General features: G+C 69.1%; 46 protein-coding genes, 3 tRNA genes and 1 pseudogene (1 of these 50 only partly in view). 34 read left to right on the top strand and 16 right to left on the bottom strand.

The window, feature by feature from the left end; genetic code table 11:
* Positions 1-376 precede the first annotated feature (376 nt).
* Positions 377-3,148, top strand: a complete 2,772-nt coding sequence (locus tag AC0NZN_RS17205; RefSeq protein ID WP_474593541.1) for an AAA family ATPase — start codon at positions 377-379, stop codon at positions 3,146-3,148.
* A gap of 66 nt (positions 3,149-3,214) precedes the next feature.
* Here AC0NZN_RS17205 and AC0NZN_RS17200 read toward each other — a convergent pair whose 3' ends face one another.
* Positions 3,215-3,394, bottom strand: a complete 180-nt coding sequence (locus AC0NZN_RS17200) for a helix-turn-helix transcriptional regulator (RefSeq protein ID WP_320941825.1) — start codon at positions 3,392-3,394, stop codon at positions 3,215-3,217.
* A 96-nt stretch (positions 3,395-3,490) separates the two neighbouring features.
* On the opposite strand from AC0NZN_RS17200, the gene AC0NZN_RS17195 reads away from it, so the two are divergent.
* Together AC0NZN_RS17195 and AC0NZN_RS17190 are read left to right on the top strand one after the other, a co-directional pair.
* Positions 3,491-4,093, top strand: coding sequence for a helix-turn-helix domain-containing protein (locus AC0NZN_RS17195; RefSeq protein WP_474593540.1), 603 nt, complete (start codon positions 3,491-3,493; stop codon positions 4,091-4,093).
* A complete protein-coding gene (locus AC0NZN_RS17190) occupies positions 4,068-5,195 on the top strand; it encodes a site-specific integrase (protein WP_474593539.1) in 1,128 nt (375 codons plus the stop codon). The genes AC0NZN_RS17195 and AC0NZN_RS17190 overlap by 26 nt, the downstream gene beginning before the upstream one ends.
* Here the strand turns inward: AC0NZN_RS17190 and AC0NZN_RS17185 are convergent.
* A complete protein-coding gene (locus tag AC0NZN_RS17185) occupies positions 5,192-5,680 on the bottom strand; it encodes a YajQ family cyclic di-GMP-binding protein (protein ID WP_474593538.1) in 489 nt (162 codons plus the stop codon). The genes AC0NZN_RS17190 and AC0NZN_RS17185 overlap by 4 nt on opposite strands.
* Positions 5,681-5,938: 258 nt before the next feature.
* Between AC0NZN_RS17185 and AC0NZN_RS17180 the strand changes: the two genes are divergently transcribed.
* The 11 genes and pseudogenes from AC0NZN_RS17180 (at position 5,939) to AC0NZN_RS17130 (ending at position 16,946) form a co-directional block, all read left to right on the top strand.
* On the top strand, positions 5,939-7,171 hold the full coding sequence (locus AC0NZN_RS17180; RefSeq protein WP_474593537.1) for a sugar ABC transporter substrate-binding protein: 1,233 nt from the start codon (positions 5,939-5,941) through the stop codon (positions 7,169-7,171).
* A gap of 85 nt (positions 7,172-7,256) precedes the next feature.
* Entirely contained in the window at positions 7,257-8,885 is a 1,629-nt protein-coding gene (locus AC0NZN_RS17175) for an ABC transporter permease subunit (RefSeq protein ID WP_474593536.1), read from the top strand.
* A 1-nt stretch (position 8,886) separates the two neighbouring features.
* The gene (locus AC0NZN_RS17170; RefSeq protein ID WP_474593535.1) at positions 8,887-9,891 is read left to right on the top strand and encodes a sugar ABC transporter permease; all 1,005 of its coding nucleotides are present in this window, start codon (positions 8,887-8,889) and stop codon (positions 9,889-9,891) included.
* Between the two features lie 3 nt (positions 9,892-9,894).
* Positions 9,895-10,503 (top strand): annotated as a pseudogene (locus AC0NZN_RS17165) (alpha-amylase family protein); the annotation flags it as partial.
* Between the two features lie 373 nt (positions 10,504-10,876).
* On the top strand, positions 10,877-11,356 hold the full coding sequence (locus tag AC0NZN_RS17160; protein WP_474593546.1) for an alpha amylase C-terminal domain-containing protein: 480 nt from the start codon (positions 10,877-10,879) through the stop codon (positions 11,354-11,356).
* Positions 11,357-11,397: 41 nt separating this feature from the next.
* Positions 11,398-13,347, top strand: coding sequence for a glycoside hydrolase family 13 protein (locus AC0NZN_RS17155; RefSeq protein ID WP_474593545.1), 1,950 nt, complete (start codon positions 11,398-11,400; stop codon positions 13,345-13,347).
* Positions 13,344-14,174 carry a hypothetical protein gene (locus AC0NZN_RS17150; protein WP_474593534.1) on the top strand — a complete coding sequence of 277 codons (831 nt, stop codon included), beginning with the start codon at positions 13,344-13,346 and terminating at the stop codon, positions 14,172-14,174. The genes AC0NZN_RS17155 and AC0NZN_RS17150 overlap by 4 nt, the downstream gene beginning before the upstream one ends.
* 5 nt (positions 14,175-14,179) lie before the next feature.
* Positions 14,180-14,677, top strand: a complete 498-nt coding sequence (locus tag AC0NZN_RS17145) for an FBP domain-containing protein (protein WP_474593533.1) — start codon at positions 14,180-14,182, stop codon at positions 14,675-14,677.
* The gene (locus AC0NZN_RS17140; RefSeq protein WP_474593532.1) at positions 14,674-15,573 is read left to right on the top strand and encodes a carbohydrate kinase family protein; all 900 of its coding nucleotides are present in this window, start codon (positions 14,674-14,676) and stop codon (positions 15,571-15,573) included. The genes AC0NZN_RS17145 and AC0NZN_RS17140 overlap by 4 nt, the downstream gene beginning before the upstream one ends.
* 94 nt (positions 15,574-15,667) lie before the next feature.
* Positions 15,668-15,752, top strand: a tRNA-Tyr gene (locus AC0NZN_RS17135).
* Between the two features lie 153 nt (positions 15,753-15,905).
* Positions 15,906-16,946 carry a hypothetical protein gene (locus AC0NZN_RS17130; RefSeq protein ID WP_474593531.1) on the top strand — a complete coding sequence of 347 codons (1,041 nt, stop codon included), beginning with the start codon at positions 15,906-15,908 and terminating at the stop codon, positions 16,944-16,946.
* 53 nt (positions 16,947-16,999) lie between these two features.
* Here the strand turns inward: AC0NZN_RS17130 and AC0NZN_RS17125 are convergent, their stop codons facing one another.
* Positions 17,000-18,577, bottom strand: a complete 1,578-nt coding sequence (locus tag AC0NZN_RS17125; RefSeq protein ID WP_474593530.1) for a phytoene desaturase family protein — start codon at positions 18,575-18,577, stop codon at positions 17,000-17,002.
* A 43-nt stretch (positions 18,578-18,620) separates the two neighbouring features.
* Here AC0NZN_RS17125 and AC0NZN_RS17120 point away from each other — a divergent pair, with 43 nt between their 5' ends.
* The 4 genes from AC0NZN_RS17120 to AC0NZN_RS17105 all read left to right on the top strand — a co-directional run bounded on the left by AC0NZN_RS17120 (position 18,621) and on the right by AC0NZN_RS17105 (position 21,583).
* Positions 18,621-19,427: an inositol monophosphatase family protein gene (locus AC0NZN_RS17120; protein ID WP_474593529.1), complete on the top strand. Its 807-nt coding sequence runs from the start codon at positions 18,621-18,623 to the stop codon at positions 19,425-19,427.
* Positions 19,428-19,713: 286 nt separating this feature from the next.
* Positions 19,714-21,336, top strand: coding sequence for a M23 family metallopeptidase (locus AC0NZN_RS17115; RefSeq protein WP_474593528.1), 1,623 nt, complete (start codon positions 19,714-19,716; stop codon positions 21,334-21,336).
* Between the two features lie 68 nt (positions 21,337-21,404).
* A tRNA-Thr gene (locus AC0NZN_RS17110) sits at positions 21,405-21,476 on the top strand.
* A gap of 33 nt (positions 21,477-21,509) precedes the next feature.
* Positions 21,510-21,583: transfer RNA gene (locus AC0NZN_RS17105), tRNA-Met, on the top strand.
* Between the two features lie 67 nt (positions 21,584-21,650).
* On the opposite strand, the gene AC0NZN_RS17100 is transcribed toward AC0NZN_RS17105, so the two are convergent.
* The gene (locus AC0NZN_RS17100) at positions 21,651-23,993 is read right to left on the bottom strand and encodes an amidase family protein (RefSeq protein WP_474593527.1); all 2,343 of its coding nucleotides are present in this window, start codon (positions 23,991-23,993) and stop codon (positions 21,651-21,653) included.
* Between the two features lie 318 nt (positions 23,994-24,311).
* Between AC0NZN_RS17100 and AC0NZN_RS17095 the strand changes: the two genes are divergently transcribed.
* Complete coding sequence (locus AC0NZN_RS17095) at positions 24,312-25,070, top strand: GntR family transcriptional regulator (RefSeq protein ID WP_474593526.1); 759 nt, start codon at positions 24,312-24,314, stop codon at positions 25,068-25,070.
* Positions 25,071-25,177: 107 nt separating this feature from the next.
* Here the strand turns inward: AC0NZN_RS17095 and AC0NZN_RS17090 are convergent, their stop codons facing one another.
* Positions 25,178-26,185: a hypothetical protein gene (locus AC0NZN_RS17090; RefSeq protein ID WP_474593525.1), complete on the bottom strand. Its 1,008-nt coding sequence runs from the start codon at positions 26,183-26,185 to the stop codon at positions 25,178-25,180.
* Positions 26,186-26,340: 155 nt separating this feature from the next.
* Here AC0NZN_RS17090 and AC0NZN_RS17085 point away from each other — a divergent pair, with 155 nt between their 5' ends.
* The 3 genes from AC0NZN_RS17085 to AC0NZN_RS17075 all read left to right on the top strand — a co-directional run bounded on the left by AC0NZN_RS17085 (position 26,341) and on the right by AC0NZN_RS17075 (position 27,778).
* The gene (locus tag AC0NZN_RS17085; protein WP_474593524.1) at positions 26,341-26,697 is read left to right on the top strand and encodes a hypothetical protein; all 357 of its coding nucleotides are present in this window, start codon (positions 26,341-26,343) and stop codon (positions 26,695-26,697) included.
* Positions 26,698-26,845: 148 nt separating this feature from the next.
* Entirely contained in the window at positions 26,846-27,259 is a 414-nt protein-coding gene (locus AC0NZN_RS17080; RefSeq protein WP_474593523.1) for a DUF4383 domain-containing protein, read from the top strand.
* Positions 27,260-27,280: 21 nt separating this feature from the next.
* Positions 27,281-27,778: a hypothetical protein gene (locus AC0NZN_RS17075; protein ID WP_474593522.1), complete on the top strand. Its 498-nt coding sequence runs from the start codon at positions 27,281-27,283 to the stop codon at positions 27,776-27,778.
* A gap of 29 nt (positions 27,779-27,807) precedes the next feature.
* Here the strand turns inward: AC0NZN_RS17075 and AC0NZN_RS17070 are convergent, their stop codons facing one another.
* Both AC0NZN_RS17070 and sigK read right to left on the bottom strand, forming a co-directional pair.
* Positions 27,808-28,554 carry an anti-sigma factor gene (locus AC0NZN_RS17070; protein WP_474593521.1) on the bottom strand — a complete coding sequence of 249 codons (747 nt, stop codon included), beginning with the start codon at positions 28,552-28,554 and terminating at the stop codon, positions 27,808-27,810.
* On the bottom strand, positions 28,551-29,141 hold the full coding sequence (gene sigK / locus AC0NZN_RS17065; protein WP_474593520.1) for an ECF RNA polymerase sigma factor SigK: 591 nt from the start codon (positions 29,139-29,141) through the stop codon (positions 28,551-28,553). Before sigK ends, AC0NZN_RS17070 begins: the two co-directional genes overlap by 4 nt.
* Positions 29,142-29,470: 329 nt before the next feature.
* Here sigK and ppk2 point away from each other — a divergent pair, with 329 nt between their 5' ends.
* From ppk2 to AC0NZN_RS17040, 5 genes are all read left to right on the top strand, one after another.
* Positions 29,471-30,301, top strand: a complete 831-nt coding sequence (gene ppk2, locus AC0NZN_RS17060; RefSeq protein WP_474593519.1) for a polyphosphate kinase 2 — start codon at positions 29,471-29,473, stop codon at positions 30,299-30,301.
* Positions 30,302-30,380: 79 nt separating this feature from the next.
* Positions 30,381-31,316 (top strand): diacylglycerol/lipid kinase family protein, encoded by a 936-nt coding sequence (locus AC0NZN_RS17055; RefSeq protein ID WP_474593518.1) that lies wholly within the window; start codon positions 30,381-30,383, stop codon positions 31,314-31,316.
* The gene (locus AC0NZN_RS17050) at positions 31,313-31,978 is read left to right on the top strand and encodes a phosphatase PAP2 family protein (RefSeq protein ID WP_474593517.1); all 666 of its coding nucleotides are present in this window, start codon (positions 31,313-31,315) and stop codon (positions 31,976-31,978) included. Before AC0NZN_RS17055 ends, AC0NZN_RS17050 begins: the two co-directional genes overlap by 4 nt.
* A 63-nt stretch (positions 31,979-32,041) precedes the next feature.
* Entirely contained in the window at positions 32,042-32,842 is an 801-nt protein-coding gene (locus AC0NZN_RS17045) for a DUF1206 domain-containing protein (protein WP_474593516.1), read from the top strand.
* Positions 32,843-32,901: 59 nt separating this feature from the next.
* Complete coding sequence (locus AC0NZN_RS17040; RefSeq protein WP_474593515.1) at positions 32,902-34,701, top strand: phospholipase D-like domain-containing protein; 1,800 nt, start codon at positions 32,902-32,904, stop codon at positions 34,699-34,701.
* A gap of 34 nt (positions 34,702-34,735) precedes the next feature.
* Here AC0NZN_RS17040 and AC0NZN_RS17035 read toward each other — a convergent pair whose 3' ends face one another.
* The 7 genes from AC0NZN_RS17035 to AC0NZN_RS17005 form a co-directional block, all read right to left on the bottom strand.
* Positions 34,736-35,479, bottom strand: a complete 744-nt coding sequence (locus tag AC0NZN_RS17035) for a phosphatase PAP2 family protein (protein WP_474593514.1) — start codon at positions 35,477-35,479, stop codon at positions 34,736-34,738.
* Between the two features lie 15 nt (positions 35,480-35,494).
* Complete coding sequence (locus AC0NZN_RS17030; RefSeq protein WP_474593513.1) at positions 35,495-36,631, bottom strand: flavin-containing monooxygenase; 1,137 nt, start codon at positions 36,629-36,631, stop codon at positions 35,495-35,497.
* Positions 36,632-36,672: 41 nt separating this feature from the next.
* Positions 36,673-37,518, bottom strand: a complete 846-nt coding sequence (locus AC0NZN_RS17025) for an ABC transporter permease (protein WP_474593512.1) — start codon at positions 37,516-37,518, stop codon at positions 36,673-36,675.
* Entirely contained in the window at positions 37,505-38,476 is a 972-nt protein-coding gene (locus AC0NZN_RS17020) for an ABC transporter ATP-binding protein (protein WP_474593511.1), read from the bottom strand. The genes AC0NZN_RS17025 and AC0NZN_RS17020 overlap by 14 nt, the downstream gene beginning before the upstream one ends.
* Positions 38,473-39,546 (bottom strand): LolA family protein, encoded by a 1,074-nt coding sequence (locus AC0NZN_RS17015; RefSeq protein WP_474593510.1) that lies wholly within the window; start codon positions 39,544-39,546, stop codon positions 38,473-38,475. Before AC0NZN_RS17015 ends, AC0NZN_RS17020 begins: the two co-directional genes overlap by 4 nt.
* 85 nt (positions 39,547-39,631) lie before the next feature.
* Positions 39,632-42,031, bottom strand: a complete 2,400-nt coding sequence (gene ppsA, locus AC0NZN_RS17010) for a phosphoenolpyruvate synthase (protein WP_474593509.1) — start codon at positions 42,029-42,031, stop codon at positions 39,632-39,634.
* A 45-nt stretch (positions 42,032-42,076) separates the two neighbouring features.
* Complete coding sequence (locus AC0NZN_RS17005; RefSeq protein ID WP_474593508.1) at positions 42,077-42,925, bottom strand: pyruvate, water dikinase regulatory protein; 849 nt, start codon at positions 42,923-42,925, stop codon at positions 42,077-42,079.
* A gap of 140 nt (positions 42,926-43,065) precedes the next feature.
* Between AC0NZN_RS17005 and AC0NZN_RS17000 the strand changes: the two genes are divergently transcribed.
* The 3 genes from AC0NZN_RS17000 to AC0NZN_RS16990 all read left to right on the top strand — a co-directional run bounded on the left by AC0NZN_RS17000 (position 43,066) and on the right by AC0NZN_RS16990 (position 46,034).
* Positions 43,066-43,461, top strand: coding sequence for a DUF6855 family protein (locus AC0NZN_RS17000; protein ID WP_474593507.1), 396 nt, complete (start codon positions 43,066-43,068; stop codon positions 43,459-43,461).
* A gap of 35 nt (positions 43,462-43,496) precedes the next feature.
* Positions 43,497-44,516: an alpha/beta fold hydrolase gene (locus AC0NZN_RS16995; protein WP_474593506.1), complete on the top strand. Its 1,020-nt coding sequence runs from the start codon at positions 43,497-43,499 to the stop codon at positions 44,514-44,516.
* A gap of 90 nt (positions 44,517-44,606) precedes the next feature.
* A complete protein-coding gene (locus AC0NZN_RS16990; protein WP_474593505.1) occupies positions 44,607-46,034 on the top strand; it encodes an NAD(P)-binding protein in 1,428 nt (475 codons plus the stop codon).
* On the opposite strand, the gene AC0NZN_RS16985 is transcribed toward AC0NZN_RS16990, so the two are convergent.
* Positions 46,021-46,404: a DUF4406 domain-containing protein gene (locus tag AC0NZN_RS16985; protein WP_474593504.1), complete on the bottom strand. Its 384-nt coding sequence runs from the start codon at positions 46,402-46,404 to the stop codon at positions 46,021-46,023. The two genes, AC0NZN_RS16990 and AC0NZN_RS16985, sit on opposite strands and share 14 nt — an antisense overlap.
* Positions 46,405-46,460: 56 nt before the next feature.
* On the opposite strand from AC0NZN_RS16985, the gene AC0NZN_RS16980 reads away from it, so the two are divergent.
* Both AC0NZN_RS16980 and AC0NZN_RS16975 read left to right on the top strand, forming a co-directional pair.
* Entirely contained in the window at positions 46,461-47,216 is a 756-nt protein-coding gene (locus AC0NZN_RS16980) for a DeoR/GlpR family DNA-binding transcription regulator (RefSeq protein ID WP_474593503.1), read from the top strand.
* An 85-nt stretch (positions 47,217-47,301) separates the two neighbouring features.
* Entirely contained in the window at positions 47,302-48,108 is an 807-nt protein-coding gene (locus AC0NZN_RS16975) for an isocitrate lyase/PEP mutase family protein (protein ID WP_474593502.1), read from the top strand.
* Between the two features lie 54 nt (positions 48,109-48,162).
* Here AC0NZN_RS16975 and AC0NZN_RS16970 read toward each other — a convergent pair whose 3' ends face one another.
* Positions 48,163-48,600 carry a PNPOx family protein gene (locus AC0NZN_RS16970; protein WP_474593501.1) on the bottom strand — a complete coding sequence of 146 codons (438 nt, stop codon included), beginning with the start codon at positions 48,598-48,600 and terminating at the stop codon, positions 48,163-48,165.
* A gap of 102 nt (positions 48,601-48,702) precedes the next feature.
* Between AC0NZN_RS16970 and AC0NZN_RS16965 the strand changes: the two genes are divergently transcribed.
* Entirely contained in the window at positions 48,703-49,674 is a 972-nt protein-coding gene (locus AC0NZN_RS16965) for an ABC transporter ATP-binding protein (protein WP_474593500.1), read from the top strand.
* A protein-coding gene (locus tag AC0NZN_RS16960; RefSeq protein ID WP_474593499.1) for an ABC transporter permease crosses the window boundary here: on the top strand, positions 49,671-50,137 show its start. 565 nt of this gene lie beyond the right edge of the window; the window shows 467 of its 1,032 coding nt (coding positions 1-467); it begins with the start codon at positions 49,671-49,673; the stop codon falls past the right edge of the window. Before AC0NZN_RS16965 ends, AC0NZN_RS16960 begins: the two co-directional genes overlap by 4 nt.

Raw genomic sequence — 50,137 nt, 5'->3', positions numbered from 1 at the left:
CTTCTTGAGACTCTCACCCTCCTTCACCGCGGTCAGAAGCCGCACCGCAGTGGGCGAGGACAGGGTCAAATACATCAGCAATCACCTCCGGGGAGGGTGTTGCATCGATCAACTGAATCCCGCGGACGCCAAACGCGCCGGATTCGTCCACTGGAACGTTGAGCCAGGGACTTCCGAGGATGGAACAATCTGACACGATCCGCCCGGCGATCGAGCCGATCCTGGAGCCACCAGCGGAGGATTCCCGCGAGACCACTTCGTGGACCTCGCGCAAGGTGACGAAGCGACCTGACAAGACGACAAAAGGAGCAATGCACGCAGGCACCAACGGTGATTCCTAGTTGCTGGCGACATGCAAAGCTAGTAGCCTGAGCGCATGCGGGGAGGCTTGGCGCGGTGGAAGCGGTGCGAGGGATCCCACGGCGTGCGCCAGGCGATCGGGTACGCGTTCGAGGGGACGTGTGATTCACACATCCGCACCACGGACGGAGCCCAGGCTCTGCTCGCCTACGGCGCAAGCGGCGAGACCACCGTTACGCGGTTCATCTGCGCCAGCGGGCGCATCGGACACGACGAGCTCAACCAAGGCGGCCTGCGGCGCTGGATCGAGGGGCGCGATCCGGTCACGGACGCGGCCCGCGGCATCCCGCAGCTCTCGCCCCGCTCCGACCTGATCCTCGACGGAACGATCAACGCACCCAAGACCTACAGCATCGCCGCCCTGCTCCACCCCGAACTCGCGGACGAGTTCGAGGACCTGCAGGACCGCCTGCGCGACCGCATCATCCTCACGTGGCAGCGCGAGCTCAACGGGCGACGCGGGCACGGCGGCGTCCTCCGCGAGGAGCTTGCGCGTATTGAGGTCGTGGAGCTCAAGCATCGGCGATCGCGCGCGCTCGATCCCCACTTCCATCGTCACCTGTGGCTGAATGCGAAGGTCCTCGGCCGCGATGGCAAGTGGTCGACCGTCGACTCGCGTGTGGCGATGAAGTTGCACACCCTGGTCAACGCGGAGGGGGAACTCGCTGCGCGCACGGACCCGCAATGGATCTCGGCGCTCGCCAAGCATGGCTACTCACTCGACGCGGCGGGCGAGATCGCCCAACTTGCTCATGCAGTGGGGCCGCTGTCGCGGCGGTCAAACCAGATCGAGACCAATCGAGCGCGCCTCCTGGGGGAGTGGCTGTCTGACCATCCGGCGCAACAGCCGAGCCACGACATCCTCCAGCAGATCGACCGCCGGGCGTGGGCGCTCCAGCGGCCGAACAAGCCCAGGCACCTCGACGAGGACGAATGGGAGCTTGCGGTTCGCCGCGAGATCGCCGCGCTCGATCGTTCTCTCGTCGTGCCGCGCACGCCCATCAAGCTCACCTCTGTCTCGATCGGCGCGGTCGACCGTGAACTCCTCGCTGCAAGGGCAGTCGTGGATGCGGATGCCCGCTCAGCCCCGAACGGCGGGCGCTTCAGCGAATGCGACATCCGTGCCGGCGCAATGCGCGCCGTTGCGGCATCCGGGATCGTGCAAGAGCGCGCAATGCTGCAAGAGCTCATCGACGATGTCACAGGTCGCGCTCGCGACCATACGATCAACCTGCTCGACGATGCCGCGCGACCAGCGCACATCAAGGGGTACATGGCGCTCACCACGGCGACCCTCAAGGTCGACCTCGGCGCACAGCTTGATGCCCTGAGCCAGCCGGGCGTCCCGCTGACGCGCAACAGCGTTGCGCTGTTCGCCGCAGCATCCATTACTCCCGATGCGGAGATTGATGCGGACCAGCTGGATGCCGCCGCCGCGATCGCTGGCACGGACCGGCTCGTCACGATCACGGGTCCCGCCGGTGCTGGCAAGACAACAGTTCTGCGCATCGCCCACCGCGCATTGCAGCACCAACGACGACAGATGATCGTCGTTGCGCCGACCAAGAAGGCAGCAAGCGTCGCGGCGCGCGAGATCGGTGCATCCGCGTCGAGCCTGCATGCCCTGCTCGCCGACCACGGCTGGCGATGGTTCCGAGACAGCGCCGGTCAGGAGCAGTGGGTCCAGCTGCATCGTGGCGATGTCGACCCGGAGACCGGTCGAACCTACCTCGCCCCGCTCCACTATCCGCTGAGACGCGGCGACCGCATCGTCGTGGACGAGGCCGGCATGGTCGACCTGCACACCGCCAACGCTCTCGCGCGAGTCGCCGCGGCCACCGGCGCGGGCATTGCGATGATCGGGGATCCACTTCAGGCGGCGCCGGTCGGCCACTCCGGTGCCATGGCTTCGGTATCACGTCGCAGCACCGCCGTCGTCGAGCTGACGGCTGTACACCGATTCCGCGACCCGGAGTACGCGGCACTCTCGCTTCGCCTGCGGGACCCCACATCAGCGGACGCTGCGAAGGACGTCGCCCGCGCCCTCGACGCGCGCGCTCATCTCCTTCGCGCAGGCAGCGATGAGAGCGCCCAGGGGATGATGGCCGACGCGTGGTTCCACTGGGCCGGGCTGCGTAGGCGCGTGGCACTGGTCACCGCGACGAACGACGAGGCGAACGCTATCAACGGGCGCATCCAGCAGCACCGCGTGGATATCGGTCAGCTCTCGACGAGGCGGATTGCACTAGGCCGCGACGAGCAACGGATCCTCGAGGGCGACCTCGTCCAAACTCGTCGGAACGACCGAGAGGCAGGCGTTGCCAACCGCGCGCTGTGGACAGTGACGCACATCACGCCCACACACGTCGAGCTCGCCAGCATCACCGACAGCGGCGACATCCGCAGCGTAAGCGTGGAGTACGCCGCGGAGCACCTGAACCTCGCATATGCGTCGACGGTCCACGGCATCCAAGGAGAGACGACGGATGCCTCGATCGTGGGGCCCGGAGTGGACGCCGCGGGGCTCTACGTGGGCATGACCCGGGGCCGGCTCAGTAACCAGGTCATCGTGGTCGCCGGCACGGATGCGGCGGCACGCGAAGTCCTCGCTGAGACGATGGTGCGCGGGATCGCCGAGGTCACGATCGCCGACTCGATTGAGGCGGCACGAGCCGAACTCCGCCGTGCCGCGCGGGCGGTGCGACCTGCTCCTCCACGCGTCGACCCGTTCACCGGTCCGGCGGCCCCTGTCACGGCCAGTCGCAGCGGCCCTTCGATCGGACTGTAGTCGGAGGACAGTATGGCTGTGCCGCCACGGAACGGCACGCCGTGGCGAACCCCAACCCGGGGCGCCTCACGGATTGTCGGCGAAGGCCTCGGCGATGAACTTCTCCACGTCCGACTCGCGCCAGCACCGGCGGCCGGCGATCTTCGCCGACTTTGGTGCTGCGCCGGTGTGCAGCATCCATCTCAGCTGGGCGGGAGTGCGGCGCAAACGCGCCGCCACCTCGTCAAGGAAGAGAATTCGATCCATCCGACTCACCCCGATTCCTAGTTGCCGATGACGGCTAAACTTAGTGAACCACGTTATCTAGTCGAGATCAATAGGTTTCTGGAGTAGCCTCAAGGCATGATCGATGATGAGCTGATCGGCCGCAACCTCACCGTGCTACGTGGCACGATGAGCCAGAAGGAGCTCGCCGAGCGCATGCGCAAGCTCGGGTTCAAGTGGTCCCAAGCCACTGTCTGGTCGATCGAGAAGGGTGAACGTCCGCTCCGGTTGACGGAATCCGAGGCGCTGGGGTCGGTCTTCGGCATCCACGCGCACGCGCTTACACTGACCGAGCAATCCCTCAGCCGCGTAATGCGTGCGCGGGAATTGGACGACGCACTCACGCAGATCGCAGATCTGGCGTATGCCTCGTTCGAGCGACAGCGACGACTCGCAATGGCGTATGACATGGTCGCGGGCGAAGACGACGATGAGGACTTCACCCCGGAGCTGTTTGCGCACAACGCGGTCGACTACGCGCTCCAAGGTCTTGCCCGGGCCGAGGCGCACCTCCGAGGAGAGTTCGAGGTCGAGGAACTTCTCTACGGACCGTTCCCGCACGAAGGCCATGACTTCCAGCGGGCCTTCATCGCCCGAGTCCGCGCGCAGATCGAAGAACTGCGTCAGCGAGGCGATACGCAAGAGGAGGCCGAGGATGGCGTCGATCAAGCAACGCAGTGACGGCACCTGGCGGGCCCGGTATCGCGATGATGCCGGCAAGGAGCACGCTCGGCACTTCACACTGAAGCGGGATGCACAGCGATGGCTCGACGAAATCGCGGCAGCGGTTGTCACCGGCCAGTACGTCGACCCGAAGGCCGGGCGCATCACATGGGATGAGTGGACTGCGCGCTGGATGGAACGACAGTCGTGGGCGGCGGGCACGTACGAGGCTGCGACCGTGGCGGCTAAGAGCGTGCCGTGGCGAGAGAGCGCGATCGCCGGGATCAAGGCTTCGCACGTCCAAGCCTGGGTCGCCGGCGAATCGAAGCGCGGCCTCGCGCCATCCACCATCAAGACTCGTCTGAACTACATCCAGATGTCTTTTCGGGCTGCGGTCGCGGACAAGCTGATCGTCGCGAGCCCGGCTCTGGGCGTGAAGGCTCCGCGTGGTCGCAAAGCCGAGGCGGCGATGCGCATCATGACCGCCGACGAAGTTCTTGCAGTGCTCGACGCCGCAGGCGATTTCCGGGGATTCGTGGAGGTGTGCGTGTTCGCGGGTCTCCGGCTGGGAGAGGCCGCGGGTCTGCAGCTGCGCGACGTCAACTTCCTCGGCCGCTCGATAACGGTCGCACGGCAGGTTCAGGGCGCAACCATCAAGACCGCGAGGATTGTCCCGCCCAAATACGAGTCTGAGCGAACGGTGTACGTCCCTGACGAGCTCATGGCGTCGCTTGCCGCGCACGTCAAGCGGCAGCAGGTCGCCGATCAGGATGAGCAGCTCTTCGTGACTCCGCTCGGGCGGCTCTGGAACCGCAACAATGCGGCAGAGGAATGGCGCCGGATCAGAGCTGCGACCGGACTATCAGATGAGGTCACGCTGCACACGCTGCGCCACACGTTCGCATCGAACCTGATCGCTCAGGGATGCGACGTCGTGACGGTGCAGCGTGCGCTCGGTCACTCGACGCCGTCGATCACGCTGAACGTCTACAGCCACCTCTGGCCGTCAGCGGAGGACCGGACGAGGTCCGCGACGGCTTCCTTCATGACCCAAATCCGCAATTCTGCGGACTCGGTGCGGACTGAAACAGAAAAACCCCAGGTCAGAGGCTCCCGCTAGCGGTAGTTGACGAACTGCAGGTCGACGTCGAGGTCGGCGGCCTTCAGCAGCCGCTGGACCTCCTGGAGGTCGTCGCGGCTCTTGGACTGCACGCGCAGCTCGTCGCCCTGGATCTGCGACTTCACCGACTTCGGGCCTTCGTCGCGGATGATCTTGCTGATCTTCTTGGCGTTCTCGGACGAGATGCCGTCCTTGATCGTCGAGGTGATGCGGTACTCCTTGCCGCTCGACTGCGGCTCGCCGGACTCGAGACTCTTCAGCGAGATGCCGCGTTTGATGAGCTTCGACTGGAAGACATCGAGGACGGCCTTCGCGCGCTCCTCGCTGGTCGCCTTGATGAGCACCGCCTCGCCGCTCCACTCGATCGAGGCGCCCGTGCCCTTGAAGTCATAGCGCTGCTCGACCTCCTTGCGGGCCTGGTTGAGCGCGTTGTCGGCCTCCTGGTGGTCGACCTTGGAGACGATGTCGAAGCTGGAATCCGCCATCCTCCCAGCCTATCGGCGGGGGGAGGCGGCATCCAGATTCTGCAAGCGCTTGCGCGCGGCGGACACGGATGCGTCGGCGCACCGGGCCGCGTGCAAGCGCGTGCATCCATCACGATTCTGCATCGCCTCGGAAGTCCACCTTGCGCCGAACCGCGCCATCCTGCAAGATGTAAGCGCTTGCAATTAAGCTCCGGGGTCGATGAAGCCGCCGCACGTGCCTTCCACGCCCCGATCTCCCGATCAGAGAGGCAAACACCGATGAAGGTGAACAAGAAGGGCGCGCTCGGTCTGCTCGCGCTCGTCGCGGCCAGCGCCGTCGCGCTCACCGCGTGCTCGAGCGGCACCGCCGCCAACAAGCCCACCTCGAGCGGCTCGCTCACGGTGTGGGTCGACGCGAACCGCGCCCAGGCGATGAAGGATGTCGCGGCCGAGTTCCAGAAGGAAAAGGGCGTCAAGGTCAACCTGGTCATCAAGGACTACGGGAAGATCCAGCAGGACTTCACTGCTCAGGTCCCGACCGGCAAGGGTCCGGACATCACCATCGGCGGCCACGACTGGATCGGCGGGTTCGTCAAGAACGGCGTCGTCGCGCCCGTCGAGCTCGGCTCGAAGTCGGGTGACTTCGAGAAGATCGCGATCCAGGCCGTCACGTACGACGGCAAGCAGTACGGCCTTCCGTACGCGATCGAGAACATCGCCATCATGCGCAACACGGCCCTCGCGCCGAACCCGACCCCCTCGACCTACGACGAGATGATCTCGGCGGGCAAGGCCTCGGGCGCCAAGTACCCGTTCCTCATCGGCCTCGACGCCGCCAACGGCGACCCGTACCACACGTACCCGTTCCAGACCTCGTTCGGCAGCGCCGTCTTCGCGCAGAACTCCGACGGCTCGTACGACGCCTCGAAGCTGACGATCGGTGACGATGCGGGCAAGAACTTCGCCAAGTGGCTCGGCCAGCAGGGCGCCGCGGGCATCTTCAAGCCGGGTCTGACCGGTGACCTCGCGAAGGCCGCGTTCAACGCGGGCGAGTCGCCGTACTTCATCACCGGTCCGTGGAACGTGCCGGATGCGCAGGCCAAGGGCATCAAGATCGCCATCGACGCGATCCCGTCGGCCGGCGGCCAGCCCGCTCGTCCGTTCGCGGGCGTGCAGGCGTTCTTCGTGAGCTCGAAGTCGAAGAACAAGCTGCTCGCCAATGAGTTCCTCGTGAACTACATGGGCACCGAGAAGGTCCAGACCGAGCTCTACAAGGCCGGCGGCCGTCCCCCGGCACTGACGAGCGCGTTCACCGCTGCGCAGTCCGACCCGATCATCGCCGGTTTCGCCAAGGTCGGTGCCGACGCCGTCCCGATGCCGAGCATCCCCCAGATGGGTGCCGTCTGGGATGACTGGGGCAAGTCCGAGGTCGCGATCATGAAGGGCGGCGAGGTCGCCTCCACGTGGCAGACCATGGCCACGAACATCCAGGGCAAGGTCGCCGCAGGCTGACCTTCGCAACGACGGGCGGTGCCGCATCGGCACCGCCCGTCGTCCCATACTGAACAGCGAAACCCATCGCACAGGAGCGACGCCGATGACCGCACCCACCCTCGACAAGCCGCCGACCTCACCGGCCGAGCGTGCCGCACAGCGTCGCCAGAAGCGGGCGGCCGCCTATGCCGAAGCCGCTTCCCTCGGCTGGAAGGTCTGGCTCGCGAAGATCGTGATGCTCGGCATCATCGACGCGCTCGCCGTCTACGCCATCCTCGTGCTCATCGGGCAGGGCCAGTGGCTCGTGCCGCTCATCATCGGCGTGGTCACCGTCGTGGTCAACGTCATCTACCTGCGGCCCGGAATGCTCCCGGCCAAGTACCTGACGCCCGGCCTCATCTTCCTCTTCGTCTTCCAGATCTTCGTCGTCCTCTTCTCGGCGTACATCGCCTTCACCAACTACGGCACCGGCCACAACTCGACGAAGGACGACGCGGTCAACGCGCTGCTGCTGCAGTCCCAGACCCGTGTCGAGGACTCCCCGATCTACCCCGTGTCGGTGCTCGAGCGCGCCGGCGACTTCTTCCTGCTCGCCACCGACCCCAAGACCGACCAGGTGTACATCGGCGGCGAGAACCGGCCCCTCGAGAAGGTGGCCCACCCGGAGATGTCCGGCGACGCCGCGACGGGCGCGCCCGGCTATCGCACCCTCACCTTCGGCGAGATCGCCGACAATCAGGATGCGATCGGCAACCTCTCCGTTCCGCTCACGAAGGATCCGAACGACGGATACCTCAAGACCACCGACGGCTCGAACGCGTACGTCTTCCTCTCCACGCTGAAGTGGGATCCGAAGGCCGACACGATGACGGATGCCAAGACCGGCACGGTCTACTACGACAACGGGCACGGGTCGTTCGAGGCGAAGGACGGCCAGAAGCTCGAGGTCGGATGGTCCGTCTGGGTCGGCTTCGAGAACTTCGTCCGTGCGTTCAGCGACCAGTCCATCCGCGGTCCGTTCTTCGCCGTTCTCATCTGGACGTTCGCGTTCGCCATCCTCTCCGTGGCGTCGACGTTCATCCTGGGTCTCTTCCTCGCCATCGTGTTCAACGATCCGCGCATGAAGAGCAAGAAGTTCTACCGGGTCGTCATGATCCTGCCGTACGCGTTCCCGGCCTTCCTCTCCGCGCTCGTGTGGGCGGGTCTGTTCAACACCGACTTCGGCTTCATCAACCAGGTGCTTCTGGGCGGCGCATCTGTTCCGTGGCTCACCAACCCCTGGCTCGCGAAGTTCGCGATCCTGTTCGCCAACCTCTGGCTCGGGTTCCCCTACATGTTCCTGGTGTGCACCGGCGCGCTGCAGTCGCTCCCCGAGGACGTGGTGGAGGCCGGTCGCATGGACGGCGCGAGCGTGTGGCAGATCTTCCGCCACCTGAAGTTCCCGCTGCTGCTCGTGGCCGTCGCGCCGCTGCTGATCTCGTCGTTCGCGTTCAATTTCAACAACTTCAACCTGATCTACATGATGACCAACGGCGGCCCGCAGTTCGCGGACGCCAGCATCAACGCCGGAGCGACGGACCTCCTGATCTCCATGGTCTACAAGGTCGCGTTCGTCGGTGCGTCGCGTGACTACGGTCTGGCCAGCGCGTTCTCGATCATCATCTTCCTCCTGGTCGCAGGGATCTCCTGGCTGGGATTCCGTCAGACCAAGGTGCTCGAGGAGCTGAACTGACATGAGCGACAACACTCCTGCCACGAAGACCACCGGCGACCTGGACGAGCTCGCCCGCGGCGAGGTCGACGCCCGCTCTGTCGCGCTCGACGGCGCCGAGATCACGAGTCCCGCCTTCACCGATACCCGCGGCAGCGGCGCGGCCGAGCCCCGACGTCCGTTCCGGCGCTGGTTCCGTGAGACCGGCTGGCGCCACATCATCGGCATCGTGATGCTCGTGTTCGCCGCCTTCCCCCTGGTCTACGTCCTCTCGGCGTCGCTGGCGCCGGGCGGCACGCTGCTCAGCACGAACGGTCTGTTCTCGGAGGTCAGCTTCCAGAACTACGTCGATCTGTTCGGCAATCCGATCCGGCCCTACGCGGCCTGGTACGTGAACACCCTCGTCATCGGGCTCTCCGCAGCCCTCGGCAGCGTGTTCCTGTGCGCCCTCGCGGCATACTCGTTCTCCCGCATGCGCTTCCGGGGTCGACGCAGTGGACTGCTCACCCTGCTGCTCGTGCAGATGTTCCCGCAGCTGCTCGCGGTGGTCGCGATCTTCCTGCTGCTCTCATCGATCGGCGACATCTTCCCGGCGCTCGGCCTGAACTCTCAGCTCGGGCTGATCATGATCTACCTCGGCGGCGCGCTGGGTGCGAACACGTTCCTCATGTACGGGTTCTTCAACACAGTCCCGGCCGAGATCGACGAGGCGGCGAAGATCGACGGCGCCGGGCACGCGCGCATCTTCTTCACGATCATCCTCCGCCTGGTCGCGCCGATTCTCGCCGTCATCGGTCTGCTCGCCTTCATCGGCATCACGGGCGACTTCCTGATCGCGTCGACCGTGCTGATCGACCCGGAGAAGCAGACGCTCGCGGTCGGTCTCTACCAGTACGTGTCGACCGACGCGAAGGAGTGGGGCGTGTTCGCCGCCGGCGCGGTGCTGGCCGCCATCGTCCCGGTCATCCTGTTCCTCTCGCTGCAGCGCTTCATCGTCGGCGGCCTCACCGCCGGCAGCGGCAAGTAAGGGATGCCGCGGCACGGGATCGCGGCGGCGGTCGCGGTCGTCGCCCTCGCGCTGGGCCTGGCGGGCTGTGCCAGCGCGGCCGCGCAGCCGAAGGCGTCGGCATCCACCCCTCCCGGGGTCGAGGGCGTGGGCGTGGAGATGTTCCAGCGACCGTGGACGTCGATCGCGACCGAATGCGGCTCGACTCTCGGACCCGCCGGATTCTCGTGGGTGCTGACCTCGCCGCCGCAGGAGCACATCACGGGCCCGCAGTGGTGGACCTCGTACCAGCCGGTCAGCGACAAGATCGACTCGAAGCTCGGCACCGAGCAGCAGTTCGCCGACATGGTGACGGCCTGCAAGGCCGCCGGAGTCGAGGTCGTCGCGGACGCCGTGTTCAACCACATGACGGCCCAGGGAGCCGGTACCGGATTCGCGGGAACGGCCTTCACGAAGTACTCCTACGCGGGTCTCTACGGCCCCGCGGACTTCCATCACTGCGGGCTGACTCCGGACGGGTCGATCCAGGACTACACCTCCCGCGCGCAGGTGCAGACGTGCGAGCTCGTCGGGCTTGCCGACCTCGATACCGGCTCACCCCACGTCCGGATGACGATCGCCCGGTATCTGAAGCACCTGCTGTCGCTCGGGGTCGCCGGCTTCCGCATCGACGCGGCCAAGCACATGGCGGCGAAGGATGTCGCGGCCATCGTCTCGATGCTGCCCGCGAGCACTCCCGTCATCAGCGAGGTCATCCGCGGTGCCGGGGAGCCGATCCAGCCCGAGGAGTACACGGGCATCGGGCAGGTCTTCGAGTTCGCGTATGCGCGGGAGCTCGGCCCCCAGCTGAAGGCCGGCGTCCTGATGGATCCGGCGCGGGAGGACCACGTGCCCTCGGCATCCGCCGCTGTGTTCGTCGACAACCACGACACCGAGCGCGGGGACGCCGCCGTCACCTACCGCGACGGGCCGCTCTACCTCATGGCTGACGCGCTCATGCTGGCCGATGACTACGGCACACCCGTCGTGTACTCCGGCTATGCGTTCTCGGATCCGGATGCGGGGCCCCCGCAGGATTGCGTCGGGCCACGTGACGGGGTGGACCTGCGACGGCGTGACGGGGCCCAAGACGTCGTATTCCGACGGCGAGGGCGTCTGCCCGGAGGCCTGGAGCTCCATCGCCGGGATGATCGAGTGGAGGGACGCGGCGGGCACGGCGCAGCGCGAGGCCGGAGTCTCGCAGGGTCCGGCGTACGGCTTCGAGCGCACCGGGCGCGCGGTCATCGCGGCGAACCCCGGCTCCTCGTCCGCGACGCTCCGCGTGCCGACGGCTCTCCCGGCCGGACGCTATTGCGATGTCATCGCCGACGGCCCCAGTATGAACGGGTGCGCCGGCGGCGCCATCGTCACGGTCGCCGACGGAAAGGCCGTCTTCTCCCTCGCGCCGGAGCAGACGGCCGCGATCCATGTCGGCGCAACGCGCTAGAGTCTCGCCTCACAACTGAACAACAACACAGCGGCTCTGTCATGGCGTTTCGGCCGTGCAACCACGCGATTGCATTCGCTTCTCGACAGAAGGGATCCCTTCCCATGCCCCTTGCTCCGCACCACGACAGCTCGCCGCTGCACGTCTCGACGCAGCATCCCTCCCTCGGTGACTTCGTGCAGGTTCGCCTGCGCGTGCCCGACGGTTACGGCCCGGTGACCCGCGTCGCCGTGCGCTCCAACCCCGACCACGAGCCGGCCTGGTGGGAGGCCGAGCTCATCGGCTCCGCCGGCGGCTGGGACTGGTGGGAGGCGACGATCACCGTCGCCAACCCGCGCCACGGCTATCGCTGGCACCTCGTGCTCGAGGACGGCACGCACGTCGCCCTCGGCCAGGGGGGCCTGACGACCCTCGAGCCGCTCGACGGCTTCGACTTCGCGCTGGTCGCCGGCAACGAGCCGCCCGTCTGGATGGACGACGCCGTGCTGTACCAGATCTTCCCCGACCGCTTCGCGCGGTCCGAGGCGGCCGACGACCGGCCGGTGCCCGAGTGGGCCATTCCCGTGTCGTGGGACACCCCGGTCGACCCCGAGGCCCCGGGCCGCAGCGGCCAGCTGTACGGCGGCGACCTCGACGGCATCATCGAGCGCCTCGACCACATCGAGGGCCTCGGGGTGTCGGTCGTCTACCACACGCCGATCTTCCCCGCCGAGTCCAACCACCGGTACGACGCGTCGAGCTTCGAGCTCATCGACCCGCTCCTGGGCGGAGACGACGCCTACGTGCGGCTGATCGGCGCGCTGCACGCCCGCGGCATCCGGATCATGGGTGACCTGACATCGAACCACTCGGGCTCCGCGCACGAATGGTTCCGCGCCGCATACGAGCACCCGGGGGCGCCGGAGGGCGACTTCTACTACTTCCTGGATGCCGAGCACACCCGTTACGAGTCGTGGCTCGGCGTGCCCAGCCTGCCGAAGTTCGACTGGAGTTCGCCGGAGCTCCGCCGCCGCTTCATCGAGGGGCCGGACTCCGTCGTGGCGAAGTGGCTGAAGCCCCCCTACGGCATCGACGGCTGGCGGATCGACGTCGCCAACATGACCGGGCGGCTCGGTGCGATCGATCTCAACACCGACGTGCGGTGCATCCTTCGCCAGACGATGGTCGAGACCAACCCCGACACGCTGCTGCTCGGCGAGTCCACGAACGACGCGGCGACCGATCTCCAGGGCGACGCGTGGCACGGCGCGATGACGTACCCGGGGTTCACCCGCGGTCTGTGGGCTTGGCTCGGTGACACCCCGAGCGAGAAGGGTGACGAGTGGTTCTTCGGCATCCCGGCCGGTCGCCCGCAGTACACCGCGCGCGAGTTCGCGCAGCAGCTCGACCGCTTCACGGGCCAGATCCCCTGGCGGGTGCGGACGGGATGCATGCTGCCCCTCGACACGCACGACACCGCCCGGTTCGCCACCATCGCGGCGGATGGCACGATCCCGCTCGCGGTCGGGCTGCAGATGACGCTCCCCGGCATCCCGGTGGTCTTCGCCGGCGACGAGTTCGGCCTCACCGGCGTGGACGGCGAGATGAGCCGCACCCCGATCCCGTGGGACCGCATCGACGAGCCTGAGGTGGCGTCGCGGATCGACCTCTACCGGCAGCTCATCGGCCTGCGCCGGGAAAGCGTCGCGCTGCGCGAAGGCGGCTTCCGCTGGCTGCATGTCGACGACGACACGATCGTCTTCGTGCGCGAGTCCGAGGCCGAGTCGGTGCTCGTGCTCGCCTCGCGCGGTGACGTCGATCTCGGACTGTCCGCGCCGACGGTGGATGCGGGGGATGCCGAGTCCCTCTTCGGCGAGGCGACGCTCGCCGTCGCCGCGGACGGGTCGGTGGACATCGCCGCCGATGGGCCGGTATTCGCGGTGTGGCGCCTGGCCGGCGTCGCCGTGCCCGCCGTCTCGACGACGGCTCCGGCGAAGGCGGTCCTCCGGTGACCCCGGTGTCGAAGGACGTGGATGCGGCGCGCTTCGAGGCGCTGTCGGCCGGGCTCGCCGCGGGCGTCGGCGCCCGTGACGACCTGATCGGGCTGGTGCTGCTCGGCTCCGCATCCGACGAGGCTGCTGGTCGCCGTGACGAATGGTCGGACCACGACTTCTTCGCCCTCATCGCGGACGGCCGCGGCCCCGAGGTGCGGCCCGATCTGTCGTGGCTGCCCGACCAGCAGCGGATCGTCCTCACCGCGCGTGAGGGCGAGATCGGCTTCGTCGCGGTGTACGACGACGGGCACGTGTTCGAGTTCGCCTTCTCGGAGGCGGGCGAGCTCGCCGGCGCGGTGGCGGGAGACGCCACAGTGGTCGTGGACGACGAGCGCGGCACGACCGCGCGACTCCTGTCCGAGTCGCGCGCGCGGGCCGCCGCATCCGATTCCTTCGACCCGGTCAACGACACGCGACTCGTCTTCGTGAAGCTCCTCATCGGCGTCGGCCGCGTGCGTCGTGGCGAGGTGCTGAACGGACAGGGGTTCGTGCGGCAGTGGGCGGTGCAGCTGCTGGTCCGTGCGGTCCGCGGGCGCTTCCCGCAGGGGTCGACGACGGCTCGCGACACGATCGACCCGATGCGCCGGTTCGAGCAGGACTTCCCGCGCGAGGCGGCGCTCATCGCCGACGCGCTGGATCAGCCGGTCGAGGTTTCGGCACGCCGCCTCTTCGCCCTCACCCGGTCGCTTCTCGAACCGGGCTGGGAGGAGTTCCCGTCACGTGCGGCGGATGCCGTCGCCGATCGACTCGGCTGGCCCAGAGACGGCGGTGCGTTCCTAAACTGAACGTCATGCGTCCGATGTCGGAAGAGCAGCTCCGAGCTGCATTCGTGAACGCGGCCCCTGACGATCTGCGCCTGCTGGCGCTTCCGCACGACTTCGTGCTGACGGATTGGGACCACCTCGATTTCCTCGCGTGGCGGGATCCGCGGACGAAGGGCCGCGGCTACCTCGTGCTCGACCGCGGCGGGCAGCCGACGGGGGTCGTCCTGCGCGCCGCGAACGGTTCGTCCCACGCGCGCTCGGCCCTGTGCAACCTGTGCCACACGATGCAGCCCGCGGATCAGGTGTCGCTCTTCACAGCGCGGCTGGCGGGGGATGCGGGCGACCGCGGCGACAGCGTCGGGACGTACATGTGCGCGGATCTCTCGTGCCACGAGAACGTGCGGCTCGCCGCTCCCCTCGCGCCGAACGAGGTGCGGGCGAGCGTCGACCGGCGGATCGACGGCACGCGGCGCCGCGCGGAGGCCTTCGTCGACTCCGTCGCATGCGCTGTGGACGCCTCATGAGCACCGACGGTCGCCGCGTGGTCGTCGTCGGCGACGCGCTGATCGACGAGCTCCGCGACGACACCGGCGTGCGCGAACTCGTCGGGGGAGCGGGCCTGAACGTCGCGGTCGGGCTGCGGCTGCTCGGAGTGCCGACGACCATGATCGCGATGGTCGGCGACGACGAGGCCGGTGGCCATATCCGCGCCTACCTCGCCGACTTCGGCGTGGATCTTCTCGCGTCGCCGTCGCCCATCGGCTCGGCGCGGGCGGTCAGCACCCGCTCCGGCGGCGGCGAGCCGGTGTACGTCTTCAACGGTGCGGCGCAGAGCCGCCGGATCGTGTTCGGCGATGCCGAGCGAGCCGCCCTCGCGGGGGCTCCGCTCGTCGTCGTCAGCTCGTTTCCGTTCGACGACGAGGAGCAGACGGCTCAACTGCTGGATGCCGTCCCCGGCCGCCTCGCGGTCGACCCGAATCCGCGCCCGGGCCTGCTACGCGACCGCGCGGGATTCGTGCGCGGCTTCGAGCACGCGGCGGCTCGCGCGAGCCTCGTGAAGGTCGGCGAGGAGGATGCGGAGCTCCTCTACGGTCGCCCCTTGAACGAGGTGCGCGACGCGCTCGCGGGCCTGGGCACCGCGGTCGTGGTCGCGACCGCCGGTTCGGCCGGAGCATCCGTCGTCGTGGACGGTGCGGTGATCGACTGCGGCATCTCGCAGCTTCCGGGGCGCATCGTCGACACGATGGGCGCGGGGGATGCCGTGCTCGCTGTGCTCGCCGAGGCGCTCGTCAACGGCGTCCAGGACTGGGGTGTCGCCCTGCAGATGGCCATGGACACCGCGGCCGCGACGTGCCGGTTCGAGGGCGGTCTGCTGCGACTGCCCTCCGCGCTCGAGGCCAAGGATCACACGGGCTCGTAAGGCCGGACGGCTCGATTTCTACGTCGGCGCGTTGGCGGGTAAGATTGTCAATCGCGCCTCCGGTCGACTGTACAAGCCGGGCGGGTGCGCATTCGGCGAGTTACCCAAGTGGCCAAAGGGATCTGACTGTAAATCAGCCGTCGTAGACTTCGGGGGTTCGAATCCCTCACTCGCCACCACCTGACGAAAGCGCCCCGCATGCGGGGCGCTTTCGTCGTCTGCGAGTCCTGCCCGGGGCGATTCATCCACAGGCCGGGGAGAAGCCGCGCGTGCCGATGCTCGACGTGTCAGGATGACTGCACGGCCGCCTGTGGCCGCGAACGGAGACTGACATGACCGAGCCTGTCTCACCGGCGGATGCCGCCGCATCCCGATCATCGCTGCTGACGACCGCGATCTGGGTCGTCATCGGCGCACTCATCGCGGCGGCGCTCGTGTGCGTCGTGTGGGTGCTCTTCGGGTCGCAGAACGGACTGGTCGGCCGCGCCTTCCTCACGATCCTGCTGCTCATCGCCTTCGCGGCGGTCGCGATCATGGACGTGCGCCTTGCCGCCCGCCGCCCCGTGTGGTTCGCGCTCACGAGCATGGCGGTGTGGATCGTCACTCTCCTGATCGGCGCCTTCATGATCTGGATGCCGGGCTCCGACCTGAGCCTCGCCGGCAGGGTCGTGTCGTTCCTCCTGATCGTGCTCATCCTGCAGCTCGCGGTGCTGCATGTGCGGCTGTACTGGAGGGCGCACGAGCGGCGCCCCACGACCTTCACGACGATCGTCACGTATGTCACGATCGCGCTCGTCGCCGTCCTGGCGATCATGCTGGTGCTGCCGCTCATGCTGCACGAGTGGGTCGATTTCCACGAGCTGTACTGGCGATTCGTCGTCGCAGTGACGATCCTCGCGGCGCTCGGTACGGCTCTGGTTCCCCTGGTCAACGTGCTCTTCCTCCCGCGGCCACCGCGCGCCCCGAAGCCGCTGCCGTGGCCGACCTACGCCGACGGCCGCACTCCGCTTCCGGTCATGCCCGACGGCCAGCCCGACTGGCAGGCGTACTACACCGGTCGCCCGACGTACGCTCAGGCCGTGCCGGCGCTTCCCGCCCAGCCCGGGACCGGGCACCCGGCGCAGCACCCGGACACAGTGCAGCAGTTCACCCCGCCGCAGGCCTACGCGCCCATCCAGGGCTACGCGCCTACCCAGGGCTACGCGCCGGGGCACCAGATGCCGCAGGTCGTGGATTCGGCGCCGCTGCCGCCGCTCCCGCCCGAGCCCGCGCAGCCGGTCGCGCCGCCGCAGCAGCCGCCGGCACCCCCGACGGCGCCGCCGACGCAGCCTCCGACGCAGCCGCCGGCACCGCCGATCTCGCCCGCCTCCTGAGCCGCACGAGAAGGGCCGCCCCGCGGGGCGGCCCTTCTCGTGCGACCCGCGGCCTACGCCAGCAGCTCGAGCGCGGCCATCGCCGCGTTGTGACCACCGATGCCGCTGACCGCGCCGCCGCGGCGCGCACCGGAGCCGCAGAGGAGGATCGCTTCGTGCACGGTCCCCACGCCCCAGCGGCCCGCGGGCGTCGACAGGTCGTCGGCATCCTCCGCCCACGGCCATGACAGTCCGCCGTGGAAGATGTCGCCGCCCGACAGGGCGAGGCTGTCCTCGAGGTCGGCGGTCGTGCGTGCCTCGATGCACGGCGTGCCGTCGGGCGCGAGGTAGACGCAGTCCGCGATGGGCTCGGCGAGGACGGAATCCAGTGACGCCTGCGCAGCATCCAGCAGCGCCGCCCGCATCGTGTCGTTGTCGCGACCCTCGACGAGCCGGTGCGGCACCTGGAGGCCGAACAGGGTGAGCGTGTGCGCGCCGGATGCCTGCAGCTCGGGGGAGAGGATCGTCGGATCGCTGAGCGTGTGGCAGTAGATCTCAGCGGGAAGGGGATGCGGGATGCCCCCCGCGGCGGCCGAACGGTGGGCCTCGTCGAGCTGTGTCATGGTCTCGTTCACGTGGAAGGTCCCCGCGAACGCGGTGTGCGGCGACACGGTCTCGTCGTGCAGCCGCGGCAGGCGGCTCAGCAGCATGTTGACCTTCACCTGTGCGCCCTCGGCTCGGCGCTCGGGCGCATCCGCTCCGCCGGCGCGCAGGAGCTCCGCGAGCACCGCCGGCCCGACCCCGCTGAGGACGAGCCGTCCACGCAGCGACTGCCCGTCGGCGGTCGTCACCTCTCCATCGGGCGTGACGGCCGCCGCGGCGACGCCGGTGCGGATGTCGGCACCCGCCGCGCGAGCGGCGCGCTCGAGCTCGGAGCTGACGTGGCCCATGCCGCCCACCGGGATGTCCCAGTCTCCGGTGCCGCCCCCGATGACGTGATAGAAGAAGCAGCGGTTCTGTCGGAGGGAGACGTCATCTGCCGTCGCGAACGTCCCGATGAGCCCGTCCGTGAGGGCGATGCCGCGCGCGATGTCGGTCTCGAGGGAGTCGCGGAGCAGGGCGCCGAGCGGGCGCTCGACGAGGTCGTCCCACGTTTCGCCGAAGAGCGGACGGATGTCGGCCGACCGACGCAGCGGCTCGACCATCGTCGGGAAGACGGTGCGGGCCATCGGCGCGAGGCGGGCGTAGAACTCGTCGAAGCGGGCCGACTCGTCGGCCGAACCGGTGGCGCGACGGAAGGATGCGGCGGTGGCCGCGGCATCCTCGCGATCCACCAGGATGCCGCGCGACGGATCCCCGGGCACGGGCGTGTAGGACGAGTAGCGGCGGCGCTGCAGCGCGACGCTGAGACCGAGGTCGCGGATGATCTGCTGCGGCAGCAGGCTCACGAGGTACGAATAGCGCGAGAGGTTCGCGTCGACCCCCGCCCACGGGCGCTCCGAGACGGCGGCACCTCCGACGTGGTCGAGACGCTCGACGACGGCCACCGTCCGCCCCGCCCGCCCGAGGTAGGCCGCGGCGACGAGGGCGTTGTGTCCACCCCCCACGATGACGACGTCATGGGTGGTGGGACCGGTCGTGCTTCGTTGCATCCCTCCACGCTAATCGCATGCGAGGCGGGTCTAGTTTTGAGGTATGACCGCTGCATCCGCCCTGCACGATCTCGCCGTCGACATCGCCTGTGAAGCGGGGCAGCTCGCTCATCGCCGCCGCACGGAGGGAGTGCGGATCGCCGCGACAAAGTCCGCGCTCGCCGACATCGTCACCGAGGCGGACCGCGAGGTCGAGGACCTCATCCGGGCTCGACTTGCGGCGGCCCGGCCCGACGACGGCTTCCTCGGGGAGGAGTCCGACGCCGCGAGCGGCACCTCCGGCGTCACGTGGGTCGTCGACCCCATCGACGGCACGGTGAACTACGCCTACGGCATCCCGTCCTACGCCGTGAGCATCGCCGCGGTCTCGGGGGAGGCGAAGACCGCGTCGTGGACTGCGCTCGCGGCCGTCGTCTTCAACCCTGCGTCCGGCGAGCTCTTCCGCGCGACGAAGGATGCCGGCGCCTGGCTCGGCGCCGAGCGGCTCGCGGTGAACGCGGAGCCGTCCCCGGCCGGCGCGCTCCTTGCGACGGGCTTCGGCTACGACCCCGCGACCCACGCGCCCGCGCTCGAGCGCCTCGGGCGGGTGATGCCCCTCGCCCGTGACATCCGGCGCATTGGGGCGGCATCGCTCGACCTCGCGTTCGTCGCCGCCGGGCGCCTGGACGGCTACTTCGAGCGCGGCCTGAACGCCTGGGATCACGCGGCGGGAGCCCTCATCGTCGAGGAGGCCGGGGGCCGCGTCGGCGGCTCTCCGGGAGGTCGTCCCGGCCAGCGGATGACCATCGCCGCCGGGGGCGCGCTGTTCGACGCGCTCCTCGAGCACCTCGGAGACGACGCACGCGACTGACCGGCGTGTCGCATGCCGCCCATGGCATTCACAGGCGACCCGGGGTATGGTTTACCCATTCGTTACTTTCGCCGCCCGAACGGCGCAAGTGCTGACCTCCCCCCTGGTCCGACCGTTGCCCCCTTGCGACACGATCTGAGAGCCCGCTTGACGATTGTCTTCTGACGCGCCTTTGACCGAGCCCGCCCTGACACGGCGCTCGCGTCGTCCCTCCGCTGTGCCCGAGTCGGCTGCCGCGGAGACCTCAGGGTCTCGTGCGGAGTCGCGTCGCCGGTCGACGGATGCCGTGTCCCCCCGGCCCGCAGTCGTCTGGGGTCGCGCCCCCGAGGCGCTGGCCGACACGGTCGTTCTGCCTGTCGCCGCCGACGCCGTGTCCACGACGGCTCCCGCTGTCGAGGAACACGTCGAGGCCGCCGCGATTCCGACGACCGCCCCGACTCGGGATGCGGAGCCCGTCGAGCAGGCGACTCAGACGGAGGCGACCTCGCACACCGGTCGCCGGACGCGGGGCACCGCGAAGACCGGCGACTCTCCGTCCGAGACTTCCGTGGAGAACTCGGCTGCCGTCGCATCCACTCCCTCCCGTTCGGCCACCCGACGCGCCCGCACCACCGCACTCGAGGTCGCCCCCGCACGCCCCGTCGTTCGGCCCGAGCCCGTGATGGAACTGCGCCAGGTCGACACGACCACAGCCCCCGCTCTCCCGACGCTCGGCGCCGCCGCCACCGGCTCGATCGCCGCCGTTCCCGTCGTCGACCCGCCCAGGCGCACCCGGACCCGGCCCGTCGTCAGCGAGCCTGTCGCGACGCCCGCACCGATCGTCGCAGAGCCGGTCGCCACGGCCGCTCCGGTCGCCGACCCGCACGAGCCGACGGCCACCGCGGAGCCCGACGTCGCCGCGCACGAGGCATCCCTCACCGCTGAGCCGGTGGTGGACGAGCACGCGCCGTCCATGACGGCCGAGGCGGCATTCGTCGTCGATGAGCCCGTCACGGCGTCACCTGCCGCGGACGAGCCGCTGATCGACGAGTTCGAGGCCGCCGCGCGGCTCTTCTCCTTCACGGGCGAGACCCCGATCCAGCGGGCGGCCGAGAGCGCGGCCGCCGAGTCTGTGGCGGCCGAGCCTGACGACAAGCCCGCACACAAAGCACCGCGCCGCAAGAAGAAGCACGCGGCCGGCGCGCGCCGGGCCGCCACGGCATCCTTCTCGATCGGTGTCATGGGCATCGTCGGTCTTCTCGCTGTCGGCATGACCACCCCCGCAGAGGCGGTCGCCGCCGCGGCCGGCAACGCGAACCCGGGTGCGATCTCGCCCGCAGGGGATGTCGCGATCAACGTGTCGGGATCCGACAGCCAGGACATCCAGGCGTACATGGCGCCCACCCAGGCGCAGACGACGGCCCTCGACCGCTCGATCGACTACTCGTCGGTCACCGCGGCCCAAGCCGGGGCGAACTCCGGCATCAAGAACGTCTCGAACGCGTACTTCACGAACGACCCGAACTCGCCCATCCAGTGGCCCTTCGCGGTCGGGTGCACGATCAGCTGGGGCTTCGGTCCTCGCCCGGGCGAGTTCCACGAAGGCGTCGACTTCACTCCCGGCGCCGGCGCCCATGTGCAGGCGATCGCCGACGGCGTGGTCCGCGTCTCGACCGACAGCGGCGGCGGCTACGGCGTGATGATCATCATCGACCACATCATCGACGGCAAGCTCGTCTCGAGCCGCTACGGTCACATGCAGTACGGCTCGCGTCAGGTGCAGGTCGGCGACCATGTGCACGTCGGCGAGTACATCGGCCGCACCGGCAACACCGGGCGCTCGTACGGCGCCCACACGCACCTCGAGATCCTCCTGAACGGCACGACGCCGATCGACCCGATCCCGTGGCTGCGCGCGCACGTCAAGTGAGTCTGCCGGGTTCGGATCACGCGCCGCCCTCTGATATTCTTTTCTAGTTGCCCGCGCGCGGGCGGCACGCCCCGATAGCTCAGTGGCAGAGCACTTCCATGGTAAGGAAGGGGTCGTCAGTTCAATCCTGACTCGGGGCTCGAGCATCCACTTCTCCGGAACGGATGCTTCGCGGCAGGGTAGCTCAGTTGGTGAGAGCGCACGACTCATAATCGTGAGGTCGCGGGTTCAAGCCCCGCTCCTGCTACCGGCAATCGGTTCGACGACAGAGAGGGCGTCCCCATCGGGGGACGCCCTCTCTGTCGTTCACACCACTACTTGAGTGGGCCGTACAGCGACGGCGAGGTGCGGGCGTGGGTCGCCTGCTCGAAGGCGTACGCGAGGCCGAGGAGCGGTCCCTCGGAGTAGTCGCGCCCCAGCCACTCGAGGTTGACGTTGCCCGCCGTCGTGACGCCCGTCCCGAGGGGAACCCACCCCATCGGCACAGTCACAGCCGGAAGCCCCGTGTTCGGGCTGAGGCGCAGGTTGCTGCCGATCGTCGAGTAGGGGTTGCCCGTCGGGTAGACGATCGCGTTCAGTCCCATGTCATCCATGAGCTTCGTGATGAGCTGCTTTCCCGCCGCGAGCTGAACGGTGTGCGTGCCGGTCGGGCCCGCCCAGGCCTGATACGCGTCGGGTGTGACGGCGGCGCGCTGTCCGTACGGGTTGCTTGCACGTCCCGGGTCGATGTTGTCCGACTGGCTGATCGCGAGCAGGCTGCGCGTCGACACCGCGGGGTTCAGGTACGTGTCGATGTAGTTCTGCAGGTCGTGGTTGAACTCGGGTCCGGATCCGCTGCCCTCACTGAGGATCGCACTGAAACCGGCGGGCGGGGTGATCTCGACGACCGTGGCCCCCTTCGACTCGAGCAGGCTCTTGGTCTTCTGCCACAGCGCGAGCGTGCCCGGGTTGGTGCCGAGCATCGAGGTCACGTAGCCGATCTTCGCGCCCGTGAGCGAACCGGCATCCAGGTACGACTCGTACGACGAGGGCACCTTGCCGACCTGGTTCTGTGTGATCGGGTCGGCCGGGTCGGCGCCGACGACGGCGTCGAGGGCCACCGCGGCATCCGTCACCGACCGCGCGATCGGGCCGCCGGTGTCCTGCGAGAGCGCGAGCGGGACGATGCCTGCGCGGCTGGTGAGACCCACGGTCGGGCGAACGCCCACGAGCGAGTTGTACGACGACGGGACGCGGATGGATCCGCCCGTGTCGGTGCCGAAGCCGATGCCGGCGAGGTTCGCCGAGATCGACGCGCCGGTGCCTCCGCTCGAGCCGCCCGACGTGCGCGAGGTGGAGAGCGGGCTTGCGACATCGAGCGCCGTTCCAGGTGTCTGGAAGGCCGAGAACTGCGATGTGAGGTTGATCGCGAACTCGTCCATGGATGCCTTTGCGAGGATGACGGCGCCCTCAGCCCGCAGACCCTTCACCATCGTCGCGTCGGTCGCGGGCTGGTTGGCATCCCAGCATCCGCAGCCCGCCGTCGTGGGCATGTCAGCGGTGTCGTAGTTGTCCTTGAGGGCGATCGGGACGCCGAGGAGCATGCTCGTCATGCCGTGGGCGGCGCGCGTCGCGTCGGCCGCAGCGGCCGCAGCGAGCGCCGTCTTCGCGCCCACCGTGATGATCGAGTTCAGCGGACGGCCTCCCGAGGCGGGGTCGACCTTCACGCGGTCGTACGCGGCGATCCGGTCGATGTACTCCTGCGTGATCTTGACGGATGTCGTGACACCCGCGTTCATCGCCGCCTGCATATCGACGGCGCTGGCCTCGACGATCTGGAAGGGGCCGTCGTCGTAGATCATGCGGCGCGACAACTCCGCGAGATCCGACGCGCCGATCGTGCCGTCTCCGTCGAAGTCGAGCTTGGAGACGGATGCCCAGTCGGCGTCGGCCTTCGTCTTGCCGAGGTCGTCCGCGAGAACCGCCAGGTCATCCGTCGTGACCTGCTTGTCGCCTGTCAGGTCGAGCTCGGTGTAGTACGGCTCGAGGAACGGCGCGTTGGCGGGAGCCGGGATCGTCGGGATGCGGGGTCGTCCGTCGGGGCGGTGCGCGGCGATGGCGTCCGCTGCGGAGTGGGAGTGACGGTGGCCGGGCAGGGCCGTCAGCGCAACGCTCGCGTCGGCGGCATCCGTGAGAGGCGTCGCGTGGTCGCTCGAGTCGACGAGGGATGCCTTCGCGACGGTGATGTCGGCCGTGCCGCCGTCGAGCACCGTGAACGAGAACGAGCCGAGCCCCGCGTCGCCCGAAAAGCCGGGCGACGTGCCGAGCCGCGTGCTCGTGATCGTCAGCGTGCCGTCGCCCGTCGTCTCGACGCTGAAGCCTCCCTTGGGTCCCTCGAACGAGTCGGGGTCGAAGGTCAGCAGCTTCGGGTCGTAGTTGACCTGCAGTGAGTAGGCGTAGAGGTCGGCTGCCCCGGATGCCGAGATCGCGACATCGAGGGTCGTGCCCTCGGTCGCGGCGGAGGCGGTGTCGATCGCGATGGTCGGGGCGCCGGGATCGGCGCTCGCGGCAGATGGCGCGAGCGCCGATCCGCCCGCGACCGTGACGGCGGTCAGAACGAGCGCGCCGACCCGCAGGGTTGCGAGCCTCGGGCGTTCGCGGCGGGATGTCTCAGGCATGGGTGTGGAGTCCTTCCTCGGGGATGTCGGACTGCGAAGGGCGCCGGGGGAGGCGACCGGTCAACACGCTAGGGAGGGGTGGATGACGGGGATGTTTCGCGGGGGCGTCATGCGGCGCGTACGAGCGCTTCCGCATCCCCCGGAGGGGCGCACAAGGCGCATGTCGCGGTCGTTGCGGGATCCCGGTGCCGCGCAACCGGCTCGCGGGTCGTGTGACGACGGCGGAAATCCGCTCGTTCGGGGGCAGTGTCCAGCCGCGTAACTCCGGCGAAACACATTGTTCGCAAGGGTTAACATTCGTCCGCTGAAATGGATGTCGTGACAGGACGTCGAGGGCATCTGGGGGCGTGGCATCCGCGCCGCCTGCGCGATGTCCTGCGACTGGCTGTCGTCGATCGGCAGTCTCTCGATGCGGACGGGATGCTCCCCACCGAGCAGGAGCTGATGCTTGCGTTCGGCGCCTCGCGCACGTCGCTCAGAGATGCACTTGCGATGCTCGTCGACGAGGGACAGATCGAACGCCGCCGCGGTCACGGCACGTCACGCGTGGCGAGTTACCACGTCCTGGACATCGCCGTCCCCCGTCCCGACGAGTACGACGACTACCGCAGGCGCACGGCGGGGGTGAGGCCCCACCTGCTGCATCGATCATGGATCCCGGCCCCCGCGCCCGTGGCGCGGCGCCTCACGGACGTCGGGGACGGTGAACGGTGCCTCTCGATCGAGTACGTGCTCGTGTCGGACGGCGAGCCCCTCGCCGTCATCACCAACTACCTGCGCGGTCGCGAGGGCGAGCTCGTCGCGGAGTGGCCGTTCGTCACGGACTTCTATTCGTTCCTGTGGGGCGCAGGCATCACGATCGCCGATCAGGTGACGACACTTCAGGCCACCCTCGCCGACGATGAGGTGGCGACCTTGCTGGAGGTCGCGCCCGGGAGCCCCGTGCTCGCGTTCGAACAGGCGATCAGAGATGCGTCGGGCGATGTGATCGACGTCGCGCTCGGCGTCTTCCGGGGGGACGTCCGGATGACGGCATCGAACTTCGTGTACGCCGATCCGGCGCGCCCGACCCCATGACGCATGACATCCCAGACCGCCTCGGCTACCCGCGACGAACCCCGCTGATACACAAGAAACCCCCGGCTATGCCGGGGGCTTCTTGTCGCTTCGGGTGTGCGCTCGTGTCAGCCGATGCGGTGGAGATAGACGAATCGCATGCCTGTCTCGTGGTTCCACGCGCACGTCTGCATGGCGAGGTCCGTGCCGCCCGGCGCGGTGTTCCGCACGTTGTCCGTGGTGCCGTTGCGCGGGATGTAGGTGGAGCCGATCACCTGATACGTTCCGCTGATCCTGCCGGTCACGGTGATGATCGTGCCGTTGCCGACGCTCAGCAGCCACGCGCCACCGCGGTTCTCGTGCTCGCCGATGGTGGGGAACGGCAGGCGGTAGGTGAGCTGCGTCCACGTGTTCGATGCGCACGCATCCACCGCAGCTTGGAGGCCCACGCAGCCGACATAGGCGGTGCGCGTGCGCGGCGCTGCGGGAGCGGCGGCGCGTGGAGCCGAACTGCTCTGCTGAGAGGATGCGTGACGACTGGCCGCGGCTGCCTGTGCATCCGCGGCGGCTTTTGCCGCAGCGGCGGCTTGGGCGGCAGCGGCGGCCTTCTCTGCGGCGATGCGCGCCTGCTCGGCATCCCAGCGCTGGCGGACGCCGTCTGTGGCGGTCCTGACGTCCGCGAGGTCGATGGATGCGGTGGGCAGCGTCTTGGGGCGGACGGCGCGAGCGTCCGCTGATCTCTGCCACGGATTCACGATCGCGCGAAGGCGGGTGACGGCTTTCGCCTTGGCCGCTTCGGCTTGCGCTGCCTTGTCGATGAGGTCTTCTTGCTCCGTCTCTGCGGCGGCGAGCTGTGCGCGAAGCTTGGTGACCGTCGGCTGGTCGGCATCGAGGGTCGTCTGGCTGACGGAGGCGAGTGCCGCCTTCGCGGCGGTGATCTGTGATCCGAGGGCATCAACGTGCTTGTTCGCGGTGGCCGTGACCTGGTCGTACGAGGACACGACGGCGCGAATGGCGGTATTCGCACGGGCCTCTTCCGCGCTCGTCGCCTGAGCGCCGAAGGTGCAGGCCGCGGCGATGGCGGCGATGGCGGCGATGGCTGTGGCGGAAGCGAGGGGTCCAGAGAGGGACTTCATGGGGGAGAGCGCTCCTCGGAGTGTGCGGCAGGATACCGAGTGATGCTCGTGTGAACGGCATCAGGGTCATTCGTGCTGGCCAGTAACGAGAGCTGCTCTCCCCAGGTGAGCGTGCTCATCGGTCAGTGTTCCGTGATCCGAAGGCGCTGTCAAGCATGCTTGACACGTCAAGCGTGCTCGCGAATTCGTCAAGCACGCTTGACGATGTCAAGCACGCGTTACAGTCAAGCACACGAGACCTAGATGAGCGAGGGTTTTTCGCGCACAATGGGGAAATGGGGAGCGCGTCTGGGGACGCTCTTGAGAACCTTCGCCATGCTGCGGAGAACCTTGAGCGGTTGCATGTGGAAGAACGTCGGGCATTGCGAGCCCGCGACCTGGCGGTGCGTGCTGCGAAGGATGCGGGATATTCGCCCGCACAGGTTCGCGCGGCATCGGGCCTGACACGTCAATCGATGAAGCTGGCGCTGGATGCCGCAGTGCTGCCGGAAGGGTCGCGCCGGCCGCGTTGAGCGCCGAGCGCCGCGCGCGCGGCGGCGGCCACAACCATGGCGGGATGCCCGTGCACGCGGGCTGTCAGCATCCATCCGGGCATCCGATCTCGGAAGGGCTCCGAATCCCACGTGAGCGGCACCCGCCGCGTGGAACAAGGAGAGAGCTATGCGCACGTCCCCGAACCGTCTCGTCGCCGTCATCTTCGGCGTCGTCTACCTCCTCGTCGGCCTGCTGGGATTCACCGTCACCGGAGGAGTCACGTTCTTCGCCACCCAGGGCGGGATGCTGCTGGGCATCTTCATGGTGAACCCGCTGCACAATGTCGCCCACCTGCTGATCGGCGCCGCCCTCTTGGCTTTCGGCCTCGTCTCGGTGAAGGCCGCGAAGATCACGAACACCGTGGTCGGTGCGGCGTACCTGCTCCTCGGCGTCGTGGGCTTCTTCCTGGTCGGCACTGCCGCCAACGTGCTGTCGCTGAACTCGTTCGATCACTTCCTTCACCTGGCGAGTGCCATCCTGCTGCTCGCCGTCGGCCTCGGGGCGGAGCGCACCACCCGCGCGCAGGTCGCGCTGGGCTGACCCGGCGAAGGCTCGAATCCCATGAGGGGCATCTCTCGCAGCTGGCCGGCGCTCTTCGCCTGGGGCGCCGGCCTGCTGCATGTCGCGCTCGCGGCTGAGGTCGCGCGCGCCGCGCTGCTGCCGGGCATCTTCGCCACGGCGGCGCTCCTCATTCAAGGCGCTGCTGAGCTGATGTGGGGGGTCCTCAGTCTCCGCAGCGGAGGCCGGGTTGCAGCCCGCGCTGCCGTCGTGGGTGCAATGACCGGGCTGGTGCTGGCTGCGGTGGCGATCGGTGGCGGGGGGTCACCGGTCGCCGCCGCGGCCGTCGTCGTGCTGGTCGTGCCGGCATCCATGCTGACGTGGAGCGCGAGAGCGCGGGCGACGGCATCGCGCCCCCGACCGATACTGCCGGCCGTCGGAATAGTCGTCGGCGCTGTGCTTGTCGCCGCGCTCGTGACGCCGGCGCTCTCGAGCACGAGCGGCTCGAGCGAGCACGGTCACCGCGATCTCTCCTCATTCGACCCGCACGCGGGCCACTAGCCGCGCCGCCCGTCGGCGGGCGGCCCCGGTCAGGACGTCGGGATCGTGAGGATGGGGTCGCTCGTCGGCTGTCCGCTCGGCGATCCGCCCGACTCCTCCACGGTCACCGCGATCACATCGCCCGGCTGCATGCCTGGCTTCAGCAGTGCCGACGTGGAGCGGCCGCTCGCATCGAACGTCCCGGCCGGGATCGCCGTCTCGTCGCGCACATACCAGAGCTCGAAGGTCTGGTCGTTGGACACGTGGGGCATGTCACCCGTGACCAGAACGGCTCGGTCCAGGGAGCCTGACCAGTGCAGGGTCGCCTCCCCACCGCCCTGGACAGGAGCGGATGCCTGCTGCGCGTCGGGCGCCGATTGGATGCGGTCGAGCGCGATGACGGCCGCGGGCTGGGCGTTCTGCTGCACCGCGATGACGGTGGCGGTGCCGATGCCCGCGACCAGGACCAGGGAAGCTGCGAGGGCGAACCAGCCGCGTCGGCCCCATCCACGCCCCTTCTGTCGGGCTTGATTGCGATCGGGGGACGCATCCGCATTCGCGCCCGTCGCGGCCGGCGCCTCGTCGATGCGGGCGAAGAGCTGATCTCGAAGCGCGGGCGGGGGCGCGACCTCACGCGGGAGCTCGGCAAGCGCCGCCGCCGTGTCGGCATCCTCCGCCGCGATCGCGACCCACTCGGGGTGCTCGGCGAGGGCACCGCGGAAAGCACGCTGATCGTCGTCGCTCAGCGCGCCGAGGGCTGCGCCGGCCGCCAGCAGGGCGAACTCTTCCTCGGTCACTGCGCCACCCCCATCTCCACTCGCAACTTCGTCAAACCATCCCTCATGCGGGTCTTCACCGTCCCCAGGGGCGCACCCGTCAGCGCCGCGATCTCGGACTGCGAATACCCCCCGAAGTACGCAAGCACGAGCGTCTCACGCTGCGCTTCGGGCAATCTGCGCAGTGCTCCCGCCACCCGTTCCGACTCGATCTTCAACTCGACCTGCTCTGCGACGTCTTCGGTCGGGGTCGCCAGTTCCCTGAACCCCGCCCGGATGTCGCGGTCCGTGCCGGCCTGCGCCGATCGGACCCGGTCTATCGCCCGGCGGTGCGCGATGGTCAGCAGCCACGTACGTCCGCGTCCTCTGTTCGGAGCGAAGCGCTCCGCGGATTGCCACACCTCGAGGAAAACCTCCTGGAGGATCTCCTCGCTCTGCGCCCGGTCGACGAGCACCCGCAGGATGAGACCGAAGACGCGCGGCGCAAGCGTGTCGTACAGCTCGGCGAATGCGCTCCGATCCTTGTTCGCGGTGCGCTGGATCAGGATGCCGACGGCGTCGACGGCATCCTCGCCCTGATCGGGCATGTCGATTCCGTCGATCACCACCCTCCCAGCATGCCGCACACCGCGGCACATCCCGCGTACGGGCTCCGCCGAACCGCCATCCGATCCGATGGGCGCGCCGAATACCCGCGTCGATTCCGCGGTCGCTCGGCGCCGAGGTCGCGGCCGCGGGCGTCGCCGCGCGGCTCACGTTGCTCGGTGCGGGAGGCCGTGTCTGCAGGAGTGGCGGCTAATGTGGGCCTGCAGCGGATCCGTGTGCCGGATCATGAGCGATGCTCGCCGATACGCAGACGCGAGACGACGGCTGCAGGTCGGGCACCGCATCGGCGCAGATGCCGATGACCGGCATCCGACGAGGACTGAGGAGCGCGATGTCGAAGAAGAGCCCGGCCAAGTCGTCCGTCAAGCGGGTCCCGAAGCGCCTGTACAAGGCCGAGTTGGAGCGGCTGCAGATCGAGCTTGTCGAGATGCAGCAGTGGGTGGCCGATTCGGGAGCGCGCGTCCTGGTGATCTTCGAGGGCCGGGATGCCGCGGGCAAGGGCGGAGCGATCAAACGCGTCATGGAGTATCTGAATCCCCGGCATGCCCGGGTGGTGGCTCTGACGAAGCCCTCGAAGAGGGAACGCGGGCAGTGGTATTACCAGCGCTACTTCGAGCGGCTTCCGACGAAAGGCGAGATCGTCCTGTTCGATCGGTCCTGGTACAACAGGGCCGGAGTCGAGCGCGTCATGGGGTACTGCTCCGAATCGCAGTACCAGGCGTTCCTTCGGCAGACCCCCATCATCGAGCACCTGCTGATCGAAGACGGGATCATTCTGCTCAAGTACTGGTTCTCGGTGTCCGATGAGGAGCAGCAGGCGCGCTTCGAGTCGCGGCTCGAAGACCCGATGCGCCGCTGGAAGCTCTCGCCCACGGATCTCGAGTCGATCCTGCGATGGGAGGACTATTCGCGGGCCAAGGATGCGATGTTCGCGGCCACCGATACGCGGGAATCGCCGTGGTGGACCGTAGAGAGCGACGACAAGCGCAGCGCTCGGCTGAACATGATCAGCCATCTGCTGAGCAGCATCCCGTACCGCCATCTCGAGTGGGATGACATCTCCCTCCCCGATCGACCCGGCGGAGACGACTACGAACGGCCTCCGGTAGAGCAGTTCCAGTACGTTCCCGACATCGCCGCCGAACTGGGCGGCAAGAAGTAGCACGAGCACGGCCGGGGCCAGCCGACGTATCACCGCGCGTTCCGGCTCGCCTGCCGGAGAGAGAAGAGGACCCAGGGACATGCGCATCGCGATCGTCTGGAATCCATCGAAGACAGAGAGAGCACCGCTCGAGGCGGCACTGGCCGATGCGCTCGACGGGATGCCGACTGCCGACGTCCGCTGGTTCGAGACGACGGAGCAGGATCCAGGACGGGGAGCCGCCGAGGCCGCACTGACGGACGGGGCGGATCTGCTGATCGTCGCGGGCGGCGACGGCACGGTCCGCGCGGTCGCGGAGTCCCTCGCTGAATCCGCGGCGGACGTCGAGCTGGCGATCATCCCGCTCGGCACCGGCAATCTGTTCGCCCGGAACCTGGACGTGCCCATCGACGACGTTCCGGCGGCGTTCCGGCGAGCGCTCGAGGGTGACGGCCGACCGGTCGACGTCGGATGGGTGGAGGTGCCGGCGGACGGTGGCACCGCGCGTCACGGGTTCGTCGTCATGGTCGGCTTCGGGCTCGATGCGCAGATGATCGTCGAGACCGACGACGATCTCAAGGATCGGGCCGGCTGGCTCGCCTATGTCGAATCGCTCGGACGAGCCCTCTCCGGGAGCGACGTCCTGTCGTTCACGATCACCGCCGATCACGGAACGGCGTGGACCGAGAACGGGCATACCCTGCTCGTCGGCAACTGCGGCGCGCTGCAGGGCGGCGTGAAGCTCATGCCGGAGGCGGACCCGTCCGACGGCGAGCTGGACTTCATCGTGTTGAGCGCCGAGGGACTGGCGCAGTGGCTGGGCACGGTGAAGACGCTGGTCTGGGACAACGGGCTGAAGCGGCTCATCGGAACGACGGAGGACGTCGCCGACTCGGAGTCGCTTCGACGTGGACGGGCCTCGGTCCTCGCCGTGACGCTTCCCGAGCCACGGCTCCTCGAGATCGACGGAGAAGAGCTCGGCGAGGCGCAGGAGTTCACCGTGACCGTCCAGCCGTCGGCGATGAGGGTGCGATGAACGACATGCGCACGGCCGGGTCGGATCCCCGCCGCACGGTCGCCCTGGTGGTCGGGATCGTGGCGGCCGTCGCCTTCGTCGCCCTCGACTACGTGATCTCTCTCGACGGGCGCCAGCCGCTCGCCCCCGATCTGTGGTGGCACGGGCTCATGGTCTCGTATCTCGCTGAGCCGGGAGTCGTCATCGCCTGGGTGCCGTCCATCGTCGGCGGCACCATCGGGATGATCGTGATCGCCATCGTTCTCGTCGCTGTGTTCCTCTGGCGACGACGACCGTGGGATGCTGCGAACATCGCGATCGCGATCGCCCTGGTCGTGGCGATCGGAGCGCCGATGTCCTACATCGTCGCCAGGGTACGCCCGAGCGATTCTCTGGCCGAGAGCACGGCGACGTCGTTCCCCTCCGGTCATACGGCCGTCGCGACGACCGTGGTGGTGACCTTGGGCCTGCTGCTGAGGAAGTGGTACGTGTGGGTCGGCGGCGTGCTGTGGGTGCTGTGGATGATGTGGGCGAGGACCTATCTCCATGCGCACTGGCTCAGCGACGTGGTCGGGGGCCTGCTGGAGGGAATAGCTGTCGCCACTCTCGTGTGGTGTGCCGTCGAGGCGATCCGCGATCGTCGGGCGGCACGCTCGAGCCCGTCCGCCGCGGCCGGGTCATGAAGCACAAGGGATCGTCGACGAGCGGCGGTTGCCGCCGACCGCGCCAACCTGGAGGATCTGATTATGAGTGCTCCGAAGGCCGCGGCCCGAGCGGCTGAGAATTCCCCCGTCCTGCGCGGGCTGGCGCGAGCCGGGTACATCGTCCTCGGCGTCGTGCACATCATGATCGGCGTGGTGGCGATCTCGATCGTCACAGGGGGTGGCGGGACGGCCGATCAGAGCGGCGTGATGTCGCAGATCCGGCAGGCGCCGGTGGGCGTGCTCCTGCTCTGGCTGATCGTGCTGGGTCTGCTCGCCCTGGCGATCTGGCAGATCGTGCAAGCCATCGTCGAGCGCAACCCCGACTCCAAGAAGAAGTGGGGTTACCGGGTGAAGTTCGTCGGCACCGCCGTCGCCTATCTCGCCATCGGCTGGACCGCGCTCATCTACGCGGTCGGCGGACAGTCGGATTCGGTGCAGTCGTCGGTGACGTTCACCGCAGACCTGCTCGCGACTCCGGGGGGCGTCATCCTGCTGGGCCTCGTCGGACTCCTCATCGCCGGCATCGGCGTCGCCTTCATCGTGCGCGGATTCACGCGCGCGTTCAAGAAGCACCTCGATCTTCCGAGCGGGGTGGCCCGGCCCGGTATCGTCACCTTCGGTGTCATCGGCTACGTCGCGAAGGGCATCGCCATCGGCGTCGCTGGGCTCCTGTTCATCGTCGCCGCGTTCACTCACGACCCGGGGAAGGCGGGCGGGCTCGATGGCGCCCTGCGCACGCTCGCCGCGTTGCCGTTCGGTGCCGTCATCCTCTGGGTGGTCGGCGCGGGGCTCGTCATCTACGGAGTCTTCTGCTTCGCGCGCGCTCGCTACGCACGCATGTAAGGAAGTGCGATGGCCGCGCACGCCCGGCGCATCACTCGTGAGCAGTGGAGGATCCGGCGATGAGGGATGACGGGATGGACTGGTTCGGCGGGGACCGGGCGACGGGGATGTCGCCCGTCCTCCGCGACTCCGAGGTGTCGTTCTTCGTGGATGCCGAGGAGTACTACGCCGACCTGCGTGCCGAGGTGACGTACGCCGCTGCGCAGAGCGGGGATCGCCTCCTCTGCTGGATCGGCTTCGAGGCGACCCTCGGCACTCTGATGCCTCCTGTCGGGCCCCAGCCGTCGATCAAGGCGGCGGAACGCCGGCACCGGCGAGAAGGCGACGTGCGGTGGCGTGATGTACTCCGCGGTGCGACGAGCAGAGGGATGATGGTCCGCGCGCTGCTGAACCTGCATCCCGCGCCCAAACCGCCCGACAGGTACGTCGAGGCCAACCTCACCACCGTGAGCGAGCTCAATCAGTTCGAGAACACCCTGGCGATCGACGACTTCCGCTACCTCTTCATGAACGGGACCCACCACCAGAAGCTGGTGGTGGTGCAGAACGAAGAGGAGCTGTTCGCCTACGTCGGATCCATGGACGTCCATCGCGATCGCATCGCGGATCGCTGGTGCGAGGTCGGATGCAAGGTGAGGGGAGAGGCGGCGCGCGAGCTCTATCGCGTGTTCCATGCGCGCTGGCTCGAACACCCGGAGGTCCTGAAGGGGATGCCTCGCGAGCGTGCGTGGCTTCCCGCTCCCGAGGATGTGACGGTCGCCTCGGTTGCGGGGCACACGCTCACTCAGGCCTCTGTGACGGTGGGGAACCCGACCCGGAAGAATCCTTTCCGTCCCCTCGGGCCCTCGGAGCAGGTGGTCAACCAGGCGCATCGGCTTCGGCTCGGCACGCCGGAGGTCACCATCGATCTCCCCGCCGTGCCCACGGTCGAGGTGCCGGCGCTCAAGGTGGCGGACATCGCAGGAAACGCCTTCTTCACCGAGAAGGATCCGACCGCGTCGCCGATCATCGCCGTGGCGGCCGAGCAGCCGCCCGTCTACGCGAACGGCACCTGGACCCTGAGCTCGGAGGGTCGCACCGGCATCTACCACCAGATCGCCGCTGCCCTCCGCCGCACGAGGCACCACATCTACCTGGAGGACCAGTACCTGATCAACGACGTCGCGATGGGTTCGCTCCCCTCCATGCTCGACCTGCTGATCGAGAAGGTGCAGGAGCCCGACTTCCGCAAGCTCATCATCCTGTGCAGCAGGATCGAACAGATCGAGGAGGAGTTCCAGTTCCAGGCCAGCCCCCATCGACGCTCATTCGTCGAGCAGCTGGCGGCGGCGGGCGGCGACAAGGTCGTGATCTGTCAGTACAAGTCGGCGGACGCTGTCGGCATCACGTCGGACCCGGAGTCGGTCTGGCCGTTCTACGTCCACTCCAAGACCTGGATCTTCGACGATGAGCTGGCCGTCGTCGGCTCGGCCAACTGCAACCGCCGCGGATACAGCCACGACACGGAGCTCGACTTCGCCGTGTACGACACCGAGCGCGGAATGATCGCCGACCTCCGCCGGCGCATCTGGCTGCGCCGGCTCAACACGGCGATGGTGGACATTCCTGTCACGGCGGGTGACGTCGACGACTTCCTCGCCGGAGCGCGATTCTGGGAGAGGCCGGACGTGTTCGGGCTCACCATCGAGAACAGCCGGATCGGCGTGGACGCCTTCATGGCGCTCGATGTGCCGAGCGACCAGGATCCTGACGTCGCCAACGCGCTCGGCTGGGGCGGGCTCCGCAGCTATGTCGACCCGCTCGGCTCGACCGCGGAGCAATTGGTGTGGAACATCGTCCTCGACCCCGAGGGAACGTAAGACGACCACGGGGAGACGTGCCCACAGCCGCAGGTCACTGTGAGCGCCCTCCGGGCGGATCCGGGGTCGCTGCGGGGGACTCGACGGTGACCCAGATCGGCGGATGCGGTTTGCGGCTCTCGCGATAGAGCACATAAGCGAACGGGGCCCAGACGATCACTGCGACTCCGACTCCGATGAGCATGCCTCCGACGGTGTCGGAGATCCAATGCGCTCCGAGATAGGTGCGGCTCAGCATCATCAGCAGCGTGTAGGCGCCGCCCACGATCCATACCCACGCACGCCAGAAGATGATTCCGAGCGTCGTGGCGATGAGCGCTGCATTCGCGCTGTGGCCGGACGGGAACGAGCCGAAGTCGGCCGTGACGAGGATGTCGGTCGGCCGCGGGCGACCGACGAGGCTCTTGATGACGAAGACGATCAGCTCGCTCGCGATTGCGGCACAGGCGAAATAGAGCGCGCCCCAGGGCCTGCGCCAGAGCAGCAGGCCGGCGATGATGGCAACGGGGACAACCGCGGTCCCGCCGATGGGCCCGCCGATCCAGTTCAAGACGAGGGCGGCGTTCGTGAGGTACGGCGCGCGGGCCTCGACCAGTTCTCCCATCCACTCCACTTCGAAGCCGAAGGGCTTGTCCGCCTGTCGATAGAAGATCACCGCGCCGAGCAGGACGACGAGCAGCAACGTGGCGGCCGCGGAAACCACCCACCACAGGCGAGCGATCTTCACGGGCGCGGGGGCTGCGCTGCCGACCACCTCCGAGACTGGTTCGTGATCCATCTCTCGATAGTACGTTCAACGGTCCGCCGCGAGCTCCCGTGCGATCGCGTGCGCGGCGGACCGCGCATCCAGCCCGATCTGGAAGAGCTGACCCTTCAGCGGATTGAACAGGCCGACGAACCGCAGACCGGGCGCGCCCGGCACCGTGCCTGCTCCCGCGGCGAGCGGGACACCCCGCGAGTCGAGCACACCGAGGTGTCCGACGAGGGGATGCAGGCCCGTCGTATAGCCGCTCGCGACCACCACCGCGTCGGGGGTGAGACGCATCCCGTCGCTGAGGACCGCGTCGGCTCCGTCGAAGCGCTCGAGTGCGGCGACGGGTGCGACCGTGCCCGCGCGGAGGGCGGCGACCAGTCCGACGTCGATCGTGGGCGTCACCCCCGTCGCCCGCACCTGGGCGACGACGCCGGCGCGCGGTGCCGGCATCCCGAATCGTGTGAGATCTCCGAGTGCGATGCGCTGAAGGAGCCGGTTCACGGGATCGACGAGCGGTGCGGGCAGGTAGCCCATCGGCATCGCGAGGAGCGTCGCAGGCACAGGGCCGAACTGGCGGGGTATGACGTTCGGCGGGGTGCGGATCGCGAGGTGCACGGAGGATGCGCCGTGCTCGGCGAGGTCCGCCGCGATCTCCGCCCCCGAGTTGCCCGCGCCGACGACCAGCACGCGCGCGCCGGCGAACCCCTCGGCGTTGCGGTACTGGGTGGCGCGCACCATGCGTCCGGGGAACGCTTCCTGCCCGGGCCACGGAGCGAGGGCAGGGGAGTGCGCATATCCGGTCGCGAGCACGACCTGTCGAGCCGTCAGCTCCCCGGCGCCCGACGTCACTCTCCAGCCGGCGTCGGCCTGCTCGAGGCGCTCGACCTCCGTGCCGAAGACGGGGGCGATGCCGTACTCACGGGCGTACACGCGGAGGTAGTGCGCCATGTCGTCCTTGGACACCCAGCGACCGAACCGCCGCGGCATCCGCAGGCCGGGAAGCGCCGACTGGATGCGGGGCGTGTGCAGGTGCAGCCGGTCGTAGCGCGTGCTCCACGACTCGCCCACGGCCCCGCCTCGGTCGACGACGAGTGCGTCGACGCCCCGCCGTTGCAAGCAGGCGGCGACCGCCAGGCCCGCCGGCCCGGCCCCCACGACGAGAGCGTCAGCGTCCATGCCCCTCCCGGGCGACACCCTAGCCCCGGGCAGCGCCCGCGTCAGGTCAGGATGTCCTTCGTGGTGAACCGGCCGATCGCGAAGGCGCCGAAGATCACCACGTAGGCGAGCTGCAGCACGAGGTTCTGACCGTACGAGTCGAACAGTATCGGGCTGCGCAGCAGATCGGCGAACGAGAACCACAGGTGCGTCGGCAGGTACGGGTGGATGGCGTCGAACTGCGGCAGCTGGTCGATGACCTGCGAGACGCCGGCGACGAGCACGGTCGCGGCCATCGCGCCCACGGGCAGCGACGTGAGAGTCGAGATGAACAGGCCGATCGCGCACAGGCCCAACAGCGAGACGGCCGCGTAGCCGGCGAGCAGCAGCACCCGGCCGAACGCCTCGGCGAGGCTCACGGTGTCGCCTGACAGCAGGGTGACCGGCCCGATCGGAAACAATGCGGCGCCCGCCGCGATGCCGCCGATCACGATCGCGAGCACCGCGGCCACGACGAAGGCGAAGCTCGCGAGGAACTTGACGCCGAGCAGACGCACGCGGCCGACCGGGGCGATCAGCAGGTAGCGGAGGGTGCCGAAGCTCGCCTCGCCGGCGATGGAGTCGCCCGCGACCACCGAGACGGTGAGCGGCAGGAAGAGCGGGATCGACACCGTGAGCGCTGTGAAGATCACGAAGACGCCGTTGCCCGTGATGTCGGCGAGGAACGCGGGGCCACGTCCGCGCGATCCCGCGCCGGTGAGCCTGACCGCGACCGCGATGAGCACGGGCACGAGCGCGAGCAGGACGAGCATGACGATCGTCCGCCACCGCCGGAACATGGTGGCGAGCTCCGACCCGAGCAGCGCGAACGGACGCCTCCGGGCAGTCGGCGCTTCAGCCGTCGACATCGAAGCCCTCCCCGGTCAGCTCCACGAACCGCTCCTCCAGACTCGCGCCGGTCACCGCGATGCCTCGCACGCGCACGTCCTCGTGGACGAGTGCGGCGGTGACGGCCTCGACGCGCAGATGGGCGGGGAGGACCGCATCCAGCTCATCCGCGCTCGCGCGCACGGGCGAGAGTCCGAGTCGTCGCAGAGTGGATGCCGCGGCCTCCGCGTCGGGCGTGCGCACGCGCAGGCGCGGCGCGCTCTCCGCACGCAGCGCCTCGAGGGTGCCCGACGTGACGAGACGTCCCGAGCGCATGACTGCGACGTGGGTGCAGACCTGCTCGACCTCGGTGAGCAGGTGGCTCGAGAGGAACACCGTGGTGCCCTCGTCGGCGAGCGAGCGGATCAGCGACCGCACCTCTCGGGTGCCCTGGGGGTCGAGTCCGTTGGTGGGCTCGTCGAGGACGAGCAGGTCACGGGGTCCGAGGAGGGCGGATGCGAGTCCCAGCCGCTGCTTCATGCCGAGCGAGTACGCCCCCGCACGCTTGTTCGCCGCGGCGCCGAGGCCGACGCGGTCCAGTGCCCGCCCGACGCGTGCGGCACGCGTCGACCGCGAGGACATCGGGTCGGCGGCGTCGAAGCGCGCGAGGTTCGCGGCGCCGGAGAGGAACGGGGCGAACGCCGGGCCCTCGACGAGCGCGCCGACCCGCGGGAGCACTGTCGCTCCGGCGCGGGGCATGTCGCCGCCGAGGAGGCGGATGTCGCCGGCTGTCGGTGCGGCGAGGCCCAGCAGCATCCTGATCGTGGTCGTCTTGCCCGACCCGTTCGGACCGAGGAAGCCGAAGACGGCGCCGCGCGGCACGTCGAGATCGAGGCCGTCCACCGCGGCGCGGCTTCCGGAGCGGCCGAACCTCTTCGTCAGGCCGCGGGTGACGATGACGTCGTCATCGCTTGCGGAATCCGGCGGATGACCGCTCACTTGGCCGCGGCGAGCAGCGTCGCGGCGGGCACAGCACCCGCGAACACGGTGCCGTCGTCGCGCAGGTAGACGGTGAAGAGGGAGGTCTGCAGCATCCGTCCGCCGTTCACCTGGCGGCTGAGCTCGTTCAGAAGGCGTGCGTTGCTGCCGGTGAGGTCCGACATCCCGGTCGTGAGACCCGTGCCGCCGGCGACCTCGACGATCGACGTCCACCCCGATCCGATCACCACCGGCTTCTGCATCTCGGGCTTCTCGGTGTGAATCCCCTTGGTCTCGTGCGACGGCGCCGTCATGTCCTTGACGGTCGTGCCCGCCGGCGGCGTGAACGCGAAGACGTCGGCGCCCGGGCGCGAGAAGTCCACCTTGGTGAAGCCGACGCTCACCGCCGGCGTCGACTGGCCGCGGGCGTGGAGCTGCGTGCGCAGGGGCACGCCGGTCGCCGCATCCACCGTGATGACGGCCGACCCGACGAGTGTCGCCGAGGTCTTGGGCTCGAGGGTCAGCGTGTACACGCCGTGACCGAGGAATGTCCCGGTCGCGACGGAGACCGTCGTCGTCGGCGTGATCGACGCGATCAGCTCGTCGGCGACCGCGGCAGGACTGGTCGGGCTCGGCGTCTCAGGCGTCGCCGGGTCGCCGGATGCCGTCACGTGCGTCGCCGTGCGCGCCTTCGCGTCGTACATCCAGACCGAGGTGCCGTTGTGGATGAGGTCGCGCTCGCCGAGCGTGTCGAGCATCTGGACGCGCTGCTGGGACCGACCGTCCACATACACCTGAGCGGTGTGCGAGCCGGTGAGCAGCTGGATCAGGCTCGTCGCGTCGAAACCGCCGCCTGAAGGTGCTCCCGAGGACATCGAGGTGGGCAGCTGGGGAAGTCCGAGATCGGAGCTCTGCACCACCGTGCCGGAGTAATGGGCGTCATGACTGCCCGCGATGAGCGTCAGCACCTGCGCCGCCGTCTTGGCAGGCGGCGGCGATGCGGCGTCGGCGATCGCGGGGACCGCGACCGCGGCGACCACCACGGCGACCGGTGCGACGATCGCGGGAATCCACCCTCGGCGGAACGTCATCGGGAAACACCTCCCCGGCGACGCGGGCGGCGCCGCCTTCGATCGCGAGCATATGCTCGTTCGCTCGGGGTCGGCTGAATGTTCGCTATACCTCGGCCCCCGATGACACCGCCGCACCCGTGCGCGAGATTCGCAGCCACGTGTCCACGACCGTGTCGGGGTTCAGCGACAGCGACTCGATGCCCTGTTCGACCAGCCATTCGGCGAGATCCGGGTGATCGCTGGGACCCTGGCCGCAGATGCCCACGTACTTCCCCTGCCGCCGGCACGCGTCGATCGCCATGGACAGGAGCTTCAGCACCGCGGGGTCGCGCTCGTCGAAGGTGTCGGCGACGAGGGCGCTGTCGCGGTCGAGCCCGAGGGTCAGCTGCGTCATGTCGTTGGAGCCGATCGAGAACCCGTCGAAGAACTCGAGGTACTCGTCGGCGAGGAGCGCGTTCGTCGGCACCTCGCACATCATCACGACCTTGAGGCCGTTCACCCCGCGGCGCAGGCCGTTCTCAGCGAGGAGTTCGACGACGGCCTGGCCCTCGCCGACCGTGCGGACGAACGGCACCATGACCTGCACGTTCGTGAAGCCCATCTCGTCGCGCACGAAGGACAGCGCCTCGCACTCCATCTCGAAGCACTCGCGGAAGTCGGGGGAGATGTACCGGGATGCGCCGCGGTACCCGATCATCGGGTTCTCCTCATGCGGCTCGTAGCGCTCGCCGCCGATGAGGTTGGCGTACTCGTTCGACTTGAAGTCGCTCATCCGCACGATGACGGGCTCAGGTGCGAACGCCGCGGCGATCATCGCGATCCCTTCGACCACGCGGTCCACGAAGTACTCGCGCGGCGAGGGGTAGGCGGCGATGCGCTGGGCGATCTCGTCGCGCAGCTCGTCGGGCAGCGTGTCGAACTCGAGGAGCGCCCGGGGATGGATGCCGATCTGCCGATTGATGATGAACTCGAGGCGGGCCAGCCCCACACCGGCGTGCGGGAGTCGGGAGAACGAGAACGCCTGATCGGGAGTCCCGACGTTCATCATGACCTTGACCGGGGGCTCGGGCATCTCGTCGAGGTGCGTCTCCTCCTCGGCGAAGTCGAGGATGCCGTCGTAGACGAAGCCGGTGTCGCCCTCGGCGCACGAGACCGTGACCTCCTGCCCGTCCCGCAGCGTGCGTGTGGCGTCCCCCGTGCCGACGACGGCGGGGATGCCGAGCTCCCGCGCGATGATCGCGGCATGGCAGGTGCGGCCGCCGCGGTTGGTGACGATCGCCGCGGCGCGCTTCATGATCGGCTCCCAGTCCGGGTCGGTCATGTCGGCGACCAGCGCATCCCCCGTCTGGAAGTCGCTCATCTGCGCGATGTCGCGCAGGACGCGGACGGGGCCCGCGCCGATGCGCTGGCCGATCGCGCGGCCGGCGACGGCGACCGTGCCGCGCTCGTGCAGGCGGAAGCGGCGGATGACGTTGGCCGACACCCGGGAGACGACCGTCTCGGGGCGGGCCTGCAGGATGTACAGCCGGCCGTCGACGCCGTCCTTGCCCCACTCGATGTCCATCGCCCGGCCGTAGTGCTCCTCGATGGCGAGGGCGTGACGGGCGAGCTCTTCGAGCTCGGCATCTGTGATCGAGAACTGTGCGCGGTCGGCAACCGGCACGTCGACGAACGCCGTGCTCGATCCCGCCTCGCGGCTGTCGGTGTAGCGCATCGCGATGGCCTTCTCGCCGACCGCGCGCTTGAGCACCGCGGGCCGCCCGGCGCGCAGGGCGGGCTTGGAGACGTAGAACTCGTCCGGGTTCACGGCGCCCTGCACGACGGCCTCGCCGAGACCGTACGAGCTCGTCACGAACACCGCCTGGTCGAAGCCCGACTCGGTGTCGACGGTGAACATGACGCCGGACGCGCCGACGTCCGAGCGCACCATCCGCTGCACGCCGGCGGACAGCGCGACGTCGTCGTGGGCGAAGCCGTGGTGCACGCGGTACGCGATGGCCCGGTCGTTGTACAGGGATGCGTAGACCGAGCGGATCGCTGCCAGCACGTTGTCGACGCCGCCGACGTTGAGGAAGGTCTCCTGCTGCCCGGCGAACGACGCGTCGGGCAGGTCCTCGGCCGTCGCCGACGACCGCACGGCCCACGTCACCGTGTCGGGCTCGGCATCCGTCGTCACGAGCGTGTCGAACGCGGAGCGGATGTCGCGCTCGAGATCGTCGGGGATCGGATGCTCCGCGATCCACGAGCGGATCTCCGTGCCCACGTGCGTGAGCGCCGTCACGTCGTCGATGTCGAGGCCGGCGATCGCATCGCGGATGCGTCCGCGCAGATCGTCGTGCTCGAGGAACCGGCGGTAGGCGTCCGCCGTGGTCGCGAACCCGCGCGGCACGCGCACGCCGAGGCCGGCGAGGTTCGAGACCATCTCGCCGAGCGACGCGTTCTTACCGCCGACCTGGGGCAGGTCGTCCATGCCGATCTCGTCGAACCAGAGGATGTTGCTCATGGCGTTCTCCTTCGTGAGGGGGTCGTCGGGCCCGGGAAGGACCGGTCAGGCGCGGAGCCTGAGGGTCTGCAGGATCACCGCGGACATCTCCTCGACGCTCTTGGTCGAGGAGTTGAGGAACGGGACGCGATTGCGGCGGTAGAGGTCCTCGGCGCGGCGCAGCTCGAGGGTGCACTGGGCGAGGCTGGCGTACCGCGAGTCGGGGCGGCGCTCGTGCCGCACCTGGCTCAGCCGCAGCGGCGTGGTCGTGATGCCGAAGCAGCGTGACGCGTAGGGGGCGACCAGCCGGGGAAGACCGTCGGTGGGGAAGTCCTCATCGGTGAGCGGGTAGTTGGCCACGAGCAGGCCGTACTGCAGCGCGAGGTACATCGTGGTCGGCGTCTTCCCGCAGCGGCTGGGCGCGACGATGATGACGTCGGCGATGTCTAGGGCGCGCGAGCTCTGGCCGTCGTCGTGCTCGATCGCGTACTCCACGGCTCGCATGCGGGCGAAGTACTGCGTGGCGTCGCCGAGCATGTGGAACTGGCCGAGTTGCTCGGATGCGGTGGTGCCCAGGGCCTCCTCGAGCTCGGTGAGGTGGCCGCCGAGGAGATCGATGGTCGTCGCCGGTGCCGTGGAGAGGACCGAGCTCACGGACCGCTTCTTCGTGGTCCGGAAGACGATGGGGTCGAGGCCAGCGGCCGCATCGTCCGCGATCTGGCGGACGACGTTCGCGGCGCCCTCGGCGGAGTCGATGAAGGGGATCGTGTGCTTGACGAAGACGAACCCGGGGAAGTTCGCGAGCAGGGCGTTGCCGAGCGTCTCGGCCGTGATGCCGGTGCTGTCCGAGACGAAGTACGCCGCTCGTCTGGCGGTCGCGGTCGTGGCATGAGGCGAGGCCGTCGATTCCGTCATGTTTTGACTGTAGCGCGAAGCCATCGGGCTCCTTGCGTCGAATCACGCCGAAAAGATTGCTGATCTTTTCGAATGGGCAAGAAGCGGATGCTGCCGCACAGGCGGGTGACGGCGAGTTGCCATGGCGATACCCTCTGCTCATGACCGAGAACCAGGGCACGCCCGACGACCCGTGGCAGCTGCGGACTGCGCCGGGGACCAGTGCCTACACGATGTACCGCGACGGCGACGAGCTCGTCTGTCAGGTCGGGTCGACGACGCTGAAGTACCAGGCGCGGGCGATCGAGGATCTGCGAGCCTGGCTCGTCGAGCAGGGGGACTGGGTGCCGCTCGGCGCCGCCGACGAGCAGAAGCCGGCGGCTCCCGGCACGGTCGAGGCCTTCGGCCGTGCCGACGACAACCCGGTCGGTGGCTGGTACGGCCTGCGCAAGGGCTACCGCGGCCGGTTCGGGATGTACCTCCCGCCGCTGCTCGAGCACCTCGGTCTCGTCGAGCTCGAGCACAACGCGCGCAACAACCGGGTGCGCGCGATCTGACCTCCCCGCGCCCGTGCGGCGGGATGATGAGTGGCGTGGAGCAGCGCATCGGCCGCGTGGCACTGAGCGACGGCACCGAGATCGCCTACGCGACCGCAGGATCCGGGCCGGCGCTGCTGCTGCTGCCCGGCTGGGTGTCGCACATCGAGCTCGACTGGGCGCTCGAGCCGCTGCGACGGTTCGCCGAGGCGATCGCCCCGGGCCGCACCCTCGTCCGCTACGACCGCCCCGGGAACGGGCTGTCCGGGCCGGCGCCCGAGGGGGCGGACATCGCCGAGCTGGAGCTCGACGTCATCGACGCCGTGATGGATTCGGTCGGCGCCCGCGAGGCCGATGTCGTCGGCACCTCGCTGTCGTCGGAGTTCGCGGTGCGGTGGGCGGCCCGTCATCCCGATCGGGTGCGCCGCCTCGTGCTCTACGGCGGGTGGGTGGACGGCGCTCGGCTCGGCGACCCGGAGGGCCGCGAGCACGTGCTCGAGCTCGTCGGAACGCATTGGGGCTTCGGGTCGGAGCTGCTCACCGACATCTTCGCGCCCGGGGCGGATGCGGAGTTCCGCACCGCATTCGCGACGCTGCAGCGGGCCGCGGCATCCGCCGACACCGCCCATCGCATCCTCGCCGCCGCTTACGCGATGGACGTTTCCGACGACCTCGGCCGCATCACGGCGCCGACGCTCGTCATCCATCGCGAGGGCGACCGCGCCGTGCCGGTCGAGGAGGGCCGACGCCTCGCGCAGGGCATTCCGGGCGCCCGGCTCACGGTGCTCCCCGGCCGTGCGCACATCGCCTTCGTGGGGGACGTCGACGCGGTGGTGGATGCCGTGCGCCAGGGTCTCGGGCTTCCGAGGTCGACCGTGCGCTTCGCGCCGAAACTCACCCCGCGCCAGCTCGAGGTCGCAGGACTCGTCGCCGAAGGGTGCTCGAACCGGCAGATCGCCGAGCGGCTCTACATCACCCAGCGCACCGCCGAGTCGCACGTGGACCGCATCCGCGAGCGGCTCGGGCTGCGCTCGCGCGCCCAGCTCGCGGCCTGGTACGCCACCTCCGTCCACTGAAAGTGCCGTGTTTCCACGGCTGTGCCCGGCGTCCACGCGAAAGACCATGGAACCGAGCCCGAGACGCGGGCCGGAGCCTGGGGACCTGACATGGATGAGCTGCTGGAGACCGACTACCTGATCGTGGGGGGCGGAGCCGCGGGGATGGCGGTGGCCGACGTGCTGTTCGCCGAGACGGATGCGTCGATCGTCGTCGTCGATCGACGCTCGAACCCGGGTGGGCATTGGAACGACGCCTACCCGTTCGTGCGGCTGCACCAGCCGTCGGCGAACTACGGCGTCGACTCGCGTCCGCTCGGCGACGAGCTGCGCCGGGACGCCTCACCCCTGAACCGGGGCTTCCTCGAGCGGGCGTCGGGTGCTGAGATCGTCGCCTACTACGAGCGCCTCGTGGCCGACCTCGTCGCGTCGGGGCGCGTGCGCTTCCTGCCCGCGCACGACCACACCGGCGAGGTCGACGGCGTCCACCGGCTGGAGTCGCTGCTCGGGGGCGCATCCGTCCGGGTGCGGGTGCGCCGGAAGGTGGTGGATGCGACAGCCATGCGCACGTCGGTTCCCGCCACGCACACGCCGACTTTCGCGGTCGCGCCGAGGGTGCGCTGCATCCCGCCGAACGGCCTCGCGCACCTGACCGCCGCGCCTGAGGGATACGTCGTGATCGGCGGCGGCAAGACCGGCGTCGACACCTGCCTGTGGCTCCTCGAGTCGGGCGTGCCCGCCGGGATGATCCGGTGGATCGTGCCGCGCGACTCGTGGTTCCAGAATCGCGCCGGCATGCAGCCCGTCGGCGAGTTCGCCGTCGATGCGCTCGCGGCTCAGACCGTTCAGGCCGAGATCGCGGAGACCGCGGCGACCGTCGACGAGATCTTCGCGCGGATGGAGGATGCGGGGCAGCTTCTGCGCCTCGACCCTCAGGTCACCCCGCGCATGTTCCACGGGGCGATCCTGTCGGTCGCCGAACTCGAGCTGCTGCGGACGATCACCGACGTGGTGCGGAGGGGTCGGGTCCGGCGCATCGAGCCCGAGCGGATCGTGCTCGACGAGGGGGACCTCGCATCCACTCCCGGTGCCCTCTACATCGACTGCTCGGCGATCGGCGCGCCCCGGCTGGCGACGAGGCCGATCTTCGCCGGGAGGACGATCACGCCGCAGATGGTGAGGATGCTGCAGCCCGTGTTCAGCGCCGCGCTCATCGCGCATGTCGAGGCGACCGTGGAGGGCGACGCCGAGAAGAACGCGCTGTGCCGGCCCATCCCGATGTCCGACGACCCGGCCGACTGGATCCCCATGACCCTGATGAACCTCGCCAACCAGCGCGCCTGGCGATCCGACCCGCGCGTCGGGGAGTGGCTCCTGACCTCGCGGCTCGACCGGTTCTCGCGGCTGACGCGCGACATCGCCCCGGACGACGACGTGAGCCTCGATCTGCTGCGGCGCTATCGCGCGGCGATCCCGGGCGCGGTCGCCAACCTGCAGACGCTGCTCACGGCGTCGGCGCGTCGACTCACGACGGTGTGACGGTCACGAGGCGGGGGATCTCGGCGAGCGAGTGATACACCGGGATGCCGCGCTCCTGCGCGATCGCGACATCCCGGTCGGCCCCGCGCGAAGCGCCCGGCAGCCGCAGCACGGCGTCGCAGTGCTGGAGGAGCCGCTCGGCCGTCGGGTACATCACGTCGGCGGCCAGCGGGCCGGTCGGGCCGTCCGCGCCGGCGCTGCTCAGCACGGGAAGAGCGACCCACTCGCCGATCATCGGCACATGGCCCGCCTCGAAGATCGGCCACGCGGCCTCCTCGAGTCGCTGCAGGTTCCGCGCCATCAAGGCGGGGTCGCCATCGGTCCCAGACGCGTACGGACCGGCGATCAGGATCATCATGGGCATGCTCATGTGCGGTACGATATCGCAAGAACATGCAGAAGCGTGCAAGATCAGGAAGGAATCGGATGCTCGCCGCCGCGCGAAAGGACCTGTTGCAGGAGCGACTGCGTCGCGACGGGCGCATCGTCGCCAAGGACGTCGCGGCCGAGCTCGGACTGTCGGAGGACAGCATCCGTCGCGATCTCCGCGAGCTCGACGCCGCCGGCCTCGCCGTCCGCGTCTACGGGGGTGCGCTGCTCGCCTCGCCCGCCGTGGCCGACTACGCGGCGCGCACGGCGGTCGCGCCGGAGAGCAAGCGCCGGGTCGCGGCGGCCGCGGCCGCCCTCATCCGGCCGGGCAGCACGGTCATCCTCGACGGAGGAACGACCACGCTCGCGATGGTGGATGCCCTGCCCAAGACCTTCTCGTGCACGATCGTGACGCACAGCCCGACGGTCGCGGCGTCGCTTCTCGACCACGCCGCAGATGTCTTCCTCATCGGCGGGCGGCTGTTCAAGCACTCGGCGGTGGCGTGCGGGGCGGCCGCGGTCGAGATCGCGAACGGCATCAGCGCCGACCAGTTCTTCCTCGGGGTCACGGGCGTCCACTCGGCGGCGGGGCTCACGACGGGCGACCCGGAGGAGGCCGCGATGAAGCGGGCGCTCGCCGGCCGAGCGGCGGAGACCTACGTCCTCGCGAGCGAGGAGAAGATCGGCACCGCCTCGCGCTATGCGGTGCTGCCGCTCGACGAGGTCGCCGGAATCGTGACGGACACGGATGCGGGCGACCCGACCCTGCGCGACCTCCTGGACCGGGGCGTGAGGCTGATCTCGGCCGCCTGACCGGCATGGCGGCGGCTCCGGATCCGGAGCACACTGTATGGCGGCTCGCCGAGGCGCGAGCACCCCGAAGGATGCGAGGTCTGAAATGCCGAACGAGCGCGCCGCCGAGTTCCTCCGACTCCACTCCGGACCCGGATTCGTGCTCCCCAACGCGTGGGACGCGGGCTCCGCCCGAATCCTGGAGCAGGCCGGATTCCCGGCGATCGCCACGACGAGCGCCGGCGTCGCCTGGTCGCTCGGCGTCCCCGACGGCGGTGCGATCGACCTCGAGACGATGCTCGAGCGGGTCGCCGAGATCGTTGCCGCGGTCGGCGTCCCGGTGACCGCGGACCTCGAGGCGGGCTACGGCGACACAGCCGCGGAGGTCGGCCGCACGGTCGAGCGGGCCCTGGCGGCCGGTGTGGTCGGCGGCAACATCGAGGACACCCGGCAGGGAGCGCTCATCGATGTCGATGAGGCCGCGGACCGCCTGGCGGCGGCACGGGATGCCGCTCCCCGCGGCACCTTCGTCCTCAATGCGCGCACGGACGCCTATTTCATGGGCGGATCGGGCGATCCGTTCCGCGAGACGGTGGAGCGTGCACACCGCTACCTCGACGTCGGCGCGGACTGCATCTTCGTCCCTGGGGTGAACGACGAGGACAGCATCCGGCGGCTCGCGGCGGAGATCCCGGCTCCGCTCAACATCGTCGCCGGGCTCAGCGCGACCATCATCGATGCGCCGACGCTCTTCTCGCTCGGGGCGAGACGAGTCAGCCTCGGTGGCAGCCTCGCGCGCGTGGCGATCACGGCGCTCGAGCGCGCGGCACGGGAGCTCGCCGGATCGGGCACGCTCGGATTCCTCGACGGAGCGATCAGCTACGCCGACGTGCAGCGCCGCTTCGCCCGTTGACCGGCTGCGACGCCCACCGCGACGCGATCCGGGCGGCGCTGCCGACGCGAGCGCTCACCAGGCCTGGATGCGCTCCGGCGTGAAGATGATCACGGTGCTGAACTTCTCCGCGATCTCTTCCATCGGCGTGCCGTAGGACTCGATCGCCTCGGCGTACTTGGCGACGTAAACGTCGTTGTTCTCGGCGAGCCAGTCGGACATCGTCTGCTCGGAGATCTCGGCGGTGCCGTGCAGGATCACGACGTCGTCACCGAACGGTCCGCCCGCCTGCAGATGGATGAGCACGGGGGCACCTCGCCGAACGGCGGCGACCTTGCCCGTCCGGGGCTCGCTCATGATGACCATCCGCCCGCCCTGCCAGAGGAACCAGATGGGCACGGCCCGCAGCGAGCCATCGGCAGCGGTCGTGACGAACCACGCGATGAGCTCGTCCTCGAGCATCTTCAGGGCCTTGGCATCCGTCGGGTCTGAGGGGTTCAGCAGGGAGGTCATGGCCGCGAGTCTACGAGCGTCGCCCGACGGTGCACGGGGACGCGGCATCCTCATTCGACCAAGCTGCGGAGAAATGGTCGGCGTGCACCCTAGAGTCGGGGCATGACCGCGCCGAGCATCGTCGTCGACAACGTCCATCGTGCCTTCGGCGACGTGTACGCCGTGCGCGGCATGAGCTTCGAGGCCACCGCCGGGCGGGTGACCGGACTGGTCGGGCCCAACGGCGCGGGCAAGACGACGCTGCTCCTCATGCTCGCCTCACTCCTCGCACCCGACGGCGGCACGATCCGGTTCGGCGACGTCGATCCGATAGCCGATCCGGCGAGCGCGCGGGCGCTCATCGGCTGGATGCCGGATTCTCTCGGTGCGTGGCCGTCGCTCACGGCGCGCGAGACCCTGACGACGACGGGCCGCCTCTACGGCGTGAGCAGAGCGGACGCGGCGACAAGGGCGAGCGCACTGCTGGACCATGTGGGCCTCGCCTCGCTCGCGGATTCACCGGCCCGGGTGCTGTCTCGCGGCCAGAAGCAGCGACTCGGGCTCGCGCGTGCGCTCGTCCACGATCCGCAGGTGCTCCTGCTCGACGAGCCCGCGTCAGGACTCGATCCGCAGGCTCGTGTCGAATTGCGTGGCATGTTGCGCGGCTTCGCCGCCGAAGGCCGCACAGTGCTGGTCTCGAGCCACGTCCTCGCCGAGCTCGAGGAGGTCGTCGACGAGGCCGTCTTCGTCGTCGCGGGCGAGACCGTGACGGCCGAGCGGGTCGCCGCCGCATCTCGCACGTCCCGCGCCTGGCGCCTGCGCGTCGCAGGGGCCGCGGCAGAGGATGCTCGCAGGAGGGTCGCATCCGTTCTCGGCGCCGCGGTCGACGTCGACCGGCAGGATCTGCTGGTCACGTTCACCGGCGAGGACGCGGCGGCGCAGGCGCTGCGCTCCCTCGTCCAGGCAGATATCCCGGTCGTCGAATTCGGCCCGGCGATGGGCTCGCTCGAGCATACGTTCCTCGATCTCCATCAGGCGGCTGCGCCCCCGACGGAGACAGCCGCGCGAGACGAGCCCGAGGAGAGGGCCTCGTGAACGCGGGACGCCTCTGGACCGTGATCGCCCTGGACCTGACGCAGCGCGTCCGCAGCGTCGCCTGGTACGTGCTGCTGGGGATCTTCGCCCTCGTCCTGCTGATCGTCACGCTGCTGACCCTCGCCGGCTCCCGACATCAGGAGCAGTCGGGTGTCGTCGTCTACTCGGTGATCATCTACGTCGTGCTGTTGCTGGTCGTGCTCGTGTCGCCGACATTGGCCGGAAACGCGATCAATGGAGACCGGGATGCAGCGACTCTGGCGCCCGTGCAGGTCACGCTCGCGACGACCGCCGAGATCGTGCTCGGCAAGTTCCTCGCCGCGTGGATCACGGGCCTCGCGTTCGCTGTGGTCGCGGTGCCGTTCATCGTGATCGCACTGATCGTCGGCGGCGTGTCGCCGGCCGTCGCCCTCGTGTCACTCGCTGTCTTGATCGTCGAGATCGGCGTCGTCGCCGCGATCGG

It is taken from the genome of Microbacterium sp. sgz311019 (assembly GCF_056135325.1).
The sequence above is the reverse complement of the archived record's forward strand: the minus strand, read 5'-3'. Positions and strand labels throughout refer to the sequence as shown.

Bases quoted from the DNA above. Each gene is read 5' to 3' on its own strand.
- AC0NZN_RS16965 (WP_474593500.1), top strand. From the start codon at position 48,703: ATGACCGCGCCGAGCATCGTCGTCGACAACGTCCATCGTGCCTTCGGC.
- AC0NZN_RS17185 (WP_474593538.1), bottom strand. From the start codon at position 5,680: ATGGCGGATTCCAGCTTCGACATCGTCTCCAAGGTCGACCACCAGGAG.
- ppk2 (WP_474593519.1), top strand. From the start codon at position 29,471: ATGTCGAAGAAGAGCCCGGCCAAGTCGTCCGTCAAGCGGGTCCCGAAG.
- AC0NZN_RS16970 (WP_474593501.1), bottom strand. From the start codon at position 48,600: ATGACCTCCCTGCTGAACCCCTCAGACCCGACGGATGCCAAGGCCCTG.
- AC0NZN_RS17180 (WP_474593537.1), top strand. From the start codon at position 5,939: ATGAAGGTGAACAAGAAGGGCGCGCTCGGTCTGCTCGCGCTCGTCGCG.
- AC0NZN_RS17015 (WP_474593510.1), bottom strand. From the start codon at position 39,546: ATGACGTTCCGCCGAGGGTGGATTCCCGCGATCGTCGCACCGGTCGCC.
- AC0NZN_RS17190 (WP_474593539.1), top strand. From the start codon at position 4,068: ATGGCGTCGATCAAGCAACGCAGTGACGGCACCTGGCGGGCCCGGTAT.
- AC0NZN_RS17160 (WP_474593546.1), top strand. From the start codon at position 10,877: ATGACTACGGCACACCCGTCGTGTACTCCGGCTATGCGTTCTCGGATC.
- AC0NZN_RS16990 (WP_474593505.1), top strand. From the start codon at position 44,607: ATGGATGAGCTGCTGGAGACCGACTACCTGATCGTGGGGGGCGGAGCC.
- AC0NZN_RS17130 (WP_474593531.1), top strand. From the start codon at position 15,906: ATGACCGAGCCTGTCTCACCGGCGGATGCCGCCGCATCCCGATCATCG.
- AC0NZN_RS17045 (WP_474593516.1), top strand. From the start codon at position 32,042: ATGAGTGCTCCGAAGGCCGCGGCCCGAGCGGCTGAGAATTCCCCCGTC.
- AC0NZN_RS16980 (WP_474593503.1), top strand. From the start codon at position 46,461: ATGCTCGCCGCCGCGCGAAAGGACCTGTTGCAGGAGCGACTGCGTCGC.
- AC0NZN_RS17035 (WP_474593514.1), bottom strand. From the start codon at position 35,479: ATGGATCACGAACCAGTCTCGGAGGTGGTCGGCAGCGCAGCCCCCGCG.
- AC0NZN_RS17085 (WP_474593524.1), top strand. From the start codon at position 26,341: ATGCTTGACACGTCAAGCGTGCTCGCGAATTCGTCAAGCACGCTTGAC.
- AC0NZN_RS17175 (WP_474593536.1), top strand. From the start codon at position 7,257: ATGACCGCACCCACCCTCGACAAGCCGCCGACCTCACCGGCCGAGCGT.
- AC0NZN_RS17195 (WP_474593540.1), top strand. From the start codon at position 3,491: ATGATCGATGATGAGCTGATCGGCCGCAACCTCACCGTGCTACGTGGC.
- AC0NZN_RS17025 (WP_474593512.1), bottom strand. From the start codon at position 37,518: ATGTCGACGGCTGAAGCGCCGACTGCCCGGAGGCGTCCGTTCGCGCTG.
- AC0NZN_RS17000 (WP_474593507.1), top strand. From the start codon at position 43,066: ATGACCGAGAACCAGGGCACGCCCGACGACCCGTGGCAGCTGCGGACT.
- AC0NZN_RS17125 (WP_474593530.1), bottom strand. From the start codon at position 18,577: ATGCAACGAAGCACGACCGGTCCCACCACCCATGACGTCGTCATCGTG.
- AC0NZN_RS17030 (WP_474593513.1), bottom strand. From the start codon at position 36,631: ATGGACGCTGACGCTCTCGTCGTGGGGGCCGGGCCGGCGGGCCTGGCG.
- AC0NZN_RS17005 (WP_474593508.1), bottom strand. From the start codon at position 42,925: ATGACGGAATCGACGGCCTCGCCTCATGCCACGACCGCGACCGCCAGA.
- AC0NZN_RS17040 (WP_474593515.1), top strand. From the start codon at position 32,902: ATGAGGGATGACGGGATGGACTGGTTCGGCGGGGACCGGGCGACGGGG.
- AC0NZN_RS17080 (WP_474593523.1), top strand. From the start codon at position 26,846: ATGCGCACGTCCCCGAACCGTCTCGTCGCCGTCATCTTCGGCGTCGTC.
- AC0NZN_RS17055 (WP_474593518.1), top strand. From the start codon at position 30,381: ATGCGCATCGCGATCGTCTGGAATCCATCGAAGACAGAGAGAGCACCG.
- ppsA (WP_474593509.1), bottom strand. From the start codon at position 42,031: ATGAGCAACATCCTCTGGTTCGACGAGATCGGCATGGACGACCTGCCC.
- AC0NZN_RS17120 (WP_474593529.1), top strand. From the start codon at position 18,621: ATGACCGCTGCATCCGCCCTGCACGATCTCGCCGTCGACATCGCCTGT.
- AC0NZN_RS17100 (WP_474593527.1), bottom strand. From the start codon at position 23,993: ATGCCTGAGACATCCCGCCGCGAACGCCCGAGGCTCGCAACCCTGCGG.
- AC0NZN_RS16985 (WP_474593504.1), bottom strand. From the start codon at position 46,404: ATGAGCATGCCCATGATGATCCTGATCGCCGGTCCGTACGCGTCTGGG.
- AC0NZN_RS17200 (WP_320941825.1), bottom strand. From the start codon at position 3,394: ATGGATCGAATTCTCTTCCTTGACGAGGTGGCGGCGCGTTTGCGCCGC.
- AC0NZN_RS17090 (WP_474593525.1), bottom strand. From the start codon at position 26,185: ATGAAGTCCCTCTCTGGACCCCTCGCTTCCGCCACAGCCATCGCCGCC.
- AC0NZN_RS17155 (WP_474593545.1), top strand. From the start codon at position 11,398: ATGGCGTTTCGGCCGTGCAACCACGCGATTGCATTCGCTTCTCGACAG.
- AC0NZN_RS17170 (WP_474593535.1), top strand. From the start codon at position 8,887: ATGAGCGACAACACTCCTGCCACGAAGACCACCGGCGACCTGGACGAG.
- AC0NZN_RS17140 (WP_474593532.1), top strand. From the start codon at position 14,674: ATGAGCACCGACGGTCGCCGCGTGGTCGTCGTCGGCGACGCGCTGATC.
- AC0NZN_RS17050 (WP_474593517.1), top strand. From the start codon at position 31,313: ATGAACGACATGCGCACGGCCGGGTCGGATCCCCGCCGCACGGTCGCC.
- AC0NZN_RS17145 (WP_474593533.1), top strand. From the start codon at position 14,180: ATGCGTCCGATGTCGGAAGAGCAGCTCCGAGCTGCATTCGTGAACGCG.
- AC0NZN_RS17205 (WP_474593541.1), top strand. From the start codon at position 377: ATGCGGGGAGGCTTGGCGCGGTGGAAGCGGTGCGAGGGATCCCACGGC.
- AC0NZN_RS17075 (WP_474593522.1), top strand. From the start codon at position 27,281: ATGAGGGGCATCTCTCGCAGCTGGCCGGCGCTCTTCGCCTGGGGCGCC.
- AC0NZN_RS16975 (WP_474593502.1), top strand. From the start codon at position 47,302: ATGCCGAACGAGCGCGCCGCCGAGTTCCTCCGACTCCACTCCGGACCC.